Annotated in this window: 51 protein-coding genes, 2 tRNA genes and 1 pseudogene (1 of these 54 running past the window's edge); 29 read left to right on the forward strand and 25 right to left on the reverse strand. The window is 44.5% G+C overall.

Annotated features, from left to right (window positions below; genetic code table 11):
* The coding region (locus AB4249_RS09660; RefSeq protein WP_372102918.1) for a VCBS domain-containing protein at positions 1 to 1,385 on the reverse strand (1,385 nt) is incomplete at its 3' end.
* A gap of 233 nt (positions 1,386 to 1,618) precedes the next feature.
* On the opposite strand from AB4249_RS09660, the gene AB4249_RS09665 reads away from it, so the two are divergent.
* The 5 genes from AB4249_RS09665 (at position 1,619) to AB4249_RS09685 (ending at position 9,150) form a co-directional block, all read left to right on the forward strand.
* A complete protein-coding gene (locus tag AB4249_RS09665; protein ID WP_372102920.1) occupies positions 1,619 to 2,083 on the forward strand; it encodes a hypothetical protein in 465 nt (154 codons plus the stop codon).
* Positions 2,084 to 2,182: 99 nt separating this feature from the next.
* Positions 2,183 to 3,625 (forward strand): TolC family protein, encoded by a 1,443-nt coding sequence (locus AB4249_RS09670; protein ID WP_102333470.1) that lies wholly within the window; start codon positions 2,183 to 2,185, stop codon positions 3,623 to 3,625.
* Positions 3,626 to 3,636: 11 nt separating this feature from the next.
* Positions 3,637 to 5,367 carry an efflux RND transporter periplasmic adaptor subunit gene (locus AB4249_RS09675; protein WP_372102922.1) on the forward strand — a complete coding sequence of 577 codons (1,731 nt, stop codon included), beginning with the start codon at positions 3,637 to 3,639 and terminating at the stop codon, positions 5,365 to 5,367.
* A complete protein-coding gene (locus AB4249_RS09680; RefSeq protein ID WP_372102924.1) occupies positions 5,364 to 8,507 on the forward strand; it encodes an efflux RND transporter permease subunit in 3,144 nt (1,047 codons plus the stop codon). The genes AB4249_RS09675 and AB4249_RS09680 overlap by 4 nt, the downstream gene beginning before the upstream one ends.
* Before the next feature lie 103 nt (positions 8,508 to 8,610).
* Positions 8,611 to 9,150 carry a cupredoxin family protein gene (locus AB4249_RS09685; protein ID WP_017059274.1) on the forward strand — a complete coding sequence of 180 codons (540 nt, stop codon included), beginning with the start codon at positions 8,611 to 8,613 and terminating at the stop codon, positions 9,148 to 9,150.
* Between the two features lie 126 nt (positions 9,151 to 9,276).
* Here AB4249_RS09685 and AB4249_RS09690 read toward each other — a convergent pair whose 3' ends face one another.
* The 3 genes from AB4249_RS09690 to AB4249_RS09700 form a co-directional block, all read right to left on the reverse strand.
* A complete protein-coding gene (locus tag AB4249_RS09690; protein ID WP_065583933.1) occupies positions 9,277 to 9,534 on the reverse strand; it encodes a hypothetical protein in 258 nt (85 codons plus the stop codon).
* A 307-nt stretch (positions 9,535 to 9,841) separates the two neighbouring features.
* A tRNA-Gly gene (locus AB4249_RS09695) sits at positions 9,842 to 9,916 on the reverse strand.
* A 38-nt stretch (positions 9,917 to 9,954) separates the two neighbouring features.
* Positions 9,955 to 10,029: transfer RNA gene (locus AB4249_RS09700), tRNA-Gly, on the reverse strand.
* 525 nt (positions 10,030 to 10,554) lie between these two features.
* Between AB4249_RS09700 and AB4249_RS09705 the strand changes: the two genes are divergently transcribed.
* From AB4249_RS09705 to AB4249_RS09730, 6 genes are all read left to right on the forward strand, one after another.
* Positions 10,555 to 11,718, forward strand: a complete 1,164-nt coding sequence (locus AB4249_RS09705; protein WP_004731486.1) for a threonine/serine exporter family protein — start codon at positions 10,555 to 10,557, stop codon at positions 11,716 to 11,718.
* 179 nt (positions 11,719 to 11,897) lie between these two features.
* Entirely contained in the window at positions 11,898 to 12,236 is a 339-nt protein-coding gene (locus AB4249_RS09710; RefSeq protein WP_004731484.1) for a zinc ribbon domain-containing protein YjdM, read from the forward strand.
* Between the two features lie 72 nt (positions 12,237 to 12,308).
* Complete coding sequence (locus AB4249_RS09715) at positions 12,309 to 12,803, forward strand: GNAT family N-acetyltransferase (protein WP_372102926.1); 495 nt, start codon at positions 12,309 to 12,311, stop codon at positions 12,801 to 12,803.
* A 92-nt stretch (positions 12,804 to 12,895) separates the two neighbouring features.
* The gene (locus AB4249_RS09720) at positions 12,896 to 13,327 is read left to right on the forward strand and encodes a GNAT family N-acetyltransferase (protein WP_017058964.1); all 432 of its coding nucleotides are present in this window, start codon (positions 12,896 to 12,898) and stop codon (positions 13,325 to 13,327) included.
* Positions 13,328 to 13,467: 140 nt separating this feature from the next.
* Positions 13,468 to 14,829: a DUF1800 family protein gene (locus tag AB4249_RS09725; RefSeq protein ID WP_372102928.1), complete on the forward strand. Its 1,362-nt coding sequence runs from the start codon at positions 13,468 to 13,470 to the stop codon at positions 14,827 to 14,829.
* A gap of 8 nt (positions 14,830 to 14,837) precedes the next feature.
* The gene (locus AB4249_RS09730) at positions 14,838 to 16,025 is read left to right on the forward strand and encodes a DUF1501 domain-containing protein (protein ID WP_372102929.1); all 1,188 of its coding nucleotides are present in this window, start codon (positions 14,838 to 14,840) and stop codon (positions 16,023 to 16,025) included.
* Between the two features lie 68 nt (positions 16,026 to 16,093).
* Here AB4249_RS09730 and AB4249_RS09735 read toward each other — a convergent pair.
* A pseudogene (locus AB4249_RS09735) lies at positions 16,094 to 16,700 on the reverse strand (LysE family translocator).
* A gap of 102 nt (positions 16,701 to 16,802) precedes the next feature.
* Between AB4249_RS09735 and AB4249_RS09740 the strand changes: the two are divergent.
* Positions 16,803 to 17,687: a LysR family transcriptional regulator gene (locus AB4249_RS09740; protein ID WP_372102931.1), complete on the forward strand. Its 885-nt coding sequence runs from the start codon at positions 16,803 to 16,805 to the stop codon at positions 17,685 to 17,687.
* A 66-nt stretch (positions 17,688 to 17,753) separates the two neighbouring features.
* On the opposite strand, the gene AB4249_RS09745 is transcribed toward AB4249_RS09740, so the two are convergent.
* The 6 genes from AB4249_RS09745 to AB4249_RS09770 all read right to left on the reverse strand — a co-directional run bounded on the left by AB4249_RS09745 (position 17,754) and on the right by AB4249_RS09770 (position 23,685).
* Positions 17,754 to 18,698 (reverse strand): ADP-ribosylglycohydrolase family protein, encoded by a 945-nt coding sequence (locus AB4249_RS09745; protein ID WP_372102933.1) that lies wholly within the window; start codon positions 18,696 to 18,698, stop codon positions 17,754 to 17,756.
* Between the two features lie 192 nt (positions 18,699 to 18,890).
* Complete coding sequence (locus tag AB4249_RS09750; protein ID WP_029235910.1) at positions 18,891 to 19,817, reverse strand: amino acid ABC transporter permease; 927 nt, start codon at positions 19,815 to 19,817, stop codon at positions 18,891 to 18,893.
* Between the two features lie 128 nt (positions 19,818 to 19,945).
* On the reverse strand, positions 19,946 to 20,755 hold the full coding sequence (locus AB4249_RS09755) for a transporter substrate-binding domain-containing protein (RefSeq protein WP_017067595.1): 810 nt from the start codon (positions 20,753 to 20,755) through the stop codon (positions 19,946 to 19,948).
* 12 nt (positions 20,756 to 20,767) lie between these two features.
* Positions 20,768 to 21,565: an amino acid ABC transporter permease gene (locus tag AB4249_RS09760; protein ID WP_372102936.1), complete on the reverse strand. Its 798-nt coding sequence runs from the start codon at positions 21,563 to 21,565 to the stop codon at positions 20,768 to 20,770.
* Positions 21,565 to 22,311, reverse strand: a complete 747-nt coding sequence (locus AB4249_RS09765; RefSeq protein WP_102333483.1) for an amino acid ABC transporter ATP-binding protein — start codon at positions 22,309 to 22,311, stop codon at positions 21,565 to 21,567. Before AB4249_RS09765 ends, AB4249_RS09760 begins: the two co-directional genes overlap by 1 nt.
* 225 nt (positions 22,312 to 22,536) lie before the next feature.
* Positions 22,537 to 23,685: an iron-containing alcohol dehydrogenase gene (locus AB4249_RS09770; protein WP_372102938.1), complete on the reverse strand. Its 1,149-nt coding sequence runs from the start codon at positions 23,683 to 23,685 to the stop codon at positions 22,537 to 22,539.
* A gap of 193 nt (positions 23,686 to 23,878) precedes the next feature.
* Here AB4249_RS09770 and AB4249_RS09775 point away from each other — a divergent pair, with 193 nt between their 5' ends.
* The 6 genes from AB4249_RS09775 to AB4249_RS09800 all read left to right on the forward strand — a co-directional run bounded on the left by AB4249_RS09775 (position 23,879) and on the right by AB4249_RS09800 (position 28,645).
* A complete protein-coding gene (locus tag AB4249_RS09775; protein ID WP_017062661.1) occupies positions 23,879 to 24,763 on the forward strand; it encodes an AraC family transcriptional regulator in 885 nt (294 codons plus the stop codon).
* 649 nt (positions 24,764 to 25,412) lie between these two features.
* Positions 25,413 to 26,660, forward strand: coding sequence for a RidA family protein (locus AB4249_RS09780; RefSeq protein WP_372102940.1), 1,248 nt, complete (start codon positions 25,413 to 25,415; stop codon positions 26,658 to 26,660).
* Between the two features lie 213 nt (positions 26,661 to 26,873).
* A complete protein-coding gene (locus tag AB4249_RS09785; protein ID WP_017062659.1) occupies positions 26,874 to 27,230 on the forward strand; it encodes a hypothetical protein in 357 nt (118 codons plus the stop codon).
* 94 nt (positions 27,231 to 27,324) lie between these two features.
* Positions 27,325 to 27,474 carry a hypothetical protein gene (locus tag AB4249_RS09790; RefSeq protein ID WP_017067591.1) on the forward strand — a complete coding sequence of 50 codons (150 nt, stop codon included), beginning with the start codon at positions 27,325 to 27,327 and terminating at the stop codon, positions 27,472 to 27,474.
* Positions 27,475 to 27,592: 118 nt separating this feature from the next.
* Positions 27,593 to 28,057, forward strand: coding sequence for an acyltransferase (locus AB4249_RS09795; RefSeq protein WP_372102942.1), 465 nt, complete (start codon positions 27,593 to 27,595; stop codon positions 28,055 to 28,057).
* A 69-nt stretch (positions 28,058 to 28,126) separates the two neighbouring features.
* Positions 28,127 to 28,645 carry a GNAT family N-acetyltransferase gene (locus tag AB4249_RS09800; protein ID WP_017062656.1) on the forward strand — a complete coding sequence of 173 codons (519 nt, stop codon included), beginning with the start codon at positions 28,127 to 28,129 and terminating at the stop codon, positions 28,643 to 28,645.
* A 115-nt stretch (positions 28,646 to 28,760) separates the two neighbouring features.
* On the opposite strand, the gene AB4249_RS09805 is transcribed toward AB4249_RS09800, so the two are convergent.
* Positions 28,761 to 29,207 carry a DUF417 family protein gene (locus tag AB4249_RS09805; RefSeq protein ID WP_017062655.1) on the reverse strand — a complete coding sequence of 149 codons (447 nt, stop codon included), beginning with the start codon at positions 29,205 to 29,207 and terminating at the stop codon, positions 28,761 to 28,763.
* A gap of 281 nt (positions 29,208 to 29,488) precedes the next feature.
* Between AB4249_RS09805 and AB4249_RS09810 the strand changes: the two genes are divergently transcribed.
* Positions 29,489 to 29,851, forward strand: a complete 363-nt coding sequence (locus AB4249_RS09810; RefSeq protein ID WP_004731436.1) for a RidA family protein — start codon at positions 29,489 to 29,491, stop codon at positions 29,849 to 29,851.
* A 148-nt stretch (positions 29,852 to 29,999) separates the two neighbouring features.
* On the opposite strand, the gene AB4249_RS09815 is transcribed toward AB4249_RS09810, so the two are convergent.
* Positions 30,000 to 31,586 (reverse strand): BCCT family transporter, encoded by a 1,587-nt coding sequence (locus AB4249_RS09815; RefSeq protein WP_108193192.1) that lies wholly within the window; start codon positions 31,584 to 31,586, stop codon positions 30,000 to 30,002.
* Positions 31,587 to 32,061: 475 nt separating this feature from the next.
* Between AB4249_RS09815 and AB4249_RS09820 the strand changes: the two genes are divergently transcribed.
* Both AB4249_RS09820 and AB4249_RS09825 read left to right on the forward strand, forming a co-directional pair.
* Complete coding sequence (locus tag AB4249_RS09820) at positions 32,062 to 35,229, forward strand: chitinase C-terminal domain-containing protein (RefSeq protein ID WP_372102946.1); 3,168 nt, start codon at positions 32,062 to 32,064, stop codon at positions 35,227 to 35,229.
* Positions 35,230 to 35,523: 294 nt separating this feature from the next.
* Positions 35,524 to 36,987 (forward strand): diguanylate cyclase domain-containing protein, encoded by a 1,464-nt coding sequence (locus AB4249_RS09825; RefSeq protein WP_372102947.1) that lies wholly within the window; start codon positions 35,524 to 35,526, stop codon positions 36,985 to 36,987.
* Positions 36,988 to 37,122: 135 nt separating this feature from the next.
* On the opposite strand, the gene AB4249_RS09830 is transcribed toward AB4249_RS09825, so the two are convergent.
* Positions 37,123 to 37,377, reverse strand: a complete 255-nt coding sequence (locus AB4249_RS09830; RefSeq protein WP_017068159.1) for a YgjV family protein — start codon at positions 37,375 to 37,377, stop codon at positions 37,123 to 37,125.
* Positions 37,378 to 37,645: 268 nt separating this feature from the next.
* Between AB4249_RS09830 and AB4249_RS09835 the strand changes: the two genes are divergently transcribed.
* The 3 genes from AB4249_RS09835 to AB4249_RS09845 all read left to right on the forward strand — a co-directional run bounded on the left by AB4249_RS09835 (position 37,646) and on the right by AB4249_RS09845 (position 40,065).
* Positions 37,646 to 38,233, forward strand: coding sequence for a DUF4136 domain-containing protein (locus tag AB4249_RS09835; protein ID WP_017064475.1), 588 nt, complete (start codon positions 37,646 to 37,648; stop codon positions 38,231 to 38,233).
* Positions 38,234 to 38,411: 178 nt separating this feature from the next.
* A complete protein-coding gene (locus tag AB4249_RS09840) occupies positions 38,412 to 39,596 on the forward strand; it encodes a D-alanyl-D-alanine carboxypeptidase family protein (RefSeq protein ID WP_017064476.1) in 1,185 nt (394 codons plus the stop codon).
* A 175-nt stretch (positions 39,597 to 39,771) separates the two neighbouring features.
* On the forward strand, positions 39,772 to 40,065 hold the full coding sequence (locus AB4249_RS09845) for a YkgJ family cysteine cluster protein (protein WP_080967419.1): 294 nt from the start codon (positions 39,772 to 39,774) through the stop codon (positions 40,063 to 40,065).
* 166 nt (positions 40,066 to 40,231) lie between these two features.
* Here AB4249_RS09845 and AB4249_RS09850 read toward each other — a convergent pair whose 3' ends face one another.
* From AB4249_RS09850 to AB4249_RS09875, 6 genes are all read right to left on the reverse strand, one after another.
* Positions 40,232 to 41,908, reverse strand: coding sequence for a pseudouridine synthase (locus tag AB4249_RS09850; protein ID WP_372058977.1), 1,677 nt, complete (start codon positions 41,906 to 41,908; stop codon positions 40,232 to 40,234).
* A 150-nt stretch (positions 41,909 to 42,058) separates the two neighbouring features.
* The gene (locus AB4249_RS09855) at positions 42,059 to 42,679 is read right to left on the reverse strand and encodes a glutathione S-transferase family protein (RefSeq protein WP_229647847.1); all 621 of its coding nucleotides are present in this window, start codon (positions 42,677 to 42,679) and stop codon (positions 42,059 to 42,061) included.
* 34 nt (positions 42,680 to 42,713) lie between these two features.
* Positions 42,714 to 43,745 carry an NADP-dependent oxidoreductase gene (locus AB4249_RS09860; RefSeq protein ID WP_372058975.1) on the reverse strand — a complete coding sequence of 344 codons (1,032 nt, stop codon included), beginning with the start codon at positions 43,743 to 43,745 and terminating at the stop codon, positions 42,714 to 42,716.
* A 143-nt stretch (positions 43,746 to 43,888) separates the two neighbouring features.
* Positions 43,889 to 44,479, reverse strand: a complete 591-nt coding sequence (locus AB4249_RS09865) for a TetR/AcrR family transcriptional regulator (RefSeq protein WP_017062643.1) — start codon at positions 44,477 to 44,479, stop codon at positions 43,889 to 43,891.
* 180 nt (positions 44,480 to 44,659) lie between these two features.
* Positions 44,660 to 45,133 (reverse strand): FKBP-type peptidyl-prolyl cis-trans isomerase, encoded by a 474-nt coding sequence (locus AB4249_RS09870; RefSeq protein ID WP_017062642.1) that lies wholly within the window; start codon positions 45,131 to 45,133, stop codon positions 44,660 to 44,662.
* Between the two features lie 76 nt (positions 45,134 to 45,209).
* On the reverse strand, positions 45,210 to 45,836 hold the full coding sequence (locus tag AB4249_RS09875) for a thioredoxin domain-containing protein (RefSeq protein ID WP_017062641.1): 627 nt from the start codon (positions 45,834 to 45,836) through the stop codon (positions 45,210 to 45,212).
* 258 nt (positions 45,837 to 46,094) lie between these two features.
* On the opposite strand from AB4249_RS09875, the gene AB4249_RS09880 reads away from it, so the two are divergent.
* Positions 46,095 to 46,730, forward strand: a complete 636-nt coding sequence (locus tag AB4249_RS09880) for an OmpA family protein (protein WP_029235219.1) — start codon at positions 46,095 to 46,097, stop codon at positions 46,728 to 46,730.
* 109 nt (positions 46,731 to 46,839) lie between these two features.
* Here the strand turns inward: AB4249_RS09880 and AB4249_RS09885 are convergent, their stop codons facing one another.
* On the reverse strand, positions 46,840 to 47,199 hold the full coding sequence (locus tag AB4249_RS09885; RefSeq protein WP_017062638.1) for a glutaredoxin: 360 nt from the start codon (positions 47,197 to 47,199) through the stop codon (positions 46,840 to 46,842).
* An 89-nt stretch (positions 47,200 to 47,288) separates the two neighbouring features.
* Entirely contained in the window at positions 47,289 to 48,881 is a 1,593-nt protein-coding gene (gene norR, locus AB4249_RS09890; RefSeq protein ID WP_017062637.1) for a nitric oxide reductase transcriptional regulator NorR, read from the reverse strand.
* Between the two features lie 366 nt (positions 48,882 to 49,247).
* Between norR and hmpA the strand changes: the two genes are divergently transcribed.
* Positions 49,248 to 50,444 (forward strand): NO-inducible flavohemoprotein, encoded by a 1,197-nt coding sequence (gene hmpA / locus AB4249_RS09895; protein ID WP_017062636.1) that lies wholly within the window; start codon positions 49,248 to 49,250, stop codon positions 50,442 to 50,444.
* A 158-nt stretch (positions 50,445 to 50,602) separates the two neighbouring features.
* Here the strand turns inward: hmpA and AB4249_RS09900 are convergent, their stop codons facing one another.
* Both AB4249_RS09900 and clcA read right to left on the reverse strand, forming a co-directional pair.
* Entirely contained in the window at positions 50,603 to 51,550 is a 948-nt protein-coding gene (locus AB4249_RS09900) for a TDT family transporter (RefSeq protein ID WP_017062635.1), read from the reverse strand.
* Positions 51,551 to 51,789: 239 nt separating this feature from the next.
* On the reverse strand, positions 51,790 to 53,196 hold the full coding sequence (clcA, locus tag AB4249_RS09905) for a H(+)/Cl(-) exchange transporter ClcA (RefSeq protein WP_102333494.1): 1,407 nt from the start codon (positions 53,194 to 53,196) through the stop codon (positions 51,790 to 51,792).
* A 552-nt stretch (positions 53,197 to 53,748) separates the two neighbouring features.
* Here clcA and AB4249_RS09910 point away from each other — a divergent pair.
* From AB4249_RS09910 to AB4249_RS09920, 3 genes are all read left to right on the forward strand, one after another.
* Positions 53,749 to 54,732 carry a GTP-binding protein gene (locus AB4249_RS09910; protein ID WP_017069160.1) on the forward strand — a complete coding sequence of 328 codons (984 nt, stop codon included), beginning with the start codon at positions 53,749 to 53,751 and terminating at the stop codon, positions 54,730 to 54,732.
* Between the two features lie 182 nt (positions 54,733 to 54,914).
* Positions 54,915 to 56,201, forward strand: coding sequence for a DEAD/DEAH box helicase (locus AB4249_RS09915; RefSeq protein WP_017062632.1), 1,287 nt, complete (start codon positions 54,915 to 54,917; stop codon positions 56,199 to 56,201).
* A gap of 164 nt (positions 56,202 to 56,365) precedes the next feature.
* Complete coding sequence (locus tag AB4249_RS09920; RefSeq protein ID WP_017064486.1) at positions 56,366 to 56,986, forward strand: LysE family translocator; 621 nt, start codon at positions 56,366 to 56,368, stop codon at positions 56,984 to 56,986.
* Positions 56,987 to 57,242: 256 nt separating this feature from the next.
* Here AB4249_RS09920 and AB4249_RS09925 read toward each other — a convergent pair whose 3' ends face one another.
* On the reverse strand, positions 57,243 to 57,671 hold the 3' end of the coding sequence (locus tag AB4249_RS09925) for a PhoX family phosphatase (RefSeq protein WP_017064487.1). 1,599 nt of this gene lie beyond the right edge of the window; 429 of the gene's 2,028 nt are visible here — the last part of the coding sequence; the start codon falls outside the window, past its right edge; its stop codon occupies positions 57,243 to 57,245.

The raw sequence follows: 57,671 nt of genomic DNA on the forward strand, positions 1-57,671 counted from the left end.
GTTACCGCACCGGTATTGGTGCCTGCAATCACAGCAGTATCATTAGTGCCATTAACGGTAATAGTGATTTGATGTGGTGTGCCATCAGCTGAGTGAACAGTGACGATGTCTGTCGCAGTTGAACCTTGGCCAAGTCTTTGAACTACTGGGTTATTGTTGTCTAAACTGTATGTCCACGCACCGTCTTTGGTGATGCTTAGCGTACCGAAATTACTAGTCACTTGTGAGGCTTGAAAGTGGTCCTCTCCAAGATCAGAGTCCGTTACCGAAAGCTGCCCTTGAACTTGTGTCGTTAAATCTTCAGCTAACGTGCCAGCATCCACACCCGTAATTACGGCATTGTCGTCGTTTCCGCCAATCGTCATATCGATCGTTTGCGGTGTGCCATCTTTGGTGTGAATTGTGAAACTTTCATGCAGTGAAGTGGCTGCGGTTAAAGCTTGAACATTAGAGAGCGAGTTATCAACTTGATACTGCCAATGTCCATCAGCATCGATAGTTAATGAACCATATTTACCTGAGATAACTTCCGGCGTAACCGAACTTTCATTTTGGTCAGGGTCTATGACATCGATTTTGCCGTTCGCATGTAACAAGCCTTGTGAATCAATATTGTGATCTTCTGTTACCACACCTGTTAAGTCTCCAGAAATATTTGGCGTGTCTTGCTTACCTGTTACCGGTATCTGAACAATGATGCTCGAGCCGTTAGATAGATGTAACGCAAAATGATCAGTACCTGGTTGGTGCTGGTTTAACAGGATGTATTGAGGAGAATTTGGATTCAATACGAATGTGTATTGACCATTTGCATCAACATGAAGCTCTCCGTAGGTACCTTTTATGACTTCTGGCATAAAGGTGACGGGTAAAGCGGGTGTCGTCGGCGCATTTGAATGAGTCGGCTGACCGTTACTTCCTGAGGAGATAGTCGGCATCGATACCGAAGGAATGTAATGGACTTGCGGGTGAGAAAGCGTCGACAAATGATGAGAAGGAACCAAGTGAGAGCTCGAACCATGGGCGGCATGACTTGCACTTAAGGTGGAGTTTACGTCGCTGTCACTCGTCTGAGCTTCTTGGAGAGCAACCGCTGATGAGTCCGCCTTGCTATGGTCATCGGTGACATCTTTTTCGGTCACGTTATTTGCGGTTACTTGATCTGCAGCGTCGCTGGAATTGTCTATACTTTCCGCAGCAGCGTGTTTAGCCAATGATGGCAAAATCATCATGAGTGACTGAAAAAGTGGGATATTCACTTTTAGATGTGAATGCAGTCTGCGCTTCTTTTTTTGTGTTGGTTTCTTTTGTTCTAGCTTGTTACTTTTCTTATTTTTGATTTCTGTATTTTTCTTGTTTGCTTCGACGTTTTTTTTGTTAGCCATTTTTATCATCCGTGAATCGTGGTTGCACTATCTTAAGTAAAATACACAGATAGAGGTTTCGCTAGCTAATTGGATAATTTTTAAAGAAAAAACTGCAAAGTCGAAGAATTATCTCATTTTGATGAAAGAGAGGATGAATACTTTTTCAACGGTCAGGCAAATATCGGCACAATGGCATTGACCTTACCCTAAGGGTAACGTTTATAGTTGCGGTGTAAATTCAAAGGTAAGCTATGACAAACACATTCCGAAAAACTTGGATTATTGTTTTCAGCATCATTGCGATGTTGATGTCTAGCTATGCCTCAAGCTCCTCAGCCATGATGACTGAAGTAATGATGATGGAAATGGGGTCGAGCAAGTCGGCTTGTTACCACAGCGATACTTCGGTTAATGATTCAATGGCAGGGTGTCATGTGATGAGTGAAGAAGTACACGCTGAAGACTCTAACATGAGTGCCCATGCTTTGATGGCTCAATGCGATATGTCTTCAATGAGCGAAGACGGTAGCTCGATGATGGGTAACCATTGTTCGAGTGCCGATTGTTGTGCCTCAATGTGTTCTGCAAGTCCCTATCCAATTCAGGCTGTTCAAGCCGTTGATCAACTTTCCTTTTCATTAGCTCGTTTTCAATCGGTCACGATTGGCCAGAAAGTCGCACGCGCTCAATCTTTGCTACGCCCACCTTCCGCATAAATCTATATCTAAAAATACAGCTCTATCAGTTAGATAAATCTGATAAGCCATTCTTTTTTATGCGCTAATTAGCGTTAGATATGGACATTCATTGTGAATATGAAACCAACAACCTCTGTGTTTGTCATGAACACGAGCTTAGTGGTTGCTGCTACCTTGCCTATGGCCTTGTTTTCAAGTGCTACGCTCGCGGCTACCACGGCGTCAGCTTCAAATGCTCAACACATTTCAGCACATGACCAAGCAAGCTCGACGCAGCAACTCAATACACTGATTGAGATTGCTTTAAGCGAAGATGGAAATCGCAAACAGTACTTTGCTCAGTCTCAAGCGATGCGAGAAACGGGCATTGCCAGCTCGACCTTAATGGATCCTAAATTAAAAGTTGGATTTGGCGGTTTGCCTGTCGATAGCTTTCAATTCGATGAAGACCCGATGACCAATATATCGGTAGGGCTGATGCAGCAGTTTGAGCGTGGCGATACGCTTAACCTTCAACAAAAAAAGGCAGGCCAACAGGCAGATGCTTTAGCTTTGCAGGTGCAAGCAAGAGAATTGACGGTTGCGAATAGCATGACGCAGCTTTGGCTTAAGTTAGGTTATCAGCAAAAGGCTGAGTCGGTGATTCGTCAAAATCGTCGTTTGTTGGTTGAGCTTGAAAACTATGTACAAACCAATTACTCGATTGGTAAAAGCGAAGCGCAAGATCTGCTTAATGCTCAGCTCCAAGTGAGCAAGCTTGATGAGAAACTTCAGGCAAACCAGCAGGTTCAGCGTCGTCTAATCTCTCAGCTTTCTGAATGGTTGGGTTCTGATTGGCTAGGATCTCAGGTTCTTGATTCTCAGGGCACACTGAATGCAACTAACCAAATCGATTGGTCATTGTTGGAAAGCAAATTAGCGACCAATATCGATTCAACCAAGCACTACCAGCTACTGACTGACCATCCTTTGGTTAAGATCTCCGATGTCAGTATTTCCTCTAATCAAACTCAGGTTGAGTTAGCCGAGCAAGCTTATACCCCACAATTTGGGGTGGAAGTGATGTATGCACACCGTCAAGCCAATAACATGGCGGGTGAACCAGCTTCTGATCTGGTGAGTGCTTATCTGACAGTCGACATCCCGCTGTTTACGGGGAATCGACAAGATAAAAACTTATCGGCTGCTCAGTATCAAGTTGGTGCGGCTAAATCTCAAAAAGACACCTTACTTTCCCAAATGAACGCGCAAGTGAATGCATTGCTGGTGGACAGATCAAATCTGATCCAGCGATTAGATCGCTATCAAACGTCCTTGCTTCCTCAAACCGCAGCACGAATCAGCGCGGTTGAAAGGGGCTATCAAAACAATACCGCTCAGTTTAACGATGTCATTTTAGCAACGACCGATGAGCTGGCGCTTAAGTTAGAGCAACAACGTTTGATCACCGATCTCAACATCGTTAACAGCAAACTGGCGGCGTTAGTCAGTGGCTTTGAATACCAAGTAAACCAACCACAACTCAATTCAAGCGCAACTAAACACACAGCCAATCAATAAGGGAATAGACAATGAGTTCAGTAAAAGTAGCAACAATCGCTTTATTGGTCGGTGGTGCATTGGGTTTTGGTGTGAATCACTTTGTCGTTGGGTCAGCACATAACATGTCAGCAATGGCAACGAGTACAGGCGCCGAAGTAAGTAAACAAACCAAGGATGAGCCTTTGTATTGGGTAGCTCCGATGGACCCAAATTATCAGCGTGATAAGCCGGGCCAGTCGCCAATGGGGATGGATCTTATCCCTGTGTATGCAGACGATGTGAACGGCGGAGCTAAAGATAAGCCCGGAACCGTGTTTATTGATTCTTCCGTGGAAAATAACCTTGGCGTGAAAACCGCACAAGTCACACGAGAAGCGCTATCACCGCGCATTGAAACCGTGGGTTATGTGGCGTTCGATGAAAGTACATTGTGGCAAACCAACGTAAGAGCAGCTGGTTGGGTTGAGAAGCTCTACATCAACGCAGTGGGTGAGAAGGTAAACAAAGGTGATGTGCTTTTCACACTCTATTCTCCAGAGCTTGTTAAAGCACAAGAAGAGTTGATCAGTGCTTATAAAATGGGTCGTAAAGGTTTGATCAAGGGCTCGACTGAACGCTTGATTACCTTGGGTGTTGATAAGACGCAAATCCGCGCTATTACGCGCAAAGGCAAAGCTTCGCAAACCATTGAAATTAAAGCGCCAGCCGATGGTGTGATTGCAAGTCTGAATATCCGAGAAGGTGGTTACCTTTCACCTGCACAAGCGGTGATCAGTGCAGGCCCACTAGGCGAAGTATGGGTTGATGCTGAGGTGTTTGAGCGTCAAGCGCACTGGATCTCATCAGGCAGCAATGCGGTGATGACTCTAGATGCCATTCCCGGCAAAGAGTGGGTGGGTAATGTTGATTACGTTTACCCAATCCTTGACCCAAAAACTCGAACCTTGCGCGTTCGTTTGAAGTTCTCCAATCCCCATGGCGAGCTTAAGCCAAATATGTTTGCCAATATTGCGCTGAAACCCATCAGTGATGAAGCTGTCCTTACTATCCCAAGATCTTCGGTGATTCACTCCGGTGGTATGACTCGAGTGGTGATGTCAGAAGGTTCTGGCAAGTATCGCTCTGCTCGTATTGAGGTTGGTCGTGAAGCTGGCGAAAAAATAGAGGTGCTTCAAGGGCTAGAGCAAGGTGAGAGTATTGTCACTTCTGCGCACTTCATGTTGGATTCTGAATCGAGCCAATCAGCTGATCTGTCACGCATCAATGGTGTTGAAGAACAAGCTGAAACCGTATGGGCGAACGGTGAAATTTCCGACGTTATGCAAGGCAGTCGCATGGTGACGATTAACCATCAGCCTGTTCCTGAATGGGATTGGCCGGGCATGGTGATGAATTTCACCTTTGCGGAAGGCTTGGACATGAGTGACGTGCAACGTGGTAAGGCGATTGATTTTGAGATGAGAAAGACAGAGTCAGGGCAGTACGAGGTTGTTGATTACAAGGTCAACAAACACAAAATCGCTGGCGAAGTTTGGGTAACGGGTAACATCACCATGTTGATGGCAGATTTTGGCATGATCACCGTAAAACATCAGCCAGTCCCTGAGTGGAATTGGAAAGCGGGTGAAATGAATTTCCAAGCCAGTGATGACCTTGATTTATCTGAGTTTACCGAGGGTCAAACCATTCGGTTTCTAGTGGCGAAGCAAGGTTCTGATTATGTGCTCAAATCTTTAGAAGCGGGTGAGGGCGAACTATGATCAATGCAATCATTCGCTGGTCTATTAGCAACCGCTTCTTAGTGCTGGTTGCTACTGTAGCCATCGTATTTGGCGGCTTATACAGCGTTAAAAATACACCAGTCGATGCCATTCCAGATTTATCAGATGTTCAGGTAATTATCAAAACCAGTTATCCGGGGCAAGCGCCACAAGTGGTCGAAGATCAGGTGACTTATCCATTGACCACTGCCATGTTAGCTGTACCGGGTGCTGAAACGGTTCGTGGCTACTCGTTCTTTGGTGATTCCTATGTCTATATCATCTTCAATGACGATACTGATATGTACTGGGCACGTTCACGAGTGCTGGAGTACTTAAGCCAAGTTGCACCTAACTTGCCATCGAGTGCCAAGCCAACACTAGGGCCAGATGCAACCGGTGTGGGCTGGGTTTACAGCTACGTGTTGCAAGATAAAACCGGTCAGCATGACTTAGCGGAACTTCGTAGTTTGCAAGATTGGTTCTTGAAGTATGAATTGCAAACTGTAGAAGGCGTGTCTGAAGTGGCGACCGTTGGTGGCATGGTGAAGCAGTACCAAGTACAGATTGATCCTGCCAAGTTACGTGCTTACGACCTAACGCTTCAGCAAGTCAACAAGGCAATCCAAGATGGTAATCAAGAAACAGGAGCGTCTGTTGTTGAGATTGCGGAAGCCGAACATATGGTTCGTACCACCGGTTACCTGACAAGCATCGAAGACATTCAATCTCTGCCGCTAAAAGTGACCGACAAAGGTACTCCGTTGCTATTAGGTGACATTGCTGACATTAATCTTGGCCCGCAAATGCGTCGCGGTATCTCTGAACTCAATGGTGAGGGTGAAGCGGTTGGCGGCGTTATTGTGATGCGCTTTGGTGAAAATGCCAGTGAAGTGATCGACTCGGTGAAATCCAAGCTCGCTGAACTGCAAGCTGGTTTACCTGATGGTGTCGAGATTGTCGCAACTTATGACCGTTCTACTTTGATTGATTCAGCCGTTGAAAACCTTTGGAAGAAGCTGGCTGAAGAGTTCATCGTGGTCGCCGTCGTGTGTGCGCTGTTCTTGTTCCATATCCGATCATCACTGGTTATCGCGCTAAGTCTGCCTGTCGGTATCTTAGGCGCATTCATCGTTATGCATTGGCAGGGTATTAACGCCAACATTATGTCTCTTGGCGGGATCGCGATTGCGATTGGCGCCATGGTGGATGGTGCCATAGTGATGATTGAGAACGTTCATAAACACATTGAACGGACTCCGCTTACTGACAAAAACCGTTGGCAAGTGATTGGTAAGGCAGCAGAAGAAGTTGGCGCGCCGCTGTTCTTCTCTCTGATTATCATTACCTTGAGTTTTGTGCCTGTGTTCGCGCTAGAAGGGCAAGAGGGCAAGATGTTCTCGCCACTTGCGTTTACCAAGACGTATGCGATGGCCGCAGCGGCGGGTTTGGCTATCACGCTTGTGCCTGTGCTAATGGGTTACTTCATTCGCGGTAACGTGTTGCCTGAACACAAAAACCCAGTCAACCGCAGCCTAGTGGCGATGTACAAACCGCTTCTGAACCTCAGCCTAAAATATCCAAAGGTGATGATTGTTATCGCACTTGGCTTAATGGCGTCTGCTTATTACCCAACCAGTAAGCTTGGTAGTGAGTTCATCCCTCCTTTGGACGAAGGGGATTTGATGTACATGCCAACCACGTATCCGGGCATCTCAATAGGTAAGGCTCGTGAGTTGTTGCAACAAACCAACAAGCTCATTAAAACCATTCCAGAAGTCGAAACCACGTGGGGCAAAATTGGTCGAGCAGAGACAGCAACCGATCCTGCACCGTTAACCATGATTGAAACCGTGATTCAGCTTAAACCGCGAGATGAGTGGCGTGACGGTGTCACTACGGAGTCTCTGCGTAAAGAGTTTGATGATCTGATTCAGTTCCCAGGTTTAACCAATGCGTGGGTTATGCCAATCAAAACTCGTATCGACATGTTAGCGACCGGTATCAAAACGCCAATCGGAATCAAAATAGCAGGGCCAGATCTGAGTGTTATAGAGGACATTGGCTCTCAGCTGGAACCTATCTTAAATGGTGTTAGCGGTACGGCTTCTGTGTATGCCGAACGTGTGGCTGGTGGTCGCTATGTCACGATAGACATCAAGCGCCGCTCTGCTGCTCGTTACGGATTAAGCGTCAAAGAGGTTCAGCAGGTTATTTCGACTGCGGTTGGTGGCATGAACGTGGGCGAAACCGTTGAGGGGCTAGAGCGTTACCCAATCAATGTCCGTTACCCACAAAGCTATCGTGATTCTGTCGTTAAGCTGCAGAACCTGCCGTTAGTGACACCAAATGGAGCGCGAATTGCTTTGTCTGATGTCGCGGATATTCGCTATGAAGATGGGCCACCAATGATTAAGACGGAGAACGCGCGTCCTAATGGCTGGGTGTTCGTTGACATCGAAGGTCGCGACCTTGGTTCTTATGTGGCAGAGGCGCAAAAAGTCGTTACAGATCAAATCGTCTTGCCTGCTGGATATTCATTGGCATGGTCTGGTCAATACGAATACATGGAGCGCGCCAAAGAACGTTTAAGTGTCGTTGTGCCAATTACCATCGCCATCATCATGTTGTTGCTCTACCTCAGTTTCCGCCGTGTCGGTGAGGTGATGATGATCATGCTGACATTACCACTCGCGATGGTTGGTGGTTTATGGCTAATGCATATCCTCAATTACAACTTCTCCATTGCAGTGGGGGTGGGCTTCATCGCCCTTGCCGGGGTAGCTGTTGAGATAGGTGTGATCATGTTGGTCTACCTAAACCAAGCATGGCACTACAAAAAATTGGATGCGGAGCAGAACCAGCAAGCACTTCAGAGTGAAGACTTAACGGATGCGATTCGTGAGGGTGCAGGACTGCGTGTTCGCCCAGTGATGATGACAGTACTTACGGTGATCATTGGCCTCATTCCAATTATGTATGGCGAGGGAACGGGCTCTGAAGTGATGCAGCGAATTGCCGCGCCGATGATAGGCGGAATGGCGTCGGCACTGTTGCTTACCCTACTGGTTTTGCCTGCAATCTTTAAGCTCTGGAAACAGCGAGAGATTACTCAGAGCCAAAACGAGACAAGTAAATAACGCACTGACTATAAAGCCCTTACTTGCGAGACCGGAGTAGGTAAGGGCGCACCACATGAACATGTGAAACTAACATAAAACAGAATTAATCTAAGGAACGACCATGAAAAAGACACTAATTGCTATCGCTCTAACACTGACCACTGCAACGGCTTTTGCTGAAATGGCTCACTCAATGATGAAAAATGGAGAGATGGATCATTCAAAAATGGATCACAGCATGATGAAGGATGGAAAGATGGACCATTCGATGATGAATATGGAAGGCATGTCTGAAGTGGGTATGCCTGCGACAGGCGCAAAGCCGGATAAAGTGGTTCATGTTCTGCTAAGTGACGATATGAAAATCACATTTAAGAACAAGGTTGATATTGAGCCGAACGACGTGGTGCAGTTCGTTGTGATGAACACAGGCAAGATTGATCACGAATTTTCGATTGGTTCTGCTTCAGAGCAGCTAGAGCACCGTGAAATGATGAAAAACATGGGTAATCACGCTCATGACTTGGGCAGCACAGTTACAGTTAAGCCGGGTAAAGCGAAGCAATTGCTGTGGCATTTCCATGGTGATAATAACGTAGAGTTAGCGTGCAATATCCCTGGTCACGCTGAAGCGGGTATGGTGAAGTCGTTAACGCTTTAGACGTTAATCAATAGCGCTTTGTTGAATTAGAAATTCAATGAGGGCTAGAAAATTAAAGATAAGTCTTAACTTATACCTAAAGCGCTTTGCTGTGAGGGATTCGCTGAGGCTTATCTTTATTTATAGTCACTGTAGCAAGATAGAAGTTTCAAGCAGATGGTGTGCTTCGCCGCTCAGATGCGGTAGCTCTGCCATGATCTTTTTAAACTTGTCATCGATTGACTCTGCTTCATTCAGCGATCGAAAAGCCAGTACAGCCTGTTCAGGCTCGCTGTTCACATAACCTTTCAATGTATCTAGCTGAATTTTATTGGCATTTTCAACTTTTGCTAGCGCGACATTAATTGCTTCGATGCTAATTGTTAACTCATTGCTTTTAAACATTTTTTATTATTTATGGGTTGTTGCTAATGCGCGCACATTAACACAATGATTTTTGCAGATATTGACCAAGATTATTAAATTGGAACAATTTTGAAAATCATTAAAAGCTGAACTGCAATGTGTGATTTGGATAGGTGTCAGAAATACGAAGCGAATTAAGGAGTTAATAGCTTTGGTTGGTCAATCTAAGCTTAAACAAAATAAGTTTAATCAGTATAGATTTAATGACTATGGATTTAACTAACGGAGAAAGTTTTTGAATAGCGTGTCGCTGGAATAAAGCACGTCATGGAGCATAAGGAGAAGTTGGAGCGTGCAGCGGGAATCGAACCCGCATCATCAGCTTGGAAGGCTGAGGTAATAGCCATTATACGATGCACGCACACTGTCTTAAGAGTAAGACTGAGGCATCAAGAAGACTGGAGCGTGCAGCGGGAATCGAACCCGCATCATCAGCTTGGAAGGCTGAGGTAATAGCCATTATACGATGCACGCACATCGTCTTAACGAGTTTGATAATGCCACATCTAACTGAAAACGAAACCTTTTTCTTTCATTTTTATTCTAAGTGCTCGCATAACCACCACTCCGCTAGTTTTTCCATCATGTTCGGCGCTTTCAGAGTGAATAAAACGTGACTAAAATCTCGTTAAAAGGAGGGCGAGAAATATTAGTAGATGTCATGCTGCTTTTTGCGATAAATCCGAGTCAATTTATAAACACGCTTTGGTGGTGCTTAGTTGTCATAAAGCTCATGAAAATTAAGGAATTTGGAGTGTTAACATAAACTGATTTTTATTTGTGTTTTGGCGTCCACTAATAACAATCTGAATGCATAAATTTAACTTATCAGCCTGTCAAAACATTCAGTAAACTAATCCCAAATGAGTAGAGTTATAGGCACTTATAAGCCTTTGCAGAAAAAAGTAACGAGTTCAGTTGATAATTCACGCAAAAGTCTCGTCATTCCGTCTATCGTTTGGTACATTTGCCGCACATTTTGTCTCCCCTAAAATTCCCATGCCTTCTCAGTTCCGAATTAACAAAATTGTTGAAATTGGTGACACTCTTCACCGCAGTGGCTGTGCTCCTTACAAGCTAGAGAAATACACTCAATTCTATGCAAAAAAGCATGGTGTGGATGTGATGATCCAAGCAACGCCAACTGCGATTAACTATCAATTTCCAGACGATAACAACGCCGTTATTCTTAAGCGTCTAAAGCCTGCGTCAATTAACCTGAGTTTGTTGGCCAATACGATCATTCGTATTAACCAACCGAGCAGTGAGCCTGTACCAGAGCCTGTCGGTTACTCTAAATTTGTGACGGCACTTGCCAATATGGGTATTCCGCCTGCGTATTTGATGCTGGTGGGCAGTACGTTGGAAGCGGTTGGATTTTCTGCGTTATTGGGTTTGATGGTTTGGGTATGTCAGCAAGTTCTTCATTCACGTCGTGCTATCGCGGTTGAATTCATCTCGGCACTGTTAACGGGTATTTTCGTGGCGTTTTTGGCAAGTACAGGATTGCCGATTCCGGTGTGGGCGTTGTGTATCGCCTCGATTGTCTTGTTTGTCCCCGGTTTATCCATAGCCAACGCATTAGAATGTTTGGCGTTTAATGACTTGGTTTCTGGTACCAGCTTGTTAGGGCAGAGCGCCTTAACTCTGATTAAGCTGTTTGTCGGGATTATCATGGGGCTCAACATCGGTGAAGCGATATGGGGACAAGCGGTTTCCATCGACTATACCAATGCGGTACCAATGTGGATGCACATATCTGGCTTGGTGTTGATCTCAGTGTCTATCGGTGTGATGTTCAATGCGCGCCCTAAAGACATCTTGCTTGGTTTGCCAGTCGCGGTTCTTGGCATGTGGGGGCCGTTCTACCTCGGCTTTGATAGTGGTTGGGTTGTGGGCACTTGGGTAACCACGGTTCTTATTACTCTATACGGAACTTGGATCGCCAAGAAGATGGAGCTCACAGGCTCTATTTATATCGTGCAAGGGATTATCATTTTGGTTCCGGGTAGCCGAGTATTAGTGAGTGCCAGTCAGTCTGTGTTTGAACAATCGATTTTGCCTATTCCAAGTATTGGTTTGTCGGCGTTATTCATGTTCTCTGCAATTGTGGCAGGGCAAATCACCGCTTACTCGATTTACTCACCAAAAGTCGAACGTTAAGCCGTTCCGCTTTTCAAACCTTTAAACAAACACAGCTTAGCGGCTGTGTTTGTTCGTTTTAGGTGCTGCTCTTTTTTGAAGACAATTAGCTCTCCGTAAAACTTGTTAGATTTATGCTCGCTAAGCCTGACAAGAGCCATTAAAATGGAACAAATTCTATTTAAATTAAGTATTAACGTATGTCTCTACCTCCTTGCCCGCAATGCCAATCTGAATATGTTTACCCAGACCAAAACAACCTAATCTGCCCTGAGTGTGCCTATGAATGGAATCCGGAAGAAGAACGTTTAGAAAGAGAAGCTGCGCGTGTTAAGGACGTGAATGGCGTTGTATTGGAAAGTGGCGATAAAGTTACCTTCATTAAAGATCTAAAAATTAAAGGCAGTTCTAGCGTATTGAAAATTGGTACTAAAGCTGTGATTCGACGCATCAATGAAGGCAAAGATCACCAACTAGATTGCAAGCTGGATGGTGGCGGTGAAATGCTGGTTACGGCGAAGTACGTTAAGAAGCAGTAGTCGATAATAGGTCAAAATTGCGAGTCGCTCCTGAACTAAATAGCGTAGAAGCCGTTGGAGAATCAACATCATATGGACATGGTTAAAGCTGCTCTTTCACATTCAACGGCCTTTCATTACTATGTGAACGCTTGCGCTGAGGATGGGGTAGATATTTACACGGGGATTTCCGATGGCAGTGATGCCTATTTAGAAAGACGAATTGCTTATTCAAAAGGCGAGGGTTTGCCAGAAGGGTGGACGCCTGCTTCTAAGTATTTTTGTATCGACTCTGGTCAAATCCTTGGTGTCATAAGAGTTCGTCATGGTACCAGTCCGCACATTCACGATGTTATTGGACATATCGGATATGAGACGCTGCCACAAGCCAGAGGGCGGGGTATCGCAAGTCATATGTTGTCTTGGGTTCAACGACAGGTATTGACTGAAAGCGCTATTATTACGTGTGAGAGGGGCAATATTGCTTCGCAAAAGGTGATAGAGAAGTGCGGTGGACAATTCCTGAATACCTTTTATTCAGAGCAAGATAAACACGAAGTCTTACGTTACCAACTAGAACCAAAATGAACATTTAAGCGTGGCATTTTTGGTTGTGTCTGGGGCTCTGAATTCCGGCTTAAACGAAAATGAAACCATAGCCAATTATTGTTGGAGGTATTTTGAAGTATTCAACAAGACCGGCTCAGTCATCAGATTATGAATTTCTGTTTGAGCTTAAGAAGGCCGCTGAGTTTGAACCAATCAAGGCCGTATTTGGCTGGGATGAACAAATTCAACGAGATATACACGCCGAAGAGTGGGCAGAAGAACGCCCTGAAATCATTGAATATCAAGGCAAGGCGATTGGCAGTGTGTTGTTGCAAGACAAAGGCGAACACTTCTATTTTTGCCGATTCTTCTTACTGCCTGATTATCATGGAAAGGGCATTGGTAGCCAAGTACTGAAAGATTGCTTAACTAAGGCTGACAGCCTCAATAAACCCGTCGAACTTTGTTACCTAAAAGGTAATCGAGTTGGGGAGTTGTACTTGAGGTTTGGCTTTGAAATCACCTCTCAGAACGAGCAGTTTGTCTATATGTGGCGTAAATAGACACTCATTCAAAATGATCACACCGTGTCGGTAACTTGATAGGCACCTGACACTTATCTAACGTAAAACCTTGTAAAGCTCCCTATGCTTGATGACTAAGCGATTACACTTAGAAAAGATCGAGCGTAAGGGAGTGTGCAATGAATTATTACCCGACTTCAAAAATCGTGGGTGAACAAAGGTTTGGCTTTGGGCCAAAACTAGGTCAAACAACCTATTATTCTCCTGTAGAACAGTTGGATAAAAAGCCATTCGTTCACCAAGCTATACAAGACTTACCGAGTACTGAATCTACTCTGATTAAAGTAGGAGAGAATCGTGTACAACGAATGAAGGCCAAGGGTGACGAACAACAGATGCAAGCCACGAAGAAAGAAGCGCAGTCTTTTCTTCGAACGCAGTATCGACAACAAGCTCAAGCTCGCCACCTACAAAGTGTTGAAACTCCTTATGGTTTTCAAGAGCGCATCATTCAGTTTTGGAGCAATCACTTCGCCATCTCGGTCGATAATCGAAAACTGATGCCCTTGGCCGCCAGCATTGAAAACGATGTGGTTCGCCAGCATTGGAATGGTAACTTTGGCGAGATGCTGATGGCTTCTTCTAAACATCCTGCGATGCTTCTGTATCTCGATAATCAACTCTCGATTGGTCCCAATTCAAAAGTCGGAAAGCGCCGTAATAAGGGGCTCAATGAGAACCTCGCTCGTGAGATCTTAGAACTCCACACTCTTGGCGTTGACGGTTCTTATACTCAGCAAGATGTTATTGCTTTAGCAAAAGGCATTTCAGGCTGGGGCATTAAATTCAAATCTCCTGATGCTGGTTTTCGATTCGCTAATAATCTGCATGAGCCAGGAAGTATCACACTGCTTGGAAAGTCCTATTCTCAATCCGGGGTCTCGCAAGGAGAGTCGTGTTTAAAAACCTTAGCGTCCCACAAAGACACTGCTGCGCACTTGGTTGATAAGCTTTGCCAGCATTTCATTGGCGACATATCTAAAGAACTCTCAGAGCAAATGGTTGCTGAATATCTGAAAGGCGAGGGAGATTTACTGCCTATCTATCGCTTGTTATTGAACAGCGCTGAGGCGAGTAAACCTAACCCTAATCGTTTTAGACCGCCGAAGGAGTGGCTGTTTGCCGTTCTTCGTAGTGCCGATATTTCTTTAAACGAGAAACAGGCATTCAATGCACTCAACAATTTAGGGCAGCCTCCTTTTAAACCGGGTTCACCTGCAGGCTGGTCGGATCAAGACAGAGACTACAATAGCCCTTCGGCGTTGACTCAACGTATGCAAGTTGCGAATAGGCTTGCGTCTGCTGCAATAAAATCGGCTAAAGCGTCAGGAGTTAAGCCGAAAGCGGTAGTGGATAAAGTGATCGCGGGTTTATATGGCGATGCTATTGATGAACACACCCAAATTGTATTGAACAAAGCCGACAGCGCTGCAATGCAACTTTCCCTGTTGTGGCTAAGTCCGCAGTTTCAATATCGTTAGGAGTGGGTATGAAAAAGTCAGATTGTTCTCAGAATAAAGCGCCACATAGTATTAACCGCCGCCAGTTCATGGGTATTGCGGCGGCTGTTGGCGTCAGTGCGATGCTGCCATTTCCAAGCTTTGCCAAAACAGGTTCAGACAATATCTTCATTTGGGTATCACTGCGTGGCGCGATGGATGGTTTAAATGTTGTAGTGCCGCATGCCGATCCGGATTACTCTAATTTGAGACCCAACATCGGATTAAAACCTGAACAGCTAGTGAAGTTGGATGATTTCTTTGGGCTTCACCCATCCCTAAAGCAATGCCATCAATGGTATGAGAGTAACGAACTCAGCTTTGTACACGCTTGTTCAACCGCTTATCGCGAGCGCTCACATTTTGATGGACAGAAGATATTGGAGAATGGCACTTCCGACCCGTTTAACACCGTAGGGTGGATTAACCGTTTACTCACGTTGAGCTCAGAAAAATACGATGGAATAGCGATTGATTCGGGCTTACCACTCATCATGCAGGGCGAATCGACCGTTGCAAGTTGGTACCCAAACCGCTTAAAAACACGTGATAAACAAACGGAACTGCTGGAAGAGTTGTTTCAAAGTGACCAAATGCTGTCTTCAAACTTTGAAAGTGTCATGAAGATAGATCAACTGGTAGGCGACCAAGGTGTCGGCAAACAGTTTAAATCATTGATGGGTAAAACAGGCGACATATTGTCGGCTGATAACGGACCAAACATCGCAGCGTTAGAACTCGGTGGGTGGGACACTCACGCCAATCAAGGCAACGTAAATGGACGGTTGAGTAATCAGCTTAAAACTTTGGATGTTGGGTTAGCGGCTCTCAAAGCTTCACTAGGTGATCGTTGGCAGAAGACAGTGATCATCGCGGCCAGTGAATTTGGTCGAACAGCAAAAGAAAATGGCACTAAAGGAACCGACCATGGCACCGGCAACGTCATGTTTGTTGCGGGTGGTGCGCTGCCATCGTTGAAAGGAGCGGGTGGTAAGGTTATTGCCAATTGGCCGGGATTGAGCCAAAGCCAACTATATGAAGGCCGAGACCTTAATCCAACGACTGATATGCGTTCGGTTATCAAGGGTGTGCTCAACCGACATTTATCGATAGAAGTGAAACAACTCAACACTATCTTCCCTGATAGTGCCGATATTAGACCGATGAATCTTGTCTAGAGGTTTACCAAGACCCAGTTAGATGCGATTCAGTCGTTTGAATCGCTTTCTATTTGTGACTCGCTTGTTTACGATTTAATCGCCAACAGTGCTCTGAACGTCACTAAGCCAAATCCACATGCTTGATTAAGCCTTTTCTTTGCTCTCAATAGATGCTTTTGCAATGTATTCGAAGTAAACAGCATAGCGACAACGCCAAACCATAAACCGTGAAGAACGATCATGTAAAGCCCATAGCCGAGCGCGACATGCTGGTTTTCTGCATCAGGTGAGATGACTTGGCTGAAGATGCTCAAAAAGAACAACATGGTTTTTGGGTTGAGCACGTTACATAAGAAGCCTTGGGCTAAATAGCTCCAAACACTGGTGCTTTGCATCTTCGATAGGTGCAAGCTTGTTGTCCGCACTCAAGATACCTTTTAGCCCTAGATAAATAAGGTAGGTTGCACCTGCGTATCTAATCATGTCAAACAGCTGCTCATTCTGTGAGATTAAGTAACTGATCCCAAGCATTGAATAACTGATGTGAACACAAATCGCTAAACTCACACCGATTGCAGTCCAAATCCCTGCTTGTCTTCCTTGATTGACACTGTTTTTCAAAACTAAAACGAAATCAGCGCCTGGGCTGATAACAATCAATAGTCCCAATACTGCTAGGCTTAACCACTCCATAATGACTCCAACTCTTTATATTTGATGAGCCAGCATTGTATGGTTTTTTATTGCTGCCTATAATCGAAATGAATTCCACCTATCTGTGAGAAAAAATCACACATGAGACATTTGAAAGCATTTCATATTTTCCACGTAGCAGCGCATTCGAGTAGTTACAGTGAAGCGGCGGATAAACTCAATATCACACATGGCGCGGTGAGTAAGCAGATCAAGGTATTGGAAAATCACTTATCCCAAGTTTTGTTCTACAAACAGGGCAGGAATGTGTGTCTCACCAAAGAAGGGGAATTACTCAAAGGTTACACAGAGCAAGCGTTCCAAGCCTTGGAGACTGGAGTCCATAAGCTTAATCAGCTGAATCATCAAGCGTTGGAAGTTTCATGCGAACCCACATTGACCATGCGTTGGTTAATGCCTCGACTCGGTGATTTCTATAACGAATCCGGAATTGATGTTCGATTGTCTACCGCAGGTGGACCTGTGACATTAGGCGCAACTGGATTAGATATGGCCATTCGCCGAGACGACTTCAACGTAACCGAGCATTACAAACAGATTCCGTTAGTCGAAGAATGGGTTGGCCCGGTGTTCTCACCTGATTATTGGCAACAGGTCAAAGACAAGCTAGCCGATGTGAAATTACTGCACAGCGCCACGCGACCAAACGCTTGGAGCCACTGGGTATCCATCACCAAAGATAGTGAGTTTGATAGCGGAATGGTGTCGCAAGCTATATCAAACCAGACCTTTGCACACTTCTATTTCTGCTTTCAAGCGGCCGTTGATGGGCTAGGAGCGGCTCTTGGTTCTTATCCATTGGTGGTTGATGATTTGAATAGAGGCAACTTAATCGCACCGTTTGGCTTTGTGCCTTCCGGCCATCAGTACATATTGCTCACACAAGATAACAACCATGATGAGCCAGAAAGCCCGTTTGTAGTTTGGCTAAAGAATGAGTTATCGCAGTGTGTTCCAGCCTTATAAGAACGAAAGTCTCCGCCCTAGAAGCTGACTTGTCTTAAGTCAGACTTTAGTTCGTTATTGTGGAAATCACTCAATAGGCAAAGACAGCACGCCACCATTGAGTTCGACTTGTTTTAGCCATTCGGTTGGAATTTCGCCATCTTCTTCGTAGAAACACGCCGCTAATACCGCGCCAATTACAATCGCACGCCCGCAGCTGTCACCGCCACATAAGATATTGTCTCGAATGCCTTGTTGATAACTCTGAGCACCTGCAATGATGCGAATCAGCAAGGGGAACGCAGCGCTCAATTCGCAATGCAATCCAAACTTCTTCGCGGCATCTGTAATCGAAAGCTCAGGATCAGCCAGTGCTTCGTCGATTTGATCGTGTATGAACTTGCTACAGGTTTGTCGCACCATTTCTACCGATTGCAGTGGCGAGTTGCCTTGAATTGCCGCTTGAATCAGTAGGGTGATGGCTTGTGCCCATTCCACGGCTTTGTCGTTGTTGTTGGTCACTCGTACCGCACTCTCTACCATTGCTGGTAAGGTGTGAGAGGTGTAAGTACACGCCACTAATGGAATGATCTTTGAGACTGCGGGGAGCTGTGTATCATCCGCGCCACAGGCAGTAATCGGGGCATTTGCCAATTCTAATTGATGGATGTTCAACAAGCTCATACGAGTCGCTTTATCAATATAGCCTCGCCAACTACCACCAAAATCAAACCAGAATCGGAAGTGCTTGATGTAGTTCGCTTCATCGTACTGTTGGTTGTCGACTAAACTGTCGACCATCGCCAATAGCTGAGCACCATATTGCGATTGCTCGCCTGCGGTTTTACCTTGGTGCGCAAAGTAGCCCTTGTCTTGGTAATCGAACTGATTCGGTGAGCGAAATTCTGGCTCAAAACCTGCTACGTGTAAGATCCTCTCTTGGTCATATAGCCAGTGCAGCCCCATTGAAGCAGCGTCTCCAACTAATGCGCCGACAACGGCGTAAAAAGCTCTTTCTTTATGATTGTCCATGTTGAGCGATGTCCTTGAGATGAATCAACGTAGTTCGATACGTTAAGTATAGTGATTAGCCGAGCATTTTGCTGTGTTTCTAAGAAGAAATATGAAGGAATAAATCCTGACTGATCAATAACTTAAATCAATCAGGTGAAATGGGTAAGGGTGATGAATAGCTGGGCGAGTCGGTACTTCTTATTAATGACGTTACTGATGGTTAAGGTAAGCACTAGAACGTTGCTCAATCACTTTGAACAGACGCGAAAGCACAAAGCATAAAGCAAAATATACGAAGCCTACAATCAGCCAGATCTCGAAGATCAAACCTGACGAGTTTGCCATTTCAGTACCAACGAAAGTCATCTCTTGGATAGAAATCAGAGACACAATCGACGTGTCTTTAACCAAAGAGATTGCTTGGCCAGCCAATGGCGGTGTGATGGCCGTTAATACTTGCGGGCCAACCACAAATCGATACTTAGACAATGCCGATAAGCCGAGTGAATCGGCCGCTTCCCATTGGCCTTTTGGAATACTTTCTAAGCCAGCTCGAATCACTTCTGCGATGTAAGCCGAAGAGAGCAAACCGATACAGATAACACCAGACGCCAAGTTTTCCCAAAGGTTAGCAGGACCAAACAGAAAGGCTTGAACAGCGTTAATATCGCCGTTGTGTTCACGCAAGATACTTTCTAAACCAAGTAATGGAATCAGTTGGTTTGAAACGAAAAAATAGAATATGAAGACAAACACCAGCGGCGGAATATTTCGAACCAACTGGATAAAAATCAGTGCAGGGGTACGAAAGAAAGTGATTTTAGAGTGCCTTGCAACGCCAAGTAATGTACCAAAAGAGAGTGCTAACACCATACTCCAAACACTCAAGCGCAGTGTCGCGATCAAGCCTTGGAAAAAGTAAGGAATATTGCCTTGAGAAGGCGGAATGAAAATCAGGGTAAACGCATCTTCCCAGCGCCACTGGTAGTTAATACCAACAGCGGAACGATAATAAAGCCAGCCTGCAAACACACAAATGACAGCTAGTAACACGCCATCTAAAAGGTTAAGGCGTTGATACCAAGGCTTCATATGAACGTTGGGCTTAGGTGTTGTTAATGCGCTAGTACTACTCACGTCATTCCTGTTTAAACGATAATAATTGATGTGTTGTGAGAGGTGGCTATGAGGTCATAGCTATCTCGTTGTTTTTAACAAGGCAGCGCAAACAATGCACTGCCTCGATTCACTAGCAAAAGTTCTGATTACTGACCTTGAGCAATCTGGTCTTGCCAATCTAGAGTAGAGAACCAGTACTCGTAACGCTCTTTCAACCAACCGTCTTCAGTACGTGCTTTGATCCACTCGTTGAAGAATTCTGTCTTGTCAGTTTCACCTAGGCGAACTGCAAATGCTTCATTACCTTTTGATAGGCGTTCTTCGAATGGAATAAATAGCGTGTCTGCGTTTTTAATCGCTTCGTGTTCTGGTTTCGGGCTAGACGCGATAACCGCGTGTGCGTTGCCGTTTAATACTTCTTGGAATGCTTGAGCATCGTCATCGAACTGTAGAACTTTCGCTTTAGGGAAGGTTTCACGAGCTACTTGCACTGTGAATGCACCACGACGCGCTGCAATTTTTACACGGCGAGAATCAAAATCAGAGATTTGTGTAAAACCTTCTGCTAGCTCTTTATTCGCTGCCAGTTGAACGCCAGAGTGCGAGTAAGGTTCAGTGAACAATACGCTTTTAGCGCGAGCTTCAGTGATAGACATACCGCCAATGATTACATCAAACTTGTTCGAAAGTAGAGAAGGAATAATGCCATCCCATGCCGTCGGTACGAATTCAACTTTCCAGCCAGAATCTTCAGCAAGACGTTTTGCTACATCGATTTCAAAGCCAACAAGATCGCCTTGTTTGTTACGCATCGCCCAAGGAACAAATGTCGACATACCAACGCGTAGAGAGCCACGTTCGTTTATTTTGTCTAGGTTAGGCGTTTCAGAAGCAAGAGCAGGCAAACTGACGGCAAGCGCAAGTAGGGCTGTAATTGCGGTTTTAAATAGCTTCATGCTGATAAATCCTTATTGTGTTCGCCAGTTAGCTCCGAGCTTATGCTCAAGCCAAGCAGCAACGGCAGAAAGTGAAAGTGTAAGAGCAAGATAAATGATCGCCACAGAGAACCAAATCTCGAATGGCATCGCGGTTTCAGAAACAATGTTTCTGGCTTCAGTCGTCAGGTCAAAAATAGCCATGACACTCACAATTGAAGAGTTTTTAATAAGAGAGATCACTTCATTGGTCAAAGGTGGCAAGGTGCGTTGCACCACCTGAGGAAGAATCACATCCCAGTAAGTATAGGTCTTTGATAAGCCCAAGGATTGAGCTGCTTCAAATTGTCCTCTCGCAATACCATTTAAACCAGCACGAAATATCTCGGCGGTGTAAGCGCCTTGGAAAAGTGCCAAGGCTAAAACGGCAGTACTAAAGCGATCGAGCCCTAATACGGGGCCAAATACAAAATAGAGCAAATAAATTTGTACTAATAACGGCGTGTTACGAATCAACTCAACATAGCTGGTGGCTAAGGTGCGTCCAACCACCGAATTGGAGTTTCGCAATAGGGCTGTGGTTAAGCCAATCACCAGCGTTGCAACCAAAGAAATCAAAGAGATATTGATGGTAACTAGTAGCCCTTCAACTAATTCTGCAGGCCACCATTCACCATCTTCATAGAAAGCAATATAGTCCGGCACACGCTCCCATTGCCAGCTGTATCCCATGGTTTGTGCACCAGAGTCGAGAATCCAAACAACAGCAGCCGCCAGTACAACAATCTGTACCAAAGCAGATAGGGCGGGTTTAATAATTCGAATCAACATCAATAAGTCAGGATCTGATTTAGGAACGCTTGAGTACGTTCATGTTGAGGGGTTTCAAAAAGCGATTGTGGAGTATTCGATTCCACAATTTGTCCTTCATCCATGAAGATAACGCGGTCGGCCACTTGTTTTGCAAAGCCCATTTCGTGGGTCACACACACCATAGTGATGCCTTCGCTCGCCAGTTCAACCATCACATCGAGCACTTCGTTGATCATCTCCGGATCAAGCGCTGAAGTGGGTTCGTCAAACAAGAGTAATTCCGGCTTCATACACAGGGAACGGGCGATAGCCACGCGTTGTTGCTGGCCGCCAGAAAGTTGCACTGGGTATTTGTTGGCTTGTTCTGCAATGTGCACACGCTCTAGATAGTGCATTGCTATCTTCTCGGCTTCTTGTTTGCTTTTTTTAAGCGTACGAATTGGCGACAGAGTTAGGTTCTCAAGCACGGTAAGATGGGGGAATAAATGAAAGTGCTGAAACACCATTCCGACTTGGCCCGGTGTGTTGAACTTACTCGGGAGTACTTGTTCTAGCACGGAAAGTTCGCCACTTTCGAAAGGTTCTAGCTGATTGATACAACGGATCAATGTTGATTTACCCGAACCAGACGGCCCGCAAATCACCACTATCTCTCCTTGTTCAATATTTAAATCGATATCCTTTAGGGCATGAAAATCACCATACCACTTGTTAAGTGACTTAAACTTAACCATTTCCTTGAGATTGTTCAAATCGTTGTTCATACCTAGTAAAGAGACAGGTTTACCTTAACAATATAGAAATATGATTGCACATAAAATTAGGGACTTATGAGAATTTAATAGCATCTTGTAGGGCAAATTAAAAAGCAGCGCCCAAAATGAACGCTGCTTCTGTTGTACGAAAGAAAAAAGTAATGGGTTCAGTCAGATGTGAAAATTCATCGTTGTATGACCAATATCTTTACTTTCTCTCTATTTTCCCGATTCTTAGTGAATCGCAGACTCTAGAATCTCACGTGTTTTCTCTGGCGTGATTGCTTGGTTCTCACCAAGTTGTAGGTAGCCGTGTGATTCAAGTTGAGCAACAACATTGTCAATCGCCGTTGCTTTGTTTGTTTCGTAGCCGTCGAACATGGTTGCTACGTCTAGGCTGTGGTAGAACGCTTCGATTGCAGCGATTGTGCGTTCTGCTAAATCAGCACCCGCTTCTAAGCCAAATACGTTACGACCCATTTGCTCTAGCTTGCCACGTTTCGCTTCGATTTGGTTACGAAGTAGTGAAGGTTGAACAATCGCAAGCGAACGTGCGTGGTCTACGTGCCATAGTGCAGTGAATTCGTGGCCAATCATGTGAGTTGCCCAATCTTGAGGAACACCCGTACCAATTAGGCCGTTAAGCGCTTGGTTTGCAGTCCACATTAGGTTTGCACGCCATGCGTCGTTGTCACGCTCGTCGTATTGCTTACCCAGTACAAGTAGGTTCTTAAGCAGTGTTTCTGCGTAACCGTCTTGAACCATCGCGTCTGTTGGCATTGTGATGTATTGCTCACATACGTGAACCCACGCATCAACTAGACCGTTGATCAGTTGGCGCTCTGGCAGAGACTTCATTACGTCTGGGTCCATAACCGCAAACTTAGGCTGTACTGCAGGGTTAAGGAAAGCAAGCTTCTCTTGAGTCGCTTTACGCGTGATTACCGCACCCATGTTAGATTCAGAACCTGTCGCAGGAAGTGTCAGTACCGCACCGATTGGCGTCGCTTCAGTTACTTGGTGTTTGCCCGTTAGGATGTCCCAACCGTCGCCGTCGTATTTAGCCGCTGCAGCAACGTATTTAGAACCGTCGATTACCGAACCACCGCCAACAGCGATAATGAACTCTGCGTTTTCTTCTTTAACAAGAGCGACTGCTTTGTCTAGCGTCTCTTTGGTAGGGTTTGCTTCAACGCCAGAGAACTCAATCCAAGAGTGATCTTTTAAAGCTTCTACAACTTGGTCGTATACACCGTTGCTCTTGATTGAACCGCCACCATAGATGACCAGTACTTTCTTCGAAGTATCAACCGCTTGGCTGATAGCGTTGATTTGGCCTTGGCCGAAATGGATAACAGTAGGGTTAACGTAAGTAAATTGCATCAGAGATTCCTTGTGTAAAGCGAAATTTGTTATTTTGGTTTATTGCTCAATTTCTATATTTGCATATTAGTACAGTAATCTAGGTCAATGAAGAGCTGTTCCTCCAAATAAATTGCCTATTTCTACAAACTTGATATTCTTCCTCTGCTTTAGCTTACTTACTCTTAGCACTTAGAATGGAAAGTCGCCACTTATGAAAACACTCGCTCAGTTATTACAGTCTTATGTTGAACACAAAGGTTGGGATGACCTTGAAGGGATCAGAGAAACTGAAATTAGCGGTGTGTGGTTGTATCGAAGCAGTGGCGGGAATCAGCGTCAGCCATTTACTTACCAGTCTGGCATTATCATGCTCGGACAGGGCAAAAAGAACATCTACATTGGTGAAAGGCCCGTGACTTACGCTGCGGGTGATTATCTTGTGGTGGGTGTGCCAATGCCGTTAGAGTGCGAAGCCTTGCCTGTTAATGGTGAACCATTGCTTGGCTTGTCGATAAGCATTGATTCTCAACGTTTGCATAGCTTAGTCAAAAAGCTCGAAGATCAAGGCTTCTTAGAGAGCTACTGCAACAAGCATAAACAGAACTCGAGTGGCTTAGAATCGACGCCGATGGAAGAGCAAATGCTAGAGAGCTTTACCCGGTTGGTGAAAACGCTGCATTGCGACATTGAAGCCAATATATTGGGCGATGCCATGGTGACAGAGATTGTCTACCGCGCATTAACCGGTTCAGAAGGGCGTGTGCTGTTTGATTTAGCTCATCATGATGGCCATTACGCACGTGTTGCCAAAGCGCTGTCTAAAGTGCATGAAGAGTACGACCAAACTATTACTGTTCAATCGCTTGCCGACGAAGCCAACATGAGTGTGTCTGCCTTCCACTATGCATTCCGTAATGTCACCTTTGAATCACCGCTTCAATATTTGAAGAAGGTCAGGCTTAACAAAGCCAAAGAATTGATTCAACTAGAAGGTCTACGAATTAGCGATGCTGCACGCCGAGTCGGCTACTCCAGTCCATCTCAATTCAGTCGTGAATTTAAGCGCCATTTCAATACCACTCCAAGAGCGGTTTAGTTCTTTTTTCAACGAAACTATGTGTTGAGAGCTATGGTGCCAAAAGCTATGGTGTCGATTGCTCTTCGTTGACGCCATCGTGATTCCTGAAAGTCCCATGTCTTGGCTGAACACCATACTTCTCATGTCATTCCCCTGAGTCTCACATTTGTTGAATTATATGAGTAAATGTATCTAATTATAGGCATTGTCAGTTTGTTGGTATTGGATTTTTGAATATATTATTAACCGGATTTATGTGTAATGAGTCCGGTAAAATAATTAATTAAATAGCCTAAGAGTTTATGCACGGTATAGGGGAGAAACTCACTAATTCAGCTAGTAACGAAGTTTTAGTGTGAACAACCTATCAAATATTATCTAAATTTCGGGAATTACTCACCGTATTCTCAGAGATAGTATTCATGATTGTTGAATATATCAAAAGATAAAGAGAATTTATTACTCGTTTCGCTCTATTATTGCGGATAATTAGTCGTGTTGTGACTAATTATTCTGTAAATCCCTGATTTATGGTTAAGTGATAGCCTGACGGGTATCACGTTTACCCTAAAATAATTCACTTAACATGGCGCTACTTTAATCATTCTTTCCAATACGATTGTTCAATATAAATACGTATTCCTATATTATTAAAAGGATAATTCCGATGAGTAGCGATATCATTAAAATTTCAAGAAATACTGAAAACGCACCAATTAATTCTGTATCTACACAAACGGTCGCTTTTTCTCATTATAATAACTTTTCTGCTCAATTACCTGTTGACCCTAAAACAGGTCAAATAGTAGCTGGTGATATTAAAGACCAAGCAACGCAATGCTTAAATAATATTAAAGCGATTGTTGAAAGCATCGACCATGTTATGGATGATGTCGTGAAGATTAATGTTTTCGTTAAGAATATTTCTGATATCGATGCTATTGATGAAGTTTACAAAAGCTTCTTCCACAACAGCCTTCCGACACGTACAGTCGTGGGTGTCGCTGCGCTGCCGAACAGTGACGCTTTAGTTCAAATGGATGCTCTTATTTCAAACGGTGAAGGCACTAAACCACAAGCACCTTGCGCACTAGTTAAGGTATCAAGAAATACAGATAATGCACCTCAGAGTGTTGTATCGACGCAGACAGCGGCTTTTTCTCACTACAACAACCTTTCGGCTCAATTGCCTATCGATGTAAATACAGGTGAGTTGGTTTCAGGTGGTATCACAGAGCAAACGACACAATGTTTAGCAAACATTAAAACGATTCTAGAGAGTATCGGTCATGTCATGAATGATGTGGTTAAAACCACTATCTATCTTAAAAATGTTGAAGATGCAGAAAAGGTAAATGAAGTTTGCGCTAAGTTCTTCCCAAGTTATGTACCAGCGCGAACGGTTGTTAATGCCGCTGAACTACCGATGGGCGCTTTAATTCAAATTGATACATCCGTTTCACATGGCGACGGTACACCGCCGCAATTACCAGAAGACACTCGCTTGTTGGTTATTGAAGCTAATAATACTGTCGATGCCCCTTTCATGGCTTATTCGCACACCGTTGCTTTCTCTAACTACAATCATATTTCTGGTCAACTACCTTTAGACCCGAAAACTAATGAAATGGTTGCTGGTGGTGTAAAAGAGCAAGCGGAACAATGTTTAAACAATATTAAGGCGATAATTGAAAGCGTTGACCATAGCATGGACGATACGGTGAAAATTAATATTCAACTTAAGGATATTTCAGATATTGATGTGGTAAACGAAGTCTACACCACATTCTTTAATGCTGAGCTGCCTGCAAGAACGGTAGTAGGGGTTTCAGAAATCCCAATGAATGCTTTAGTACAAATTGATGCTGTCGTTTCTAACTGTGAAGGGACACCTCCACAAGACGTTGTTGCATAAATCAATTGAACCCTTCTCGATAATATCGATCAGATCTCGGTTTAGCTTCCAAATAGGGAGCAAACTCAACAGGCCGAGATCTGATCCGTTCACTTCATTACTCAAGTCCATCGAAGCGACACACCTAAGCTTATCCCGTAAACATGGTATTTATAAGGTTGAAGTGTTTTAATATGAAAAACGGACGCTTAACGTAATAAAGAAAACCAGTTTATGCAATTTCGAGCCATTTTACTGCTATGCCTTACCCTAATAGGGTGTTCGTCCAATCAAGAGTTGGTACCCGACCCAACAACCATCACGCTATTTTATGGTGATACATCCATCGCCGCAGGTGTTTTAGAGGATAAAACATTCAATTCAGTCCTTGCCGATAGGGTTGAAAGCGTTACGTTTTCGGGCTCAATATCAAAGAAAGACTCTGGCTATTTTGTCGATATGTTAGTGATTCGAGAAACAAAAGAGCCACGTTCAACACGACAGCTTAACACCTCGCTTCTAATGAAACCGGGAGAGTTAGTAGATGTTGGCGGTGTGAATAACGATGTGTTCAGGGTAATCCTCGAGTAACAAAAATAAAGTGTTCAATTAATCTGATTTTTTGCTTTACCTCAACCTAACTTCAAGTCTTAAGCTTCTCTTACTGATTAAGAAGGAGCTTATTATGCAAAATAACTACATAAAAGAACTCGCCGTTAAAACTTACCAAGAAGACCTTCAAAAAGAGTACGTTAGATCTAAAGCTCAGCCATTCCACGCCCCAAGTTTTATCGGTGGGGTGCTGTTGTCAGTTGTGCTGGTAGGACTGTTTTAATTTATGCAGAATTTCTGATCCATTGCCAACTCTCAACATATCTATTTGCTGCACTTTAATGGCTACGGCACAATCTCTTAGGTTGAATTGTGACGCTAATGTCGAGAGGAAGTGAAGTATGGCAAGTCCAAGAGTATTAAAGTCACAGATTACTGATATTACCTGTGGCGAGAATGTCACTATCATCGAGCCAAGTAACGTTTATGGCTGTGAGCTTAAAGATGATGTGTTCGTTGGCCCCTTTGTTGAGATTCAAAAGAACACCGTGATAGGTGCGAGAAGCAAGATTCAATCTCACACCTTTATCTGTGAGTATGTGACCATTGGAAGTGACTGCTTTGTTGGTCACGGAGTCATGTTTGCCAACGACTTATTCAAAGAGGGAAAGCCAGATCCTAATCCTGAAAGTTGGGGGCGTACCTTGATAGCTGACAACATCACGATCGGTTCTAACGCTACGGTTCTGTCTGTCAGCATTTGCGAAGGTGCAGTAATCGGCGCGGGCAGTGTGGTAACGAAAGACATTACTGAGAAAGGTATCTATGCAGGTAACCCAGCCAAGAAATTGAGAGGTTTACCGTAACCGTATTAATAAGCCGTGGTTCATGAATCATAAGGTGCGGCTTTTTAGGGAAACATTAGAGTATTTGTCATGGATGTATTTTTACACTTACTTCAACCGAATGACGCGAGTGCGCTTTTGGATTTTGAGGTCGAAAATCGAGAGTGGTTTGAGCAATTTATTCCAGTTAGGGGTGATAGCTTCTATTCAAATGCAGGTGTGACCGAGCAAATCACCAGCTTTCTAACTGAATACGAGAATGGTGAGATGATTCCTATGTTGATCAAAGATGCCAATGGCACTGTCTGTGGAAGAATCAACATCCGCGATATCGACCAGATCGCCCATAGTGGAGAGCTAGGGTATCGAGTAGGTCGTTCCTTTGCTTCAAAAGGCATTGCGTCTAACGCAGTAAAGCAGTTTCTACTCTATTTGGAGGAACAGACCAACCTTAAATATGTTGATGCCTATGCGTTAGTGGGCAATATCGGTTCCAACAAAATCTTATCCAATACCGGTTTTGAATTGGTCGAGTATGTTGAGAGCTACGCGGTGTTTAAAGGAGAACATCAAGATGCTAATTTTTATCGTAAGGTTTTAGCTGACTAGGTGACTATCAGTGCCTTATACATTAGAAGCTGGCAGCGTCCTTCTAGCCAGCTTCGAGTCTTTTTATTTAAAGGTTTAAGGTTACTTCTAGGTTTGGCCACTTCTAGATTTACGGTTACTTCTGAGGTTTGTTATGTTCGATTACGCTAATCGCGATAGCCAAAAACAGGATATCTTTCACTAGGAAGAAGTTAGTGACTAAGATGCCATCCGATACTTTCCAAGCGTTTGGCGTTGTAACCAGGAAGCTAAGTGTCACAACAAAGATAGCCGATGCAGCAATGCCTGAGTAGAAAGCTACTGTCGGCTTCTTAAATCCAACGATCAATCCAATCGCGACGATGATCTCTGCACCACCCACCATGTTAGACACTGCTTGTACCGAGAACAGATTGTAAAGCCAGTTCATTGCTGGGTGGTTTGCGATTAGGGGTTCTATAAGCATCGCTTCAGTTGGTGTAAATTTGTAAATACCAATCCAAGCTAACACTAATGCTACGCCTATCACGCCTAGGTTGTATCCGACATTACTCTGTTTTAAATCATAGGTTTGAACATGCATAAAAGTACTCCATTTAATAAAATCCCTGAATATGACCGCAGGAGTTCAGATTAAATTTCGCATTGAGAATAATAATTAATATATTTATCTAGAGATTTACAGGTAGAGACTTATTGTCTCGATATGAACTTAAATACTGGTGATGTTGAGAACCGAAGCAATGTTTAGGCGATAGTGCTGTTCAAAAGGTACAGCGAGCTTTCCAACTTTTGTTTTTAATACTCACGATTTGGATTAGATTACGTTGACGCAAATCCCTAATTATAAGAAGAGAATCGCTCGTGAAAATCCATAGAATTAACCCGACCAAACGTTGGTCAGATGTAACTGTATTTAATGGCATCGCAAGCTTTGTGGAAGTACCAGAGACGGATACAACGGCAGGAATTAAGAGTCAGGTTCAGCAAATTTTTGATCAAGCTGAAGAAATGATGAGCTTGGTCGACAGTGACAAATCTCGCGTATTGTCGGTAACGATTTACCTAACAGATTTTGCCAATTTTGACGCGTTAAATGAAGTGTGGGAATCGTGGTTCCCTGAAGGCTGTGCGCCAAGCCGTGCATGTGTGAAAGCAGAACTGGCAAACCCTGAGCTATTGGTTGAGATGTCGTTTATGGTTGCTGCGGGTGAAAAGTTTCAATAAGCCGAAATATCGGTAGAAGTAATTGGTCGTATAAACGCTAATCAGCTAATCAATTAGACAGCGAATAGATAAAACAAAGCCACTCAGGTGAATCACTTGAGTGGCTTTTTAATTTTATACGCTACCCGAAACTAAATCGGGTCAGGCATTAAGCGAGACCTTGATCTCTGGCCATCTGTTTCGCGATTTTCGGTGCGTGCCATAGACACGGCAACAAGATGAACGATACAGGAACCGCAGTGATCACAATGAACGACTGTAGAGCGGAGATGCCGCCAGAACCCATTGAGATAAGCGCGATAGCTACTGCACCCATGATGATACCCCAGAAGGTACGTACGGCTGCGTTTGGCTCTGTAGTGCCTGTCATTACCACACTGATGGTGTAAGTCATCGAGTCACCTGTCGTCACGATGAACGTGGTCGTCAGGATAAGGAACAGAATCGCAATCAAAGTAGGGAACGGCAGTTGAGCGGTAATTGCCAGTAGCACAGCAGGAAGGTTAAAGCCTTCGAACGCGCTAGAAATTACGCCTGGGTTCTCTAATTCAAACGCTAGACCACTACCACCAACGATGCTGAACCAGAAACACGTTACTAGCGGTGCTACGATGCTGATAGAGACGATCATTTGGCGAATAGTACGGCCACGTGAGATACGAGCAATAAAGATCGCCATCATCGGACCATAGCCTAAGAACCAACCCCAGAAGAATACGGTCCAGCCACCTAGCCACGCTGTATCTTGGCGGTACAGTGCCATTGGGATGAAGTTATCCACCATTTCGCCCATACCTTGTAGGTAGCCATCAATGATGAAGCTCGTTGGGCCTACTAGCAGAATGTAGCCGATTAGGCACACAGATAAGATGATGTTGTAACGGCTAACCAGTTGGATACCTTTGTTCACGCCACTCAATGCAGACAGTGTGTACATTGCGATAGCGAAAACGATAACCACACTTTGAGTTGCAAAGCTGTCGGAAATACCAAACAGTTCGCTCAACGCGTAGCTGATTTGCAGTCCAAGGAAACCGATAGGGCCAATAGTACCTGCGGCTACAGCGACGATGCTGCACGCGTCGACTACGTTACCAATCCAGCTGTTGATTGCTTTGCCGCCAAGTACTGGGTAAAGCAGCGTGCGTGGCTTAAGAGGAAGACCTTTGTCGTAATGCAAGTGCATTAACACGATGGAAGACAAACCACCTAAGATTGCCCAGGCAAGGAAGCCCCAGTGCATGAAAGATTGTGATAGGGCGTTGAACGCCATCGCTTGAGGATCAGCGTTACCATAAAGTGGTGGAGCTGAAACAAAGTGAGCAATAGGCTCTGCGGCTGCCCAGAACACACCACCGCCTGCTAGCAGCGTACATAGGACGATAGACATCCATTTAAAGGTGGTCATTTCAGGGAGAGCAAGCGTTCCTAAACGAACGTGGCCTGTGCGTCCTAGTGCAAGCACTAAGCCGATAATGAAATTGAGTAGTAGTAGGACTTGCCAGAAAGCACCGAACCACTTAGTTGAGTAACTAAAGCCGATGTTTACAAGTTCGGACAACACGGAGGTGTTGGTGAAAGCAAGGACGACAAAGAGGGTTAAAAAACTCCCACTAAGCCAAAATACTGGGTTTCCGAGTTCCAGTTTTTCACCCAAAGATTGAGCTTTATTGAAATCGATAGAAGTAGCTTCTGCGTTGATGTTTTCGTTGGCGACTTGCGTCAAGTTGGACATTATTTCTTCGCTATATTTGGCTCTTTCAAGCCTATGTATTTCTCCCACACTTGCATAGAAGTGTGAGGTTCGTCAAAAAAATCCGCGATACTACCACAATTGTTAAGAAAAAGTGGGCAAATTTAGAAAAGAAATCAGTTCTACGGCGAAATCAATCCCTTTTGGTTAGTTTTAAAACGAAATTTCAGAACGAACAAATAAAGCAGATATGAATAGAGTTTTGTAATTAAGGATACGAATTAGGCGATATTTTTTAGCGTACCGAAATAAATTTAATATTAGTTGTTCGTGCAAAATAAGTGTCGACTCATTGCATGCTATAAACAAATTAATGCGAGTCATTTTATAAATATCGAATATTTTAGGTGTTAAATTGGCACTGTTACCTACAGTTGTTTTGCGAAGAGATTTAAGTGATGAGAAATATGACACTTAAATTAAGCATCTTGAAACAATAACTTAAGGGACAGCTAACATGCACCTAAACCAAGGAAGAGTGGCCAAGAAAGTTTTTACACTCAGTACTCTCACCGCGTCATGCTTAATGGCGTTCAACAGCTACGCGGCTGTGGATTGTTCAACGTTAGAAGCGTGGGATTCCGCCACGGTGTACACCGGTGGTGATCAGGTTTCACATGACGGCAGCGCGTACTCAGCGAATTACTGGAATCAAAATAACAACCCGAGCCAATTTGAGGGTGACTATGCACAATGGAAAAAGATTGATGTGTGTAGTGGTGGCGGAGGTGGCGGTACGCCAAATGAAGTACCAACGGCTTCATTAACGGCACCCTCTGCTTCTGACGTGATTACTGAAGGCGATAATGTTGTATTGAGTGCAACAGCACTAGATTCTGATGGCAGTGTGGCTTCGGTTGAGTTCTTTGTTGATGGCGCATCTGTTGCGGTAGTCACAGCGGCACCTTTCGAAGCGACTTGGGCTGCAACGTCGGGTAATCATCAGGTTTCTGTTGTTGCAACGGATAATGAAGGCGCAGCAAGTGTTGCAAGTGCGGTTTCTGTTTCTGTTGATTCAGCACAACCAGGGAATGAAGCACCGACAGTTTCAGTTGCACTTTCAGTGACATCTGTTGATGTTGGTGGTGTAGTCACACTGACAGCAACGGCAGCAGATAGCGATGGCACGGTTGATAAGGTTGATTTCTACGTAGCGGGTGCTCTTGTGGGCACTGCTGCAACGAGCCCTTACACGTTAGATTACACAACAACTCAAGCGGGTTCTTTAGCGGTTTACGCGAAAGCAACAGACGACCAAGGTGCGACTGCAGATTCTGCGTTGGCATCTTTGACCGTGAACGGCGCTCCAACAGTGAGCACATGTCGCCCTGATGGCTTATATCAAACTCAAGGTGTCGATGTTCCTTACTGTACAATTTACGATGATGAAGGCCGTGAGAAAATGGGCGCAGACCATCCCCGTCGTGTCATTGGTTACTTCACAAGTTGGCGTGCAGGGGATGACCCACAAGCTGCTTACCTAGTAAATGATATTCCTTGGGAACAACTCACACACATTAACTACGCTTTCGTGAGCATCGGTTCAGATGGCAAAGTAAACGTCGGTGATGTAAACGATCCAAATAACGCAGCGGTTGGTAAAGAGTGGCCGGGTGTGGAAGTTGATCCGGCATTAGGCTTCAAAGGTCACTTCGGTGCATTAGCGACAGCGAAGAAAAAACACGGCGTGAAAACGTTAATCTCAATCGGTGGTTGGGCTGAAACAGGTGGTCACTTCGCGACTGATGGCAGCCGCGTGGCTGATGGTGGTTTCTACACCATGACGACCAATGCTGATGGTTCTATCAACCATCAAGGTATCGAAACATTCGCGACTTCAGCGGTCGAAATGCTGCGTAAGTACCAGTTCGATGGTCTAGATATCGATTACGAATACCCAACTTCTATGGCTGGCGCAGGTAACCCATACGACAAAGACTTCATGGAGCCGCGTCGTCAATACCTGTGGGCGTCGTACCAAGTGTTGATGAAAGTGCTACGTGAGAAGCTCGATGCGGCGTCTGCGCAAGATGGCAATCACTACATGTTAACGATCGCAGCGCCTTCTTCTGGTTACCTATTACGCGGTATGGAAACATTCGATGTAACCAAGTACCTCGATTACGTAAACATCATGTCTTACGACCTTCACGGTGCGTGGAACGATCACGTAGGTCATAACGCAGCCTTGTTTGATACGGGTAAAGATTCAGAGCTAGCGCAGTGGAACGTATACGACACGGCGGCTTACGGTGGTATTGGTTATCTGAACACGGATTGGGCTTACCATTACTTCCGTGGTTCTATGCCAGCAGGCCGTATTAACATCGGTGTGCCTTACTACACTCGTGGTTGGCAAGGCGTAACGGGTGGTGAGAATGGTCTTTGGGGCCGAGCAGCACTGCCAAACCAATCTGAATGTTCAGCGGGTACGGGTGAAGGCGAGAAAAACAACTGTGGCCATGGCGCTATTGGTATCGACAACATGTGGCACGATACCGATCCAAAAGGTAACGAAATGGGCGCGGGTTCTAACCCTATGTGGCACGCGAAGAACCTAGAGAAGGGTATTTGGGGCTCTTACGCTGAAGCTTACAAGCTTGATCCTGTGAATGATCCTTCAGATGTTCTAACGGGCACTTACACGAGAAACTACGACAGTGTGGCGGTTGCCCCTTGGTTGTGGAACGCAGAGAAGGGCGTATTCCTTTCAACAGAAGATAAACAGTCTATCGACGTGAAAGCGGACTACGTTATCGACAAAGAGATCGGCGGCATTATGTTCTGGGAACTAGCAGGGGATTATAACTGTTATGTTCTCGATGCGAATGGCAACCGAACGTCTATCGATACGACCGAACAAGCGTGTAACAGCGGTAACGGTGAGTTCCACATGGGTAACACCATGACGAAAGCTATCTACGATAAGTTTAAGTCTGCAACACCATATGGAAACAAAGTAGCGACGGGTGCTATTCCAACAGAAGCGCTAGATATCGCGGTATCGGTTGGTGGCTTCAAAGTCGGTGACCAAAACTACCCAATCAACCCTAAGATCACGTTCACGAACAACACAGGGCAAGCTCTTCCGGGTGGAACTGAGTTCCAATTCGATATCCCAGTATCTGCACCTGATAACGCGAAAGATCAATCGGGTGGTGGTTTGACCGTGATTGCTTCAGGTCATACTCGCGCGGATAACATCGGTGGACTAGATGGAACCATGCACCGAGTGGCGTTTACGTTGCCGACATGGGAAGAGCTTCCTGCTGGCGGTGTGTATGAGTTAGACATGGTGTATTACTTGCCAATTTCTGGCCCTGCTAACTACGCGGTGAATGTCGGTGGCGTTGATTACGCGTTTAGCTTCGAGCAGCCAGATCTACCATTAGGTGATATCAGTTCAGGTGGCGGTAACCCTGGCGATGGTGGCACCAATCCAGGTACATGTGATACGGCAGGTTTAGCGGTTTACCCAGACTTACCTCAGAAAGATTGGGCAGGTAACCCAAGCCATGCAAACACAGGAGACCAAGTGGTTCACAACGGTAGTGTTTACCAAGCAAACTGGTGGACAAGTTCTGAACCGGGTAGCGATGGTAGCTGGACTCAAGTTTGTTCTTAATTTAATGCTAAGCAAACTATTTATAGACAATAGAGTGTAGTAATAGGTAATAAACACAAATGCTTTTAAGTCTATTTATCAGGAATTAGTATCAATTAAGTAATCAATCTAGACGTAAAATCAAAAAGCCGAACTGAATCCAGTTCGGCGTTTTTGTTATAAGTCACAGATTACGTATAGAAACCCTTAAAAATATCGACACTCATTCAGTAAAAAATAAAAACATGATATAAAACAGTCTGTATATAAGAGAAGTCACAGCGTTACCTGAAATTATAAATCTACGGGGTAATCTTGAAAGTCAGACGTAAATACATTCTTAATTTTTCAATTGCGCTCGCCGTCGTGTCGATGATTCTTTCTGCCTTTCAATTTAATCGAACTGAAAGGTCATTGTTGGAATCTAACCAACTGTTTTTTCGTACGATTGTGAACGCGAGTTACGATATTGTCGACACCACAGTTAATGAGGCGATAAAGACATATCTTAAAGGAATTACGGATACCGTTGCGTCTCATGTATGGCATACCACGCCAGAACAAGAAGTTGAAGAAGTCATTCGAATTGCCAACGAATTGGTGATTGGAGAGTCTGGTTATATCTACCTGATGTCACCACAAGGTATTCATCTATATCACCCGTTTTTACAAGGGAAAAATCGCGCGCATTTAACCCATATTCAACAACAACTGAGCTTACAGTCTGGAATGACCCAATACTCGCACGCCAATCCACATGAAGTTGGCAAGCGTGCGAAGGTCGCATATTCAGTGAGGCTACCGAGTGGCAATACATTGGTGGCGACCACCTATAAAGATGAACTGATGTACCTGGTTGATCTCGAAGCACTTAAAGACAAATTGAGAAAGTACTCGTATGGCGATAGTGGCTATGTATATATCGTTGATTTACAAGGCACGTTAGTCCTTCAACCTAACTTTGAACACGAGCACTTAAAAACCTTGATTGATGACTCTTCAGAGTTGCTTATCGATAAAGTCGTCGATGAACCTGAAGGTCACTTTAGTTACTCTATCTCTACGGCAGATGGCACGACGAGTAAAAACATCTTCTACAAGTTTTATCCGTATCTTAATTGGGTTATTTCTGCTGGTGTCTTAGAACAAGAGCTCAACAAGAACCACAGCTTATTGTTGGCAAGTTTGATGACGTTGGTTGTTAGTCTACTGAGTATCATTGTTGTTCTGGTGCTTTACCTGCGGCATCGTCATCTTAGAATATTGGATGTTGCGAGCCTCGATTACCTCACAGGCCTTCCTAGCCGACGGAGTTTTATCGAGCAGCTAAAACTGAAAATTACTCAAAGGTCGCCTTATCCGCTAACAAATGTCGGTGTCATTTTGCTGGATATTGACCATTTCAAGCGGGTGAACGATCAATATGGTCATGCTCAAGGCGATAGGGTTATCTGTGAGGTCGCAAAATCACTGAAGAGATTTGTTAACCGTCGTCGTTTGATTGCACGCTATGGCGGTGAAGAGTTTATTTTGGTGACGTTTGATTGTGATGAACATGAGTTATTCGAATTATCAGAGGCGTTACGGTTATGTGTTGAGCAACTTCAAGGCTTAGTGTCGCCAGTAACAATCAGCGCTGGTTGTTGCCATGCTCAAGCACTGACTGACATTGAAACCGCTATCGATAAAGCCGACAAAGCGCTTTATCAAGCAAAAGAGAGTGGACGTAACAACACTCAAGCGTATCGAGAGAACGAATATCACGTTGCTTACATGTGATCGGTTGAAAGCCTCATTGAATTGAAAAGTTTTGTTCACACAAATCGAGCTCTTGAGAACGACAAACACAAAAAAGCCCAAATAGATCGCTCTATTTGGGCTTTTTCAGAATTATTTGAAAGGCTAATCGTTAATTTAAGCTTTCGCTGCTTTCATCGCTTCCGTTTTTTTTTCCTTTTGCATTTTTGCAAGGAAGTAGATGTTTACACAAGCGATAAAGCCGTTGGTGGCTGCAACTGGCCATGCGTCAATCATGATGCCGTATGCTGTGAAGAGTGCACAGCCAATAAAGTTAAGGACACGCAGACGAACGATATCTTTCATTGTTAATGAAATTGCGACCATAATAGACGCAGCGTAACCTAAAATTTCAACCATATTGAATTCCATTGTTTGACCCTCTTAAATTTGCCGATACTTTGTCGGTACCAATTCTTCTCTTCATGAGATGATTGAGGAAGCTCCGTGCCTCGAATGGTCTGGTTTTGTTTAACGGGGAGAACTATACCAACTCTGTTTTTGTGATTAAACCCCCAAAACAGACAGAGGTGAAGGTTAGCGATTACGCAAACGTTTAATGACCTTTCTATTAACATAATTACTATTTATGTTGGAGGTTGAATTGATAGTTATTCTTATATAGGTAAGGAAGCCTCGAATGATAAAACGATCCATTTGTGCAACAAAAAGCATAAAAAAAGCAGCACTATTGGCTTTGATGGCTATTGGGCTGACCGCATGCTCTACGCAAGAAATACCACCCACACACAATTATGGTGTGGTCACTAGCGGTGACTTTGGTTTCATGAAACACGGCGTGATGACGTACTCCTGGCACCCTGAGTCAGAAAAGGTTTACCTTTCTCAAAAATACGATGAAACCGTGGTAACCGATTTAGTGCGTGATTCGATTCAAGAACAGCTCTCAAGTAAAGGTTATCAGTTAAAGCAGGATGGTGTCGGTGATGTTGTTGTAGGCTTTGGATTAGCGGAAGAATCGGAACTGAACGATGAGTCTATCTTCGATGCGATTAAGCTATCTACTGGTGTGCCATTTTACGATGGTGAAGGTAAAGTCGCGGAGAAAGGGTCGTTGTACATTGCGTTTTTCGTACCTAACTCAGAGGTCGTACAATGGCAAGCATTAGCACAGTCTGGCATCCAACCTGATTTAGAGCCAAGCGAGAGCAAACAGCGTATTACTGGCTTTGTTGAAATGTTATTTAGACGCATGCCTGAGCGATAGCATTAGGCGTTGAATGCATTCGTGGAGTAAATATTAGTTGTGGAAAATATGGTCAGATCGCAGATTATACTTTTTTATTTGTAACGAATGGTACAAATACGTAAAGCAACGTAAAGTTCGCGCTTCTTTTGCTAGCATTTGTCTATACTGCTCAAAACGTTAACTTAGGTTTGATTCAATGAAACTGTTTTCCAAATACTCTCTCCCTCTATTAAGTATATTCATTGTAAGTAACGCCGCGATGGTAAGTAATGCAGCTATCGCAGCACCTTCTATAGTACCAAGCCCACCTAGCCTAGGCGCAAAAGGGTATGTGTTAATTGATTTTAATTCTGGTGATGTGCTGGTAGAAAAAAACGCACATACGAAGTTAAACCCAGCAAGCTTGACCAAACTGATGACCAGCTATGTGGCAGGTCAAGAGATGAAGCGAGGCAACATCTCTGCTGATGATCAGGTACGAATCAGTGAGAACGCGTGGGCGAAGAACTTCCCAGACTCTTCAAAAATGTTCATCGAAGTAAACACCGATGTAGCAATGATGGATCTTTATCGTGGCTTGATTATTCAATCCGGTAATGATGCTAGCGTTGCGATTGCAGAGCATGTTGCAGGCTCACAAGATGCATTCGTTGACCTGATGAACTCTTGGGCTACCTCTCTGAAGCTAGAAAACACCCATTTTGCCAATGCACATGGTTTGGATGCAGACGACCTCTATTCGACTCCTTACGATATCGCGTTACTCGGTCGTGCCATTATTCGTGATTTACCGGATGTGTATGGCTTATACAGCGAACGCTCTTTCAGTTACAACGGCATCACTCAACATAACCGTAATGGCTTGTTGCGTGATAGAAGCTTAACCGTTGATGGCATGAAAACGGGCTACACCTCTGGTGCTGGCTACAGTTTGGCGAGTTCAGCGACACAAGGTGAGATGAGACTTATCGCGGTTGTGATGGGCGCATCAAGCGTTAAGAGCCGTGAATCAGACAGCAAACAGCTGTTGAGCTACGGTTTCCGTTTCTTCGATACACTAAACCCGCATAAAGGCGGCGATCAAGTGGCTGAAGAGAAGGTATGGTTTGGTGAGCAAGACACATTGAAATTAGGTGTGGCAGAAGACACGTTCATTACGTTGCCTAAGTCAGACAGTAAAAAGCTGACTGCATCTATCGAGCTTAACTCTGAACTGAAAGCGCCAATTGCAGAAGGTCAAACTCTAGGTGTGGTTCATTACACCGTTGATGGCGAAGATGTTCAAACTCAGCCTTTGATCGCGCTTGAAGCGGTTGAACAGGGCGGTTTGTTCAAACGTTTAATAGACTACGTTAAGCTGTTCTTCGCGAGCCTGTTCTAAATAGAGCCTGTGGCGATAAGCCGCGCTGAAAAGTCGAAATATTATGGGTGTTGTGAGTGAATCACAGCGCCCTTTGTTATTTCTACATCAATGAAAACGCCGCGCCGCACTATCTTTATTAGCCGTAGCGGGCGGTTTCGATTACTATACGCAAAATTTAGCAGTGTAGTCACTTATGACGATAGAGATAAAGAACGTAACCGAACCCGAAGTAACCTGTGCAAATTGTCAGGCATGCTGTTGTCGTTTAGAGGTTATGATCATCACAGATACGGGCGTACCTGAAGAGCACATCGCTTATGATGAATGGGGCGGTGAAACCATGAAGCGCTTAGACGACGGCTGGTGTTCTGCGGTAGATAGAGAAACACTGATGTGTACTATCTACGAAAACCGACCATGGATCTGTCGCGAGTTCGAAATGGGCTCTTTCGAATGTGTTGACCAGCGCAAAGATGTGATGGGCTAGGCGTCTGCAGTATTGAACTCAGTAACTAAAGTACGCTAATGAACTGTGATAATCACATTAAAATTAAATATCAGGGTTCTATACCTTAAGCAGTTGTAGAACCTTGATGCGTTTTATGAGATCAAATATTGAGTGAGATAAGAGTCTTAGCTCGATAAGTTAGAGTTTAGAACTCGGAAGGCACTTCAAACTCCATCCATTCACCGGTTGTCGGGTGAATCAACTTTAAGTAGCCAGCGTGCAGGTGTAAGCGCTCGCGTTTGTATCCGTATAAGTCGTCACCACGAATAGGTACAGCAAGCCCTAATGGATGAGCACAGTGCACTCGCAGCTGGTGGGTTCGCCCTGTTTTAGGGTACAAGTGAACCTTGGTTTTGCCATTGTGAGTGCTAACCACTTGCCAATGGGTCTCTGCATTTCGGCCGTGTTGGTGACAAACCAGTTGTCTTGGTCTGTCCGTGATGTCGCCGCGCAAAGGAAGGCTGATATTGCCAGATTCGCCCGTTATCTCGCCATCTAACAAAGCGGTGTAGCGTTTCTCTACGGTTCTATTAATGAACTGCTTCTGAATATGCTTGTTTGATTCCGCCGTGAGCGCCAAGATCAACAAACCTGACGTCGACATATCCAACCTATGGATAATCAAAGGACCAGTCGCATCCGGGTAACGCGCTTTTATGCGGGTATAAACTGAATCTTCGATGAACTTACCGGGAACCGACAAGAACTCTTCAGGCTTATTGACGACTACGATTTCATCGTCTTCATAAACAATATTAAAAGACTTACCAACCGCAGGGTTCACGATAAGCGGGTTATCTTCTAGCTCTATGCCACTTAACTGGTGTTCGAGGATCTCAAAGCTTTTACTCTGACAAACAGGGTAGAGGTTTGCGTGTTGTCGAATGATGTCTGTAGGCGGTAATCCCCACCAAAACTCAGATAATGCTAACGGCTTGAACCCGTGTTCAAACGCAAAGTTAAGCAACTTAGGTAGGCAGCAGTCACCAGAGCCTTCAAGCGCGTCTTTACCATCGAGCAACTCGAGTAAATTCTTAGATTGCTTGGCTTGATTGATAAAGCGATAGTGAGAGAGGCGTTGAGTTTCCAACTGTTGTGAAACTGCTTGGTGATCTTGCTTACGGTTTTTCAGTTCGCTTTCAATCAAATCAATTTGTGATTGGCGCTCTGCGATCTTCTGTTTCCACTCAATACGAAGTGCTTTTAGGTCACGTTTCTCTTGGCTACTTTGATTGCCCAGTTGTTTGAGCAAATTCGCCGCTGACTCTAGATTCCCTAATGCTTTTTCTTGATTGGCTTGTTCTCTGAGTTCGTTACGCTGAGCTTTGTTTGCGGCCATTGCTAACTGAAAGGCTTCGATAGCTTTTGCTGATTCGATTTTTAACCCTTCAAGCTCGGCCAATAATGTGTCTAGATTGTGCGACTGTTGCAGCTTTTCAATGTCGTCCGAGAGCTGCAATTGGCGAGCAAGGTTCGCACTGTTTTGAGATTGAAACTGTTTTGAATCGAAGGCTGGTGGAACAAAGTGAATGTTGTTTAACTGAGAGACCAAAGCCGGATCTAACTGTAAGCCTGAAAACGCAGAAAGGTAACCTAACCCTTGTGTGGTTGGATTCTGAACAAGAAGCACAGCGTAGAGATTACCTTGCGAGGTTTCATTCACACCACAGTCGACAAGTGATTGCTGAAGCTGCAGCATAGCGAATTCACACACAGGGTGCGGGGTATAGTAATACGGAAACGTAAAACGAGTCGGTAGCGCTAAATCGACATTCGTGTTTGCTAGGTGCAGAGGTGTGTATTGAGCGAGGTTTGTTGGCATTAAGATCAAACTCTATGGCTGTTCAGTTAGAGTTCGGTATTGTTGTCGAAATGAAGGCAAATGAGAAGCCAAAGCGAAAGATAAATCGACTTTGGCTTCATTTAGTTGCTTGTGCTTATCCTAAGCGCGCAGAGCTTGATTGAAACTCGATCAGTTCGAGTGTTCTAGCTCTAGTTGCTCGGCTTTTTGGTAAGCAGGGTGGCTCGTTAAAAGATCACCGTATTTAGCAATGTTAGGGTAGAGCGCAGTGGCACCGAAGTTACCCACGATTTCTACGATGAACGACATCATGAAATCGGCACCCGTCAGAGTATCAGCAACAAGGTAAGTTTTACCTTCAAGTGCTTCGTTGACAAAGGTTAGGACCTTTTGGTTTTCATCATCAGCGTAGCCGCCAAGGAAATTTGTCTCGCAACCGTCTTTCATCACAAAGATTTTAAGTAGCATTGGCAGGATACCAGAGCTTTCAGCGAAGTGAAGCCACTGTAAGTATTCCACGTAGTCAGCGGTGCCGCGCACTGGTGCGAACTTACCTTGACCGTATTTATCGATTAGGTACTCGGTGATAGCACCAGATTCGCTGATCACAACACCATCGTCTTCAATAACCGGAGATTTACCAAGAGGGTGAACAGTCTTCAATTCTGGTGGTGCTAGAAACGTTACACTGTCTCGTTGGTATGGTTTGATTTGATAATCAACACCAAGCTCTTCCAGTAGCCAGATGATTCGTTTTGAGCGAGATTTGTTTAGGTGATGCAAAGTAATCATGATTTTACCTAGTTAACTGGTTCAGTTTTTAAATTTATTTAGCTTCGTTTGTTTTGATAACAAGCTTACCGAAGTTTTGGCCTTCCAATAGACCCATGAATGCTTGTGGCGCTTCGTCTAGGCCTTCAACTAGGTGCTCACGGTAATGCATCTTGCCTTGAGACAACCATTCTGTCATTTGAACAGCAAATTCGTTGTAACGGTGTGCGTAGTCATCAAAGATGATGAAACCTTGCATCTTAATTCTTTTAACAAGCAGCATACCCATCAGGCTAGACATACGATCTGGTCCTTCAGGCAGTGAAGTCGCATTGTATTGAGAGATAAGGCCACACACAGGAATACGAGCACCTGTGTTAAGCAGAGGCATTACTGCATCGAATACCTTGCCGCCAACGTTTTCAAAGTAAACGTCGATGCCGTTGTCACACGCTTTAGCCAATTGCTCCGCGAAGTCGTCAGCTTTGTGGTCGATGCATTCATCAAAGCCAAGAATCTCTTTCGCGTACTGACACTTCTCTTGACCGCCTGCAACGCCGATAACACGACAGCCTTTTAGTTTGCCGATTTGTCCAACGGTTGCGCCTACAGCACCTGTTGCTGCTGCAACGACTAGCGTGTCGCCTTCTTTAGGTTGGCCGATATCAAGCAAGCCCATGTAAGCGGTAAAACCAGGCATACCCATGATGCCAAGCGCGTAAGAAGGGTGCGTTGGTTCTTTGCCGAGTTTGATTAGGCCTTCACCGTTAGACACACCAAGATCTTGCCAACCTGTGTAAGCCAGTACCCATTCGCCAACTTCGTAATCAGCGTGGTTTGATTCTTCAACCTGACATACGGTTGCGCCAACCATCACCTCATCAATCTCGACAGGGTCTGCGTAAGATTTAGCATCGCTCATACGACCACGCATGTAGGGGTCTAGAGAAAGGTAAACTGAGCGAAGTAACATCTCGCCGTCTTTGATGCTTGGCGCAGCTATTGTCTCTAAACGGAAGTTGTCTTGAGTCGGTGCGCCAACTGGGCGAGAAGCCAATACGATTCGGCGATTGTCTTGTTGAGTCATTGGATGTCCTTAATTGTGTATTTTATACATTTAGAATTAGACCAGTCGTCTAGTCTTGTTGTCTAAAAATCCCGCCGTCATCAAATTGATAAGAGGGCGGGTGATTTTTTTAAGTTAAAGCCAATAAAGCGCGCTGCGCGTTATTAGCTTTCACCTTTTAAAATTCGTTCGGTAAGGCTCAAAGCTGACTGTAAGCTATGTGAGCTTTGGCTCAGCTTGCTCAATAAGCTGGCGCCTAACCACATTGAGTATAGGTTCTGAGCTGCTTCTTGGCTCTCTTCAACCTTTATGGAGCCATCTTCAATACCGCCGACAATGCACTGTTCGATGGTATTCGTCACTTTTTCTGCACCCTTTAATAGCGCTTGGCGCATAGGATCAGAAAGATCAGAAACTTCCGCGCTGAGTTTAACGACCAAGCATTTATGAGCATTGCAGGTGCCGTTTTCAATCTGTGACCATCGAGTGAAATAACTGACAATTCTCTGGTAATGGTTGCCTTCACCATGAACCAAAATAGTTTCAACTCTGCTGATGTAGGTCTCAAAATAGTGCTGGATCAGAGCCTCGCCAAATTGCTCTTTCGATTTAAAGTAGTGGTAAAACGACCCTTTCGGCACGTCCGCTTCTTTAAGCAATTGCGATAAGCCAACGCCGTTAAAGCCGTTGTTCACTATTAATTGGTAGCCAACATCTAAAACATGCAGGCGTGTGTCATTCGTTTTTTCGTTCATGGGCGGTACTATAAGTTAAATTAGACCAGTCGTCTAGTGGTCGGTTTTCGAGGGTATATTTGGTCGTTGTTACAGTAGCTAAATAGCTAAATAGCTCAATATCTAAAGAGGCTTCAAATGTTCAGATATAAAAAAGCCCCGACATAGCGCGTATGTTGGGGCTTAAATCAGTAACTTCGATTATTTGATAGAGATGAGTTCTACATCAAAAATCAGAGTCGATGATGGTGGGATAGGGCCTGAACCGCCTTTACCGTAAGCTAGAGTGCTTGGAATAAATAGACGAACTTTTTGGCCTTCAACCATGTAAGTCAAACCTTCTTGCCAGCCTTTAATTACTTGCTTAAGAGCAAATGAGATTGGCTCGCCGCGCTCAACAGAGCTGTCGAAAACAGTGCCGTCGATTAGCGTACCGTGGTAGTGAACCGTTACTTTGCTGTTCTTAGTTGGGTGCTCTGTGCCTGTACCTTCTTCAAGAACAAGGTATTGAAGACCGCTTTCAGTCGTAATCACGCCTTCTTTAGTGCCGTTTTCAATTAGAAATTGTTGGCCTTGTTCGAAGTTTTCTCCGCCAGACTTATGATTCGTCCAAGTACGGTAAATCATGAAACCCGCCAAAAGAAAGACAATGACCGGGATGACAAATTTAGACATAGTAAAACCTATTTATATTGAGTGCTGAATTTCGTAGTTAATACAAAATGTGTTAATCAGTTGACTAAAGCCGTGATTATGGTTGAGTCAAAAGGTAGTTGATCGTTTTTGCAATGCCAGCAACGTCTTGGTGACCTGCTGTTAGTACTTGGTATTTACCGTTGATGATAAAGGTTGGTACTGAGTTGATCTGACCTTTTACTGAGATCTCTTCTGCTTGCTTAACGTAGTCGAAAAGAGCGACTTGCTGTTCTTTATTCAGCTGGTATGGGCTAACCAAACCACGAGAAGTAAACGCTGTCTCTAGTGCTTGTTGACGCTGCTCAGGTGTTGCATCTGCACCCATTTGAACGGCACCAAATAGGTCGTCCATGAATGCGTGGTCAGGCGTCGCATCAAGCTGCATCACTGCTGTGTAGTAGATCATTGCGCTGATTTGAGCGCTTTCGTTGAACGTCACGTGCATCTTGCCAATAGTTTGGTCTGTTAGAGATTCAATCTCTGGAATGGCACTTTCCATTTGACGGCAGTGACCACAGTTAAGAGAGAAGATTTCAGTGATCGGAGACAAGTTAAATTCTGTTAGAGCAGTAGGAAGCGCTTCGTATTGAACGCCTTTTTGTGGCTCGTCTGTTTCACTACAACCCGCGATAATGAGTACGGCAGCGAGTGCTGTGATGAATTTAGTAAATGGTTTAAACATAATGTTTGCTCTAGCGTTGAGAAGTCGTGAGATTCTAACTATTTAGTACGAATTGGAAAACAATTATAAGGTAAATAAATGCAAACAGTTCGAACTAGCGGCTGAAGACAAGCTAGTAGACGGTTAACTGTGATCAACAGCACTTTTTGGGGTTCTGCTTTCTTTTCGTCTAAAGTTTTTCCCTCGGTGCCGATATAGACATTAGTGAATGGTTTATCTGCATGAGTGGTTGGTGAAGTAATGAGATATTTAGCGATAATGTTAAGCATAGCTTTGGCTGGGTGTGAAGCCACGTCACCAACTGACTTACTTGGCGGTGACATGCTAGAGACTGCACCACAAACCGATTACGACTTGATGCATCCTGAATGGGGTGTGGTTCAAACGACTCATGTAGCAAGCAATCGTGGGTACTCTATCCAGAGTAGCACTCATCAACACAGAACCATCACGACCAACTACGGACGTGGCGTTTCGACTAACGACCCACTGGAAGTCTTTTTAAGACAAAACCGCATCGATTTTGAAGTGTTGCCGGGTAACCATGTGATGGTAAAGCTTGAGCAGCACGTGAACTTTAAAACAGGTTCAGCATTCCCTGAGCCAGCGTATAATCAATGGCTAGATACGCTAGGCAGCTACCTTGCTCAACGCCAAGATATTGATGTGGTGATTGAAGGGCACACCGATAACACGGGCACAGATCGAATCAATGATCCGCTTTCAGAGCAGCGAGCAAAAGAAGTGAAGGCTCGATTAGAGAGTAACTACGTATCAAGTCGTTCCATCTATACTCGTGGCTTCGGTGAGTATGTTCCAGCTTGTACGAACGCTTCTGCGCAAGGCAAGGCGTGTAACCGCCGTGTTGAATTGATGCTGATTGTCACGAAGTAGTCGTTTGAAATTTCGCGCCCAATTTGAAGCGATTAACGCCAAATAACAGATATAAAAAATCCCTCACATTCGAGGGATTTTTTGTATCTGACTTTTGTTGCTTTATTGCTTATGCAAACTGCTTTTCTAAGTAAGTCACGATATCTGAAGATTCGTACATCCACTCAGTTTTACCGTCTTTTTCGATACGTAGACAAGGCACTTTCACACGACCGCCGCCAGCTTCAAGCTCAGCACGGTGTTGCTCGTTGTTTTTTGCATCACGAAGTTCAAATTGAACCGACTGACGTTTCATCGCGCGGCGCACTTTCACACAAAATGGGCACGCTTCGAATTGGTATAACGTGTGCGTTTTTGCTTGCTCATTTACTTTGCTTTGTTCTTCTTGAGAACGCTTCACACCACGTGGGCTGAAAACAAAATTCAATAACAAGATGACACGACCTAAGAACCAACGGATAAACTTCATAACTCTCTCTACATATTTAAAATTAGCGTTACAATTTGCAGCATTATATACACAAGTTTTGTCAGATGCTCGCAACAAACCGCTAATATCTATTTTGTCCGTTCGATCGTATGAGACTTAGCCACATTTAGCCCTAAACGCTTAGACAGTCGAGTCAGATTTGCTCGGTCTGTTTTCAGAACTCGCCCTGCTTGTGCCCAGTTAAAGTTGGCATCTTCCAACACCTCAGTAATGATACTGCGTTGAAAATCGTCCGTTGCACCACGTAGCCCTGCAGAAAGGTCGATCGTTGGTGTCGATAATGGTGTGTTTTTCACCTGAGTCGTCGCAATTGGCTGATCTTGGTCTAGAGGACCACAATCTTCCTTGGTGATTGTCACCAGGTTTTTATTGGTGCTGCGCGCTAACGCTTTCAATGCGGAACGACTGATCACATGCTCAAGTTCACGCACGTTACCCGGCCAACCATAACGGTTTAGGAAAGAAAGAACGTCGGAGCGGAACTTAACTTGGTTGATACCAAGCTTACGACGCGCTTGTTCTAAGAAGAAACCCGCTAATAGGCTGATGTCGTCACCACGATCTTTCAGTGCTGGCACCGCGATAGGATACACACTCAATCGGTGGTACAAATCGGCTCTGAATCGACCGTCTTCAACTTCTTGTTTTAGATCTCGGTTTGTCGCTGCCAATACTCGCACATCAATGGTTTGAATGTTGTCTTGGCCAACCGGTTGGATTTCGTTGTTTTGCAGCGCACGTAGGAGCTTACTTTGAGCGGCCAAAGGCAATTCACCAATCTCATCAAGGAACAGTGTGCCACCATCGGCTAAAGCAAATTTACCTAAGCGGTTTTTGTCTGCGCCAGTGAACGCGCCACGAACGTGACCAAACAGTTCACTCTCTACTAAGTTTTCAGAAATTGCAGCACAGTTTACGTAGACGAGTGGGTTACGTTTACGTTGAGATTGGTGGTGCAGGGTGCGAGCCACAAGCTCTTTACCAACCCCGGTGTCACCATGAATCAAGATATTAAACTCAGATGGAGCTACAACAGCGATGTCGTTCTTAAGCGCGACCATGGTGTCACTGTTACCAATCAACTCACCGCCGTCACGTTCCCACGCTTCTACGTTCAATTCTTCGAGTAATTGCTTTGACTGTTTTGCTTGATGCTCAAGTTGCGAGAAGGTCAGTGCCATCTGCATGGTTGAGGCTGCAATAGCTGCCAGTACTTCAAGGTTCCGCGCCGGAATATTCGCGAAGACATCAGGTTTCAAGCTATCTAGAGTCAGAATGCCCAATAACTTGTCGCCAAATAGCAAAGGCAAGCCCATACAAGCATGCATTGGTAAATCGCCATCATGGTCAATAAGCAAACCATCGAAAGGATCGGGTAGGGAGCTGTCAGCATCGAAACGAACAGGAGAGCGAGACGCGCAGATCTCTTCAAATCGTGGGTGTTCTGAAATGATAAAGCGACGACCGAATGTATCTCGGCTGAGCCCTTGCATTGCGATAGGTACTAGCGTGTCGCCTTGAAGGCTTAAAAGCGCGACACAATCACACGTTATGGTTTTGCGAATGGCATCGATCAGGCGATTGAAACGATCTTGATCGTTGACACCACTTGCGAGGCCAATGGTCATTTCCATGAGGGTAGATGCGGAGATATCTTGCATAAAAAACTCTAACTGTGTGTTTATCTACATAATAGAGTCTTATTGACTTAAAAAAAAGGTCTTTTTGACATTTTTATAAGATGAGTTTTGAGAAGAAAACCAGTAATGACGGGGATTGATAAAGTTGGCACTGATTGTGCAGAAGATACAGAGAAGCCCAATTATAGCACTGATTAAACAGACTATTCTTGATCTCAATCAATCAGGTTGCATTAATCAGGTTTCGCGATTTTTTGAAATGAAAACGAGTCAAAATAACTCAGTTTCTAAAAATAACTAAGGTTTCAGAAAATCGATAAGTCATTCTTAATTTTTAGTAGTCAAAATGACATATAGGTCATAAGGCTCAGTGTTCGGAGTAAATTCATGCTTAACAATGCACATATCGAAATCATCAAATCTACTATTCCTCTACTTGAGAGCGCAGGCCCAGCTTTAACTCAGCATTTTTATCAACGTATGTTCACGCATAACCCTGAGTTGAAAGATATCTTCAATATGACTCACCAAAGAACAGGTCGCCAAGGCGTAGCACTGTTTGAAGCTATCGCGGCATATGCAAAGAACATTGAAAATCTAGCAGCGTTAACAACTGCCGTTGAACGTATTGCTCAGAAACACACAAGCTTTAACATTCAACCAGAGCACTACCAAATTGTTGGTTTGCACCTGATTGAGACATTACGTGAACTAGCTGCTGACGCCTTTACTCCAGAAGTGGAAGAAGCATGGACAGCCGCTTACCTATTCTTGGCGCAAGTATTCATCGATCGTGAAGCTGAACTTTACCTACAGCGTAAGCAAGCTGTTGGTGGTTGGGAAGCAGCGCGTGCGTTTGTGATTGCAGACAAAATCGAAGAGTCAGCGCTAGTAACAAGCTTTATCCTTCAGCCAAAAGACGGCGGTGAAGTTCTGGATTACACACCAGGTCAATACATCGGTATCGAAGTGAAACCAGAAGGCTCTCAATACAGCGAGATTCGTCAATACTCACTGTCTGATAAGCCAAACGGCAAGCAATACCGTATTTCTGTTAAACGTGAAGGACAAGGCCAAGAGACACAAGGCGTTGTATCTAACCACCTACACGATACGGTTGCTGTTGGTGATGAGGTTAGCCTATACGCACCAGCGGGTGACTTCATGTATCAAGAGCGCAGCAAGCCAGTAACACTTATCTCTGCAGGTGTTGGTGTAACGCCAATGCAGTCTATGCTTGAGTTCCTAAACACGGAAGATAAAAACGAGCCAGTACTTTACCTTCACGCTTGTGAGAACGTAGGCCAACACTCTTTCACGACTCGTGTTAAAGATATTGTTGCCGACAAAGGTTGGGAAGCGAAAACGTGGTACATGAACAAAGATGAATCTGCATGTGAAAACACGCATCAAGGTCAAATGGATCTAGCGTCTATCTCTGATACTAAAGGCTTTGAAGAGAGCGATTTCTACATCTGTGGTCCTGTTGGTTTCATGAAGAATATCGTAGAGCAGCTAGATGCAATGAAAGTTGACCGTTCACGCGTTCACTACGAAGTATTCGGCCCTCACGCTAACTTCTAATAGGTCTCGGCATTTCTAGTAACACTCGCCTGAACTATTAATACCTTGCCTATTCAAAGGCCTCACAGTGTGAGGCCTTTTTGGGTTTGGTTGGTTTTGTCTGACATCATCGACTACTGCAGAACACGATGGTTCAGCTAAGATCTTTTCGCTTCTATCTAAGAACGTTTCATCTTCTTGGACATGTAGTCGGAATCGAAAAACTCAGGCCAGTACATTTTTACGTAACCACCGGCAACCCAAATCACTAGAATGGTGGCGATGGTTAGCTCAAAGAAACCAAACTTGTGTAGCCAATACCATTGTGGGTATTCCGCGCCGAAAAATGTAGTTAGACGATGCATGGCAATAGCGCTGATCACAGATGGGAAGGTGACGGCAGCAATCGAAGGTTGGAACTTCAAACGCATCAGGCGGATGTAACACAAGTAAATCAACAAAGTCATGGTGATGGCAATGCCCGCCAATGCACCTGTTAGAATCGGGTCTGGGTTGTCGAAGTTAACCAAGTAAGCGGCTAAAGATAAGTTAACCGGAGCTGCCATGATAGCGAGTGTTGGTCTTGCTCGGCGAGGAAGATTGCCTTCGAACACCAAGCGGTACAACACCACTGGCAACATAAGGAAATAGATACCAATACAAGTGACCGCAAGTGTTTCTGAAAATACGGTGTGCCCGAACTGTGTGCCAGCTAAGGAACTGCTGATCAAACCGACCGGATACAGAAACCAACTCGGTACAATGTTCGACATTTTGAAGTTGATGATCTGAAAACTGAAGAACAACACCATCATGGTAAAGTGCAGCAATAGCGCGCAGAACCAAACTGGGTAGGCGATAGCTGGCGATATCTCGGCTAAATAGTCGCACAGAATCAGTAAAGCCATGCTCATTGGTGCCATCAAGCTTCCGCTTAACGGGTGGCGAATATCATTAAGGAAGGTATTAAAGCTCGTTAAATAGCGCAGTAAAACAGGCAGCAATAATAGCGCGCCGAATGCAGCGAGGTAGGGACGAATTATCTCACCAATGCCCGGGATATATAACGCCCAAGCTTGTCCTAACCCAATAACGCCAAGTGCTAAAGACGCCTGAGATGGCGGCACATTTTTTACTTGGGTTAATCTTCTCCAGTTCAACGACTTGCTCCGACTTAGTTAATTACAGAATATTGGACTATTTGCCTTAGTTAGAGTGTGTAGGTCTTCCATCAATAGATTTTGAGGGCACTCAACTAATTTTGAGTGGATGATACCAAGTTTAACGTTTGCTTTTTTGATTTTGATACGGAATCGGGAGATTAAGCACGTTGAATGTGTGCTTTTGTTTCATGAGTCATTTGTAATTAACGTACTTCCTCTTGTTGAGGGAGATCTTGTTGTCTTAGTTTTTCGTTTTTCAGCGTACGGTTAAGCAGTTGACTGTAAATTGGCTGCCCACCTAACATTTGAGCAATGATTACCGCACCTAAGCAGGTGATGATCAACGGCAGGATCAGGTAGTAGTTATTGGTCATTTCGATAACCAACAGTATGCCAGTGATAGGCGCTCGCACGGTGGCGGCAAATAATGCTCCCATGCCAGCAATTGCAAACATACCCGGTTCAATATTCAGTTCGGGAAAGAATGCCGCTGCGATAAGCCCGAACGCATAACCAAAGAGTGTTCCTAGCGCAAGCATTGGTGCAAAGATACCGCCTGGCGCACCAGAGCCGAAACAAAGCAGGGTAGTGAGGACTCGGCCTAAGAAAATCAACAACAACACATTGGCGCTGTAGCTGCCATTCGTGATGTTCGGGATGATACCAATACCACCACCAGTTAATTCAGGTATATAAAGGAGCAACAAGCCAAAGCAACCGCCAAGTAGGGTGCCTGTCATCAAGTAGCGTTTACGGTCATTCTTGTGGATCGCCACAAACAGGTCTTGGGAAAGCGTAATCAGTTTATTGAAAATCACACCAAACAGGCCGAACAACACACCTAATAATAAGAATAACCAAAGTGCGTCGAGTTCAGGCGGCTGGTACTGAGGCATTGTGATAACGGCAGATTGGCCATTGATAGAACGAAATACAATGTTGGCTGAAACTGCTGAGATGATGACAGCTTTGATTGATATGAGTGAGTAGCGAAACTGTGGTCTCATCTCCTCAACCACAAACATGATTCCTGCCAGTGGTGCGTTAAATGCGGCGGCTAAGCCACCAGCGGCACCTGAAGCCAACAGTGAGTGGCGAGTGTCATCGTCTTTGACTCGAAAGATATCAGTGACCATACGACCGATACTGCCGCCCATTTGAACGGTTGGCCCTTCACGGCCTAAAACCATACCAGAGCCTAACGCGCCCATGCCGCCAAAGAATTTTACGGGTAATACTCTCCACCATCGAACAGGGCGCATGCCGTCCATTGCACCTTCGATTTCAGGGATACCTGAACCGGCAGCCTCTGGAGCAAAGCGGTGAACGAGGAAGTAACCAATAAAGGCAAATGCAGCACTAATAAGGAAAGCGGCCAACCAAAGGGGTAAATAGCTACCGATTTCATCTTTAAGCCAATCGGTACGAGTTTCTGTGATGAAATGAACCGCGACTTCGAAATAGGTACCCACTACGCCAGCAAGTACACCTACAATACAAGAAAGAAAGAGAACGGAAGCGGGTGTCTTATCTCTTGAGAGAAATTGATTAATAGCATCCCTTGGCATTTTGGCTAATAAGGATTGCTTAATTTTCTCTCTTCTGATCATAAAGATAAGTTTCCTGAATGAGTTAAGGCGGGGTTGCATTAAATTATACGCTTCCTCTGCATATCCTATAGCAACAAAGTTGAAAAGTTGAATTTCATTTATGGAATGTACGTGTTACATAAATAGAATATATGCTCAATAGTGGAATCACCGTCACAGTTTTGATCGATTCTCTGGCGGCGGCTTGAATATCCCCAAAAATGAACCATAGTTAAATCGTAAAGCAACATAACGAACCGCAAGGAGAAGTGAGGTTTTACACACAATTTGGATGGATTCAGAAACAAAGTTTTAGTTCCTCGTTAAATGTTCAGGTCGATATTTAAGGCTTCCTGATTCGCGAACTCACGATTGAGTAACGAGGGTGAGGCGTACTGAGTAAGTACGCCTTTAGTTCGTCTGGAGCATCCCATTTCCTCATTTCGCTTCTACTGCTTTATCTCTTCTGATTATTTTCGCGCCAACCTCTATTAACGAATCTCAGTGTAAACAATCGATTGGGGTCAACTTTTTGGTGATTGAGTATATACTCCCTTAAAAAGGAGAACTGATATGACTAAAAAAGTTCCTACAAACATCATTACGGGTTTCTTGGGTGTTGGTAAAACGACAGCCATCTTGAACCTGCTAAAAAATAAACCTGAGAATGAAAACTGGGCTGTTCTGGTTAATGAATTCGGGGAAATCGGCATTGACGGTGCATTGATGACAGATCAAGGCGCTTTGATTAAAGAAGTGCCGGGTGGATGCATGTGCTGTACTGCGGGCGTGCCTATGTCAGTGGGTATTAATGCCTTACTTCGCCAAAAGCCAGACCGTTTATTGATTGAGCCGACAGGGCTTGGTCACCCTAAACAGGTTATAGCGACACTGACTTCCGATCAGTACACACCATATGTCGATTTAAAAGCGACGCTTGGTTTGGTTGACCCACGAAATCTGTCTAATGAAAAGTACACCTCGAATCAGAATTTTAATGATCAACTAAATAGTGCAGATGTGATTCTTGGTACTAAGGTTGACCTTGTTCATTCTGAAGACATCGATGTGTTCAATGATTGGGTGACGGATCAAACGCCAGCAAAAGTCTTCCATAAGCTAATTCACGATGGTGAAGTGCCATTGGAAGTGTTAGACATTGAAAGAGTATACGGCAGTGCTTCATCTCATATTGAAGCGCATCATCACGATCACGCTGAACAAGAGCCTCAATTCCAACTTCCTCCTGGTGAAGCTTTCATCCGTAAAGAGAATAAAGGACAGGGCTATTTCAGTTGTGGTTGGTTGTTTGGCGCAGAGCATAAGTTCGACTTCGATGCGCTATTCTCTATGTTGTCAGATCTAACGGCCGAGCGTGTAAAAGCTGTCGTGAACACCGACCAAGGTTGCTACGCATTCAATGTGGCGAATCAAGTCGTGTCTGTGAACGAAATTACGCTTGATGGCTTTGAATCTCGACTGGAAGTGATCGACTCGCAGCTCATGCCATGGGGCGATCTCGAGCAGATTCTACTCAAGCTGTGTGGCATCAAATAGCCCTGTTTTTGCTGTTTGAACCAAGGATCTTGGTGTTTACCTCGTTGAAGGCGGGATAAACACCAGATTAAATGAGAAAGTTTGCGTTATATCACGATAAATGTGAGATAAATCACTCTAATTACTTTATAGTGCTCGGCTGAAATAAGAATGTAGGCTGTCTGCTTAAGGAACCCGTAACAATGTCATTTTCCTCTCAAGGTTTTGCTCCTGAATTAGTCAAAGCGTTGACTGAGTGTGGTTATGAAAAACTCACTCCAATTCAACAAAAAGCGATTCCAATGGCTCGTAAAGGCCATGATATTTTTGCTACTGCTCAAACCGGTACGGGTAAAACAGCGGCATTTTCATTGCCTGTTATTCAGCACCTTTTGAACAGCGGTAAAAAGGCGTCTAGAGGAACGGCTCGCGGCCTTATTCTTGCTCCAACTCGTGAGCTTGCTGCGCAGATCGCTCAAAACATTAAAGACTACGTTAAATACACAGATCTAAGTGTTTCTGCGGTTTACGGTGGTAACAAGATGTCTTCACAAGTTCGTCAACTAGAACTGGGTGTGGATATTTTGGTTGCAACACCTGGCCGTTTAGAAGAGCACTTAGAAGCGGGTAACGTGTCTATTGCTAACCTAGAATTTCTAGTATTTGATGAAGCTGACCGTATCCTTGATATGGGCTTTATCAATGCCGTTCGTAAGATCATGTTGGATGTAGAAACATCACCGCAAATCATGATGTTCTCTGCAACGACTTCTACTCAGTTAAACCAACTGTCTGTTGATATTCTGCGTAAACCAAAACGTATTAGTGTTGAGCGCGAAAACTCAACGGCTGCTACTGTCGGCCACGTGGTTTACCCAGTGGATCAAGAGCGTAAAACAGAACTGCTTTCTGAGCTGATTGGTCGTAAAAACTGGCGCCAAGTGCTTGTTTTTGTTAACTACAAAGAAACAGCGAACGATGTAGTTAAAGAGCTTAAGCTAGACGGCATTAAAGCAGTACTGTGTCACGGTGATAAAGCGCAAAGTGCTCGTCGTCGTGCTCTAGACGATTTTAAAGAAGGTAAAGCGCGTGTAATGGTAGCAACCGACGTTGCGGCTCGTGGTCTTGATATCGAAGACTTACCACACGTAATTAACTACGACATGCCTTTCCTAGCAGAAGACTATGTTCACCGTATTGGCCGTACAGGTCGTGCAGGTAAGCAAGGTCACGCTGTCTCTTTCGTTAACCGCGAAGAAGAGCTGACTGTCGTTCAAGTTGAAAAACTGATTCAACAGCGTATTCGTCGTGTTGAACAACCGGGTTATGAACCGAAGAAACGTGATGCTTACATCGAGAAGCTGAACACTAAATCGGCTTACAAAAACCGTCAGGGTCGTAAGAACAACGCGAACGAAGAGCCACAAGATCAAGCAAGCGCTGAACGTCGTTTGACTATGATGAAGCGAATTAAAAACCGTCGTAAGTAATTACGGTTGGTGATTGAAAAGAGCCACTGTTATGTGGCTCTTTTTGTTTGTATTGATCGCAATATTGTTTATTGTCATTACTGCTTCGTTTCAACCTCGCTTCATTTCAAGCCCGATCAAGAAACAAGAACTAATAAATAAAAACAAGTCGATAAGGTAATAATATGGATAGCGCACTACTTTGGGCTTTTATTCCCACGTTTTTCTTCGTGTCAATCACGCCCGGTATGTGTATGACTTTGGCGTTGACACTTGGAATGAGTGTTGGATACAAGCGTACATTATGGATGATGATCGGTGAACTGGCTGGTGTCGCTGTGGTTTCTATTGCCGCGGTATTGGGTATCGCTTCGATCATGTTGAATTACCCATGGCTATTTACGGGCTTTAAATTTGTTGGTGCGGGTTACCTGTTTTATTTAGGCGTTCAGATGTGGCGTTCGAGAGGCAAACTGGCGATCAGTACTGACAACCAAACAACAAAAGTCAGCAATGATTGGGACTTGGTGGTTCAAGGTTTTGTCACTGCAATTGCGAACCCAAAAGGCTGGGCGTTTATGATTTCTTTGCTGCCTCCTTTTATTAACAGCAATAAAGACTTAGCACCGCAGTTGTTCATTCTCGTGTCAATCATTCTGGTTTCTGAGTTTGTTTGCATGACCTTATACGCGACAGGCGGAAAGAGCTTAAAGCATATGCTGGGCAAAGCCGACAATGTTAAGTTGATGAACCGCATTGCAGGTACGTTGATGATGGGCGTTGGTGTTTGGTTGTTCGTGAGCTAATTCTGGTTAGCCTACAACGAGCAGAGATCCCCGACTCAGTCGTTCCTCCTTCTCGAGGGTGACGCGTACGTGGGATGATGACGACTTAGGATTACGGTGAGTTTTGAAAATTCGGATTCTTACTTAAACCGAAGAATGCATAGAATATAAAAAGAGCGATAGGGCATTTGGCCTTATCGCTCTTTTTGATTTTACTTAGCTAGCGAACAGAGACTAGATAACAGAAATGTTTCTGATCTTAGCCTGCGTTGTATATTTAAACCGCGATTTCACCGCCGTCTTCTCGACGAATCACAACCGTAGATGCTCTTGGGCGGACTTTGCCTTGAGTTTGTGCGGTTGCATCTTCAGACGATGGCCAGTTTGCCGGGTGTTGAATGTTCACAAACAGTGACTTGAAATCTGGGCTGATGGTAAAGCCAGTCACTTCACAACCGTTTGGACCCACAAAGAAGCGTTTAAGCTGTGCTTGGTTGTTTGCATCAATCACCGCACTGTTGCCGTTGTCATCCGTTAACTGAGATGGAACCACTGCCAGCATTTGGTCATTGGTGTAGCCAGTTACTTCGTCTGCGCCGTTATCTGTCTGAATCCACAAGATGCCACGAGCATCAAACGCTAAGCCGTCAGGGCTCGCGAACTGGTTCATGTCTGTTAGACCAGAGCGGTTAATAGACTTGTCTTC

It is taken from the genome of Vibrio sp. 10N.261.55.F4, from assembly GCF_041470465.1.
In the GTDB taxonomy this organism is placed as follows: Bacteria; Pseudomonadota; Gammaproteobacteria; order Enterobacterales; family Vibrionaceae; genus Vibrio; species Vibrio crassostreae_C.

Coding starts and splice junctions, on each gene's coding strand:
- AB4249_RS09860 (WP_372058975.1), bottom strand. CDS start 43,745: ATGACTCAACAAGACAATCGCCGAATCGTATTGGCTTCTCGCCCAGTT.
- AB4249_RS09680 (WP_372102924.1), top strand. CDS start 5,364: ATGATCAATGCAATCATTCGCTGGTCTATTAGCAACCGCTTCTTAGTG.
- AB4249_RS09920 (WP_017064486.1), top strand. CDS start 56,366: ATGGATAGCGCACTACTTTGGGCTTTTATTCCCACGTTTTTCTTCGTG.
- hmpA (WP_017062636.1), top strand. CDS start 49,248: ATGCTTAACAATGCACATATCGAAATCATCAAATCTACTATTCCTCTA.
- AB4249_RS09875 (WP_017062641.1), bottom strand. CDS start 45,836: ATGTTTAAACCATTTACTAAATTCATCACAGCACTCGCTGCCGTACTC.
- AB4249_RS09835 (WP_017064475.1), top strand. CDS start 37,646: ATGATAAAACGATCCATTTGTGCAACAAAAAGCATAAAAAAAGCAGCA.
- norR (WP_017062637.1), bottom strand. CDS start 48,881: ATGCAAGATATCTCCGCATCTACCCTCATGGAAATGACCATTGGCCTC.
- AB4249_RS09770 (WP_372102938.1), bottom strand. CDS start 23,685: ATGCAATTTACTTACGTTAACCCTACTGTTATCCATTTCGGCCAAGGC.
- AB4249_RS09915 (WP_017062632.1), top strand. CDS start 54,915: ATGTCATTTTCCTCTCAAGGTTTTGCTCCTGAATTAGTCAAAGCGTTG.
- AB4249_RS09755 (WP_017067595.1), bottom strand. CDS start 20,755: ATGAAGCTATTTAAAACCGCAATTACAGCCCTACTTGCGCTTGCCGTC.
- AB4249_RS09855 (WP_229647847.1), bottom strand. CDS start 42,679: ATGATTACTTTGCATCACCTAAACAAATCTCGCTCAAAACGAATCATC.
- AB4249_RS09795 (WP_372102942.1), top strand. CDS start 27,593: ATGGCAAGTCCAAGAGTATTAAAGTCACAGATTACTGATATTACCTGT.
- AB4249_RS09830 (WP_017068159.1), bottom strand. CDS start 37,377: ATGGAATTCAATATGGTTGAAATTTTAGGTTACGCTGCGTCTATTATG.
- AB4249_RS09840 (WP_017064476.1), top strand. CDS start 38,412: ATGAAACTGTTTTCCAAATACTCTCTCCCTCTATTAAGTATATTCATT.
- AB4249_RS09725 (WP_372102928.1), top strand. CDS start 13,468: ATGAATTATTACCCGACTTCAAAAATCGTGGGTGAACAAAGGTTTGGC.
- AB4249_RS09800 (WP_017062656.1), top strand. CDS start 28,127: ATGGATGTATTTTTACACTTACTTCAACCGAATGACGCGAGTGCGCTT.
- AB4249_RS09760 (WP_372102936.1), bottom strand. CDS start 21,565: ATGTTGATTCGAATTATTAAACCCGCCCTATCTGCTTTGGTACAGATT.
- AB4249_RS09880 (WP_029235219.1), top strand. CDS start 46,095: ATGTTAAGCATAGCTTTGGCTGGGTGTGAAGCCACGTCACCAACTGAC.
- AB4249_RS09785 (WP_017062659.1), top strand. CDS start 26,874: ATGCAATTTCGAGCCATTTTACTGCTATGCCTTACCCTAATAGGGTGT.
- AB4249_RS09885 (WP_017062638.1), bottom strand. CDS start 47,199: ATGAAGTTTATCCGTTGGTTCTTAGGTCGTGTCATCTTGTTATTGAAT.
- AB4249_RS09740 (WP_372102931.1), top strand. CDS start 16,803: ATGAGACATTTGAAAGCATTTCATATTTTCCACGTAGCAGCGCATTCG.
- AB4249_RS09745 (WP_372102933.1), bottom strand. CDS start 18,698: ATGGACAATCATAAAGAAAGAGCTTTTTACGCCGTTGTCGGCGCATTA.
- AB4249_RS09675 (WP_372102922.1), top strand. CDS start 3,637: ATGAGTTCAGTAAAAGTAGCAACAATCGCTTTATTGGTCGGTGGTGCA.
- AB4249_RS09850 (WP_372058977.1), bottom strand. CDS start 41,908: ATGCCAACAAACCTCGCTCAATACACACCTCTGCACCTAGCAAACACG.
- AB4249_RS09775 (WP_017062661.1), top strand. CDS start 23,879: ATGAAAACACTCGCTCAGTTATTACAGTCTTATGTTGAACACAAAGGT.
- AB4249_RS09670 (WP_102333470.1), top strand. CDS start 2,183: ATGAAACCAACAACCTCTGTGTTTGTCATGAACACGAGCTTAGTGGTT.
- AB4249_RS09815 (WP_108193192.1), bottom strand. CDS start 31,586: ATGTCCAACTTGACGCAAGTCGCCAACGAAAACATCAACGCAGAAGCT.
- AB4249_RS09845 (WP_080967419.1), top strand. CDS start 39,772: ATGACGATAGAGATAAAGAACGTAACCGAACCCGAAGTAACCTGTGCA.
- AB4249_RS09765 (WP_102333483.1), bottom strand. CDS start 22,311: ATGAACAACGATTTGAACAATCTCAAGGAAATGGTTAAGTTTAAGTCA.
- AB4249_RS09705 (WP_004731486.1), top strand. CDS start 10,555: ATGCCTTCTCAGTTCCGAATTAACAAAATTGTTGAAATTGGTGACACT.
- AB4249_RS09690 (WP_065583933.1), bottom strand. CDS start 9,534: ATGTTTAAAAGCAATGAGTTAACAATTAGCATCGAAGCAATTAATGTC.
- AB4249_RS09870 (WP_017062642.1), bottom strand. CDS start 45,133: ATGTCTAAATTTGTCATCCCGGTCATTGTCTTTCTTTTGGCGGGTTTC.
- clcA (WP_102333494.1), bottom strand. CDS start 53,196: ATGATCAGAAGAGAGAAAATTAAGCAATCCTTATTAGCCAAAATGCCA.
- AB4249_RS09730 (WP_372102929.1), top strand. CDS start 14,838: ATGAAAAAGTCAGATTGTTCTCAGAATAAAGCGCCACATAGTATTAAC.
- AB4249_RS09805 (WP_017062655.1), bottom strand. CDS start 29,207: ATGCATGTTCAAACCTATGATTTAAAACAGAGTAATGTCGGATACAAC.
- AB4249_RS09820 (WP_372102946.1), top strand. CDS start 32,062: ATGCACCTAAACCAAGGAAGAGTGGCCAAGAAAGTTTTTACACTCAGT.
- AB4249_RS09780 (WP_372102940.1), top strand. CDS start 25,413: ATGAGTAGCGATATCATTAAAATTTCAAGAAATACTGAAAACGCACCA.
- AB4249_RS09710 (WP_004731484.1), top strand. CDS start 11,898: ATGTCTCTACCTCCTTGCCCGCAATGCCAATCTGAATATGTTTACCCA.
- AB4249_RS09910 (WP_017069160.1), top strand. CDS start 53,749: ATGACTAAAAAAGTTCCTACAAACATCATTACGGGTTTCTTGGGTGTT.
- AB4249_RS09685 (WP_017059274.1), top strand. CDS start 8,611: ATGAAAAAGACACTAATTGCTATCGCTCTAACACTGACCACTGCAACG.
- AB4249_RS09865 (WP_017062643.1), bottom strand. CDS start 44,479: ATGAACGAAAAAACGAATGACACACGCCTGCATGTTTTAGATGTTGGC.
- AB4249_RS09715 (WP_372102926.1), top strand. CDS start 12,309: ATGGACATGGTTAAAGCTGCTCTTTCACATTCAACGGCCTTTCATTAC.
- AB4249_RS09790 (WP_017067591.1), top strand. CDS start 27,325: ATGCAAAATAACTACATAAAAGAACTCGCCGTTAAAACTTACCAAGAA.
- AB4249_RS09665 (WP_372102920.1), top strand. CDS start 1,619: ATGACAAACACATTCCGAAAAACTTGGATTATTGTTTTCAGCATCATT.